This window comes from Microbacterium sp. NPDC007973, assembly GCF_042958465.1.
Taxonomy (GTDB): Bacteria; Actinomycetota; Actinomycetes; order Actinomycetales; family Microbacteriaceae; genus Microbacterium; species Microbacterium galbum.
This window is the reverse complement of record NZ_JBIBJJ010000002.1, coordinates 336,840-394,510: the sequence shown is the minus strand read 5'-3', so window position 1 is coordinate 394,510 and position 57,671 is coordinate 336,840. Positions and strand designations below refer to the sequence as shown.

Below are 57,671 nucleotides of genomic sequence, written 5' to 3'. Positions count from 1 at the left end.
GTGACCTGCTTGAGCGTGCGGGTCTGGGGGTCCATGGTGGTCTCCCAGAGCTCGTGATCGTTCATCTCGCCGAGACCCTTGTAGCGCTGGATGCCGTTGTCCTTCGGGATGCGACGGCCGGAGGCCTGTCCATCGACCAGCATCACGTCGCGCTCGCGGTCGCTGTAGGCGTATTCGTGCGGGTGGTTCGACCACTTCAGGCGGTACAGCGGAGGCTGCGCCAGGTAGACGAACCCGGCCTCGATCAGACCGCGCATGTAGCGGAACAGCAGCGTCAGCAGCAGCGTCGTGATGTGCTGGCCGTCGACGTCGGCATCGGCCATGAGCACGATCTTGTGATAGCGAGCCTTCGCCATGTCGAAGTCCTCGCCGATGCCCGTGCCGAAGGCCTGGATCATCGCCTGGACTTCCTTGTTGCCCAGAGCGCGGTCGAGCCGCGCACGCTCGACGTTCAGGATCTTGCCGCGCAGGGCGAGGATCGCCTGCGTGTGGGGGTCGCGCCCCTGCACGGCCGAGCCGCCGGCTGAGTCACCCTCGACGAGGAAGATCTCGCTGATCGAGGGGTCCTTCGACGTGCAGTCCTTGAGCTTGTCGGGCATCGCGGCCGACTCGAACACGCTCTTGCGGCGAGCGGTCTCGCGCGCTTTGCGTGCGGCCAGACGCGCGGTGGCCGCGTCGATGGCCTTGCGGATGATGTTCTTCGCCTGGCCCGGGTTGCGGTCGAACCAGTCGCCCAGCTTGTCTCCGACCACCTTCTGCACGAACGCGCGCGCCTCGGTGTTGCCCAGCTTCGTCTTGGTCTGACCCTCGAACTGCGGCTCCGACAGCTTGACCGAGATGACGGCGGTCAGGCCTTCGCGGATGTCGTCGCCGGTGAGGTTGTCATCCTTCTCCTTGAGGAGGTTGTTCGCGCGCGCGTACCGATTGACCAGTGTGGTCAGAGCGGCACGGAAGCCCTCTTCGTGAGTGCCGCCCTCGTGCGTGTTGATGGTGTTGGCGTACGTGAAGACGTTCTCGGTGTACGCCGTCGTCCACTGCATCGCCAGTTCGAGGGCGATCTTGCGCTCGGTGTCCTCGGACTCGACCTCGATGATCTCGTCGTTGACCACGTCGGCCTTGCGCACGCGGTTGAGGTGCTCGACGTAGTCGACCAGACCGCGTTCGTAGAGGAACGAGTCGTGACGGGCCTCGGTGATCTCTTCGCCCGGCTCGCCCTCGGTGACGACCGACTGCGGACGCTCGTCGCGCAGGCTGATGCGCAGCCCCTTGTTGAGGAACGCCATCTGCTGGAACCGCGTGCGCAGCGTGTCGTAGTCGAAGTCGATCGTGTCGAAGATCGTGGCATCCGGCCAGAAGGTGATCGAGGTACCGGTCGCCTCGCTCTCCTCCCCCTGCTCGAGGGGGGCGAGCGGCACGCCGCCGTTGCGGAACGACTGACGCCAGACGTGTCCTTGACGCTGCACCTCGACCTCGAGGCGGGTGGACAGAGCGTTCACCACCGATGAGCCCACGCCGTGCAGACCGCCCGAGACGGCGTAGCCGCCACCGCCGAACTTGCCGCCGGCGTGGAGCACGGTGAGCACGACCTCGACGGTCGACTTGCCCTCGGTACGGTGCATGTCGACCGGGATGCCACGGCCGTTGTCGACCACGCGCACGGCGCCGTCGCTCAGGATCGTCACGTCGATGGTGTCGCAGTAGCCGGCGAGGGCTTCGTCGACGGAGTTGTCGACGATCTCCTGAACGAGGTGGTGCAGTCCTCGCTCTCCGGTGGAACCGATGTACATGCCGGGGCGCTTGCGGACGGCCTCGAGACCCTCGAGCACCTGGATGGCGTCTGCCCCGTACTCGTTGGGAACCTTTGCGGCGGTGGTCGCTTCGGGTTCCTCGGAAACGTTGTCGGGGTTCTCGGACGTCATGAGTACGCGCGCTCCAGATCGATTCGTCGGAACCTCCATCTTACCGCGCAGGACTCGTCTAAATGGCGTGTACGCCCCTACGCGGGCAGAAATCGTGTCGAACCGGGACCGACCATGGCCTAACCGTAGGTATCGCGCGGACCGCGGCCTGGAACGGCTCTGGGGCCCCATTTCCAAGAGGGGACGTCGGGGCCGACGAAGCGGATCGCCTCCACCCCCGCCTCGGGGAAGCGTCGGATGATCTCCGAGAGGATGTGCGCGCGCATCAGCTGCAGCTGCTTCGCCCACGCGGTGGAGTCGGCCTGGACCGTCAACGTGCCCGCGTCCAACGCGACCGGACGGGTGTGCGCAGCCGTGTCGGCACCCGCCACTTCGTCCCACGTGCGCACGAGATCCTCGCGCGAGAGCTGCGGCTCCCATCCCGCCGAACGGGTGAGCGACGACAGGACGTCGCCGAGGCCACGGGGATCGCGACCGGGCGCGAACGGGGCGTTCTCCCCGTCATCGGCGCGACGCCGCCGCTTCTTCCGGCGGTAGGGCGACGGCTCGAGCCCGCGCAGGCGCAGATAGGTCGCCATGGTCTCCGGGAGCTCCGGCTCGTCAGCCATCGAGGGACTCCTGAATGCGACCGGCCTCGACCCGCACGACATGGGCGCGCAGCCCCTCGGGCACGTCCTCCTCCACCGCGGAGGTGACGATGACCTGCTCGTACCCGCCCGCCATCTCGGCCAGACGCGTGCGCCGCCCGGAGTCGAGCTCGGCGAACACGTCGTCGAGGATGAGGACCGGGTCGCCGAGGCGGGATTCGGCCCGCAGCAGTTCCGCCGACGCGAGCCGGAGGGCGAGAGCGACCGACCAGGACTCGCCGTGGGACGCGTACCCCTTGACGGGCAGGCCGTTCACCTCGAGGACGAGGTCATCGCGATGAGGTCCGACGAGAGTGAGACCGCGCTCGAGCTCGGCGCTGCGACGCGCGGCGAGCGCCGCGCGGAACTGATCGGCGAGCGGGCCCGACCGACCGGATGCATCCCCGGACTCTCCCTCTTCGGGATCGCCCCCGCCGACGGACAGGGCCCACGACAACCGCGGGTCGTGGTCGGCTCCCGCGATCGCGGCGTACGACCGCGCCATCGGTGCGGAGAGATCGGATGCCAGGGCGAGGCGGGCTTCGATGACCTCGGTGCCCAGCGAGACGAGCTTCTCGTCCCACACGTCGAGGGTGCTGAGGGCGTCGCCCCGCACGCCGCGCGCCCGCGCCGATTTCAGCAGCGCGCTGCGCTGGCGCAGCACCCGGTCGTAGTCCGCCAGGACGGCAGCCATCCGCGGTGTGCGCTGCACGATGAGCTGATCGGCGAATCGACGCCGGGACGAGGGGTCGCCGCGGACGATCTGAAGATCCTCCGGGGCGAACAGTACGACCTGCGCGTAGCGCGGAAGCTCCGACGTGCGGACGTTGACGCCGTTGACGCGCGCCTTGTTGGCTCCCTGCCGGTTGAGCTGCAGCTCGAGGAGGACGCTGCGTTCGCCGTGAGCCAGCCTGGCGCGGACGATCGCGGCATCCGTGCCGTCTCGCACCATCGGCGCGTCGTTCGAGACGCGATGGGAACCGAGCGTGGCGAGGTACGCGACGGCTTCGACGAGATTCGTCTTGCCCTGCCCGTTGCGCCCGACGAACACATTGGCTCCCGCGGAGAGCGAGACGTCGGCGCCCGCGTAATTGCGGAAGTCCTTCAGTCCGAGCTGCTCCACGATCACCGAGTCAGACTACCCGTCGCCTCCGACACGACCACGGCGCCGCAGGCGTGCGGCCGCGGTCAGCGCAGCAGCAGGTTCGGCTGCAGGAGGTACTTGAACGACCCCTCGCCGCCCTTGTCGACCGAGGTCTGGGGGGTGACGAGCACGGGACTGAGCTTGTTCGCGTTGTCGCTCGACGTGAATGTGATGCGAGTGAATTCGCTGCGCACCGCGCCGAGGGACTCGAGCAGGTACTGCGGGTTCAGGCCGAGGGTCACCTCGTCGCCCACCAGCGTGGCGTCGACGGATTCCGTCGCGCGCGCCTGCTCGGTCCCCGACGCGTCCATCGACACGCCCTCGGAACCGAAGGTGAAGCGCAGCGGCGCGGACCGGTCGAGCACGAGCGCGACACGACGGACCGCCTCGGCCAGCTCGGCGGTGTTCACGACGCTGTGGTGCTCGGTCTGCGCCGGGAAGAGCCGGCGCACGGGCGGGAAGTTGCCCTTGATGAGCAACGACGTCACGGTCTTGTTGCCCGACGAGAACGCGATGATCTCGCGGTCTCCCGAGCCCGAGAATGCGATCGAGATGTCGCCGCCGTGCGCGAAGGTCTTGCCGACCTCCTGCAGGGTGCGGGCGGGGACGAGAGCCGACGTCGGCTCGTCGGAGGCCGCAGCCCCGCCATCCCACGGGATCTCGCGGAGGGCGACGCGGTAGCGATCGGTGGCGACCAGACTGAGCTGCGTTCCGGTGACCTCGAGCTGGACGCCGGTGAGGACAGGGGTGACGTCGTCACGGGAGGCGGCGAAGGCGACCTGCGCGATCGCGGTGGCGAACTCGTCTGCGGGCACCAGGCCCGACTCACCCGTCACCTCGGGAATGGCGGGGTATTCCTGCACCGGCATGGAGGCCAAGGTGAACCGGGCCGATCCGCAGGTGAGCAGGATGCCGCCGTCGTCGTCGACGGCGATCTGGATCGGGGCGTTCGGGAGACGGCTGGCGATGTCGCTGAGGAGGCGGCCGTGGACGAGGATCGTGCCCGGCTCGTCGACGGTGGCCTCGATGGTGGTGCGCGCCGAAGCCTCGTAGTCGAAGGCGGCAAGGGTGAGCCCCTGCTCGCCCGCCTCGATCAGCACGCCGGCCAGGATCGGCTGCGGATTGCGCTGAGGCAAGAGCTTGACCACGAACGAGACGGCTTCGCTGAACACATCGCGATTGACGTGGAACTTCACGGGCGCTCCCTTGACGGCGGGTATGGCTTACCCATGCTAGTGCCCTGCTCCGGCTGCGCCCGTTGTGCGCCGCTTGCACGGCAAGGTCATCGAATCTCTCTTAACTCGGATAAAGGATCTTCATCTTGTTAACCGCTGTGGAGACTGTGGATAACTTCCGACACGCGTGTTAACACAAGGGATCGCGCGGTCTGTTAAGTGTGGACGTGTTGCGGAGACCCTGGGCACTTAACAGAGGCCGAGGATGCCGGCATCCCCTCGTCATCCACAGTGTTAACGCGTTCGTGCACATCTCATCCGCAGCAAATCGGAGTTATCCACAGGTTTTCCACACTGTGTAGAACCGGCTGAAAGATATCGGTCGACGGCGTTTCGCGGCTCGCTGACGCCCGAAAACGACCGAGGGGCCCGTCCGAAAACCTCGGACGGGCCCCTCTCGCAAACGGGCGCTCAGCGCATGCGGCCGAGTTGGCTGGTGATCTCGGAGACCTGGTTGAAGATCGAACGGCGTTCCTTCATCAGGTCGCTGATCTTCTTGTAGGCGTACATCACCGTGGTGTGGTCCCGGTTGCCGAAGAGCTGCCCGATCTTCGGCAACGACAGGCTGGTCCGCTCCCGGCAGAGATACATCGCGATCTGTCGCGCGGTCGCGACGGCCTGCGACCTGCTCGAGCCGTAAAGGTCGTCGACCGACAGCTTGAAGTATTGTGCGGTCGCCGTGATGATGTCGGTCGGCGAGATCACGTTGGCGTCGTCCTGGTCGATGATGTCGCGCAGCACCGTCTGCGCCAGCGACATGTCGAGGGTCGATCGGTTCAGACTCGCGAACGCCGAGACGCGGATGAGGGCGCCCTCGAGTTCGCGGATGTTCGACGAGACGACCGTGGCGATGTACTCGAGGACGTCGTCGGGGATCAGCAGTCGTTCGCTCTGGGCCTTCTTACGGAGGATCGCGATGCGCGTCTCGAGGTCGGGTGCCTGGACGTCGGTGATGAGGCCCCACTCGAAGCGGCTTCGCATGCGGTCTTCGAAGCCGGTCAGTTGCTTCGGGGGGAGGTCGCTGGTGATGACGACCTGCTTGTCGTGATCGTGCAGCGTGTTGAACGTGTGGAAGAACGCTTCCTGCGTCTCGGCGCGACCCTGCAGGAACTGGATGTCGTCGATCAGCAGGATGTCGACGTCGCGATATCGCGCCTGGAAGGCCGATCCCCGGTTGTTTGCGATCGAGTTGATGAAGTCGTTCGTGAACTCCTCGCTCGAGACGTAACGCACGCGGATGCCGGCGTACATGCTCGCGGCGTAGTCGCCGATGGCGTGGAGGAGGTGCGTCTTCCCGAGGCCGGAATCTCCATAGATGAAGAGGGGGTTGTAGGCCTTGGCCGGAGCCTCGGCGACCGCGACGGCGGCGGCGTGCGCGAATCGGTTGGACTGACCGATCACGAAGTTGTCGAAGGTGTACTTCGGATTCAGCCGGGTGTCGTTGCGCGAGGCCGGGACGATGGGTTCCGGAGTCTGCTCGACCGACGATGAGTGAGTCGCCGTCGCTGCCGAGGAGCGATCCGACGCGGCGGGCGCCGGCGCGGTGGACGGCCGCGGATTCTCGACGAGATCGGGGTTCACGACCACCCGGAAGGTGCCGACCGCGGGGTCTTCTCCCTGGACCTGCGCGAGGGCCTCCATGATCGGTGCCCGCATGCGCTTGTTGAACTGAGCTGCGGTCAGGTCGTTGGGGACATCGAGGTAGAGCGTCCCGCCCATCACTCCCTGGGGCACGGCGAGGTTGAGGAAGCCGTGGAGCTGCGGTGTCACGCGGTCGTCGGTGAGAAGATGGTCCAGCACGGCCGACCAGACGGGAACATCCGGTACTTCGTGCAGAGACATATCCCCTCCGGGATCTAGACGCGACGGGCGATCGACGTGTCGCGCCGAACCTGTGGATAACTTCCGGGGCCACGCTAGTTCGCGGCTCTCGCGGAGCAAAATCCACTGTAGGACCCGGCCGCGTGTCTTTGCCATGCTTGTGGACAACGCCTGGGGATAATAGGCGGTCGGCCGCCCGGTTTGAGTTAACGGCGCGCGCGACGTAGCCTTAGTCGGTTGACTTATGCCTATACGGCAGTCCCGACCCCGTCCCCGGCAGAAGAGCATCGGGCGACACCACCTCCGGAGTGACCCATGAGCAAGCGCACCTTCCAGCCCAACAACCGCCGCCGCGCCAAGAAGCACGGCTTCCGCGCCCGCATGCGTACGCGTGCCGGCCGCAGCATCCTTTCGGCGCGTCGCGCCAAGGGCCGCACCGAGCTCTCGGCCTGACAGACCCGGTGCTCGCGAAGCCGAACCGACTCACCCGCGGATCGGACTACAAAGCCACAGTCCGACGGGGTTCTCGTTGTGCCGGAGCGCACACGATCACCTACGTCGGCTCGTCGGCCGAGACCGAATCGCCTCGCTTCGGCTTCATCGTGAGCCGACAGGTCGGCTCCGCTGTCACCCGCAACACCATCCGCCGCCGTCTCAAGGCGGTGTGCGCCGAGGCGCTCCCGTCCATCCGCGGGGGCGCCTCGATCGTCATCCGTGCACTTCCCTCCGCCGCCACGATCGACTACGCGACTCTTCGCGCCGACGTGGTGAGGTGCCTCGAACGAAAAGCGTCAGCATGAGCGCTTCGACACTTCCGACGTCCTCTACGGGGTCCGGTCGTTTCCGAGTGGATGCCGTCCTGGCATCCGTTCCGCTCCTTCCGCGTAACGCGGGGCTCGCGCTTCTGCACGCCTATCGCTCGACGATCTCGCACGTCTACGGCGACGTGTGCAAGTACTACCCGTCCTGCTCCGCCTATTCGGTGGGCGCCGTGCAGCAGCACGGACTCGTGAAGGGCATCGCGTTCACCGCGGCCCGTCTCGCACGGTGTCATCCCTGGGCTCAGGGTGGCATCGACGACGTCCGTCCTCACCGGGCCTTCCGCCACGAACTCACTCGGCACGGATTCGTCGTGCCCGCCCGAAAGGACTGATCGTGCAATTCGATCTCATTGGGACCATCCTCTGGCCGCTGAAATGGGCGGTCGAGCTCGTGCTGGTGGGCTGGCACGCGCTGTTCACGGCCCTCGGCATGCCGCCGGCGGCGGGTCTGACATGGGTGCTGTCGATCATCGGCCTGGTGCTGATCGTCCGCGCGGCGCTCATCCCGCTCTTCGTCAAGCAGATCAAGAGCCAGCGCAAGATGATGGAGATCGCCCCCGAGCTCCGCAAGGTGCAGGAGAAGTACCGGGGCAAGCGCGACCAGCTCTCGCGTGAGGCGATGAGCCGCGAGACGATGGCGCTCTACAAGAAGCACGGCACGACCCCCGTGTCCAGCTGCCTGCCGCTGCTGGTGCAGATGCCGATCTTCTTCGCGCTGTTCAGCGTGCTCAACGACGTGTCGAAGCACGCGGCGAGCGGTGTCGGCGGTGTGGGGCTGCTCACCCCCGAACTCACGACCGAGTTCTACGACGCGCGTCTGTTCGATGTGGCATCCATGCACGTGAACCTGGTCACCGCGTGGAGCCAGCCCGATGGACAGGTCACCGTCGCGATCCTTCTGACGCTGGTCGTCCTCATGATCGGCTCGCAGTTCTTCACCCAGCTGCAGATCATCTCGAAGAACCTGTCGCCCGAGGCCAAGACCGGTCAGGCGTACCAGATGCAGAAGATTATGCTCTACATCCTGCCGCTGGCCTTCATCTTCTCGGGTGTCTTCTTCCCGCTCGGCGTCGTCATCTACTGGTTCGTCAGCAACCTGTGGACGATGGTGCAGCAGTTCGTCGTCATCCGCGAGATGCCCACGCCGGGCTCGGACGCGGCCAAGGCCCGCGAAGAGCGCCTGGCCCGCAAGGGCAAGGCGATCGATTCCTCCGGCAAGGTCGTTCCGATCGAGAAGTACGAGGCGGAACAGCAGCGTCTCCTCGAGGAGGCCGAGCGCGCCCGCGCTGCAGCTCCGAAGCGCCAGCAGCCCGTGGGCAAGCAGCGTGCGAAGAAGCAGCAGTCCGCCAAGAACACCGGTGCCGCGGGTGGACCCGCCGGCAGCCCCGGCTCCTCCCCCGCTTCCTGACATCCGGAGATCACGATGACGACGTCCGATCAGATCGCCCCCGACCAGACCGCCGCCACCGAGGAGCAGCTCGAGCAGGAAGGCGACATCGCCGCCGACTACCTCGAGGGTCTTCTCGACATCGCCGACATCGACGGCGATCTGGCCATGGATGTCCGGGCCGGTCGCGCCTACGTCTCCGTTGAGGCGGAGGACACCGCCGCGCTCGCGAGCCTGTCCCACCCCGACACGGTTCAGGCGCTGCAGGAGCTGACCCGACTGGCCGTGCAGAACTCGACGGGTCGCTTCTCGCGGCTCATCCTCGACATCGGGGGATCTCGTGACGCGCGGCAGCGCCAGCTCGAGACCCTGGTGGACCGTGCGATCGCACGGTTGGACGAGGGTGCGTCGCAGGCGTCGCTGCCGGCGATGTCGAGCTATGAGCGCAAGCTCGTGCACGACATCGCCGCGGACCGCGGGTATTCGTCGGAGTCGTTCGGCGAGGGAGCCGATCGTCACACCGTGCTGCGCCGCGGCTGAGGCCGGACATGCCGGATCAGCTCGAGAACGAGCCGGCCGTCGCCGCGTCGATCTTCGGCGAGAACATCGAGCGTGCTCGGCGGTTCACGCAGAACCTCGCGCGGCACGGCGAAGAGCGCGGGTTGATCGGTCCACTCGAGGTCCCTCGCCTCTGGACTCGTCACATCCTGAACAGCGCGATCGCGGCGCCCTACTTCCACGGTCGGGCCGTCGACGTGGGTTCGGGGGCGGGTCTTCCTGGGCTTGTGTTGGCGATCGCCCGACCGGACGTCGCGTGGACGCTGATCGAGCCCATGGAACGCCGTACGGCATGGCTGTCCGAGCAGGTCGTCGACCTGTCCCTCTCGAACGTGACCGTGGAACGGATGCGCGGCGAGGAGTGGACCGGCGGTCGTGTCTTCGATGTCGCCACCGCTCGCGCCGTGAGCGCTCTTCGTACCCTGCTCCCTTTCACCGCGCCGCTCGTTCGACCCCAGGGACGTCTGGTCTTCCTCAAGGGCGCCAACGTCGGCGCGGAGCTGGAAGCGGCGACGAAGCAGGTGCGGAAGTTCGGGCTGGAGGACGTGTCGATCGAGGTGGTCGGGGAGGACGTGCTCGACGAGCCGACGCGGGTGTTCGTGGCGACGGTGTCGCGCTGAGAATCTCATATCTCGAAAAGCACGCCTGATCAGGAATTTAGATGGACAGTTCAACTGCCTCGAGTTTGACGTAGGGTTTGTTGCTCCCTCTTGATGGGGCCTGAGTGGCGTCATGCGTCATACGGACTCGGACTCGGTGAACATGCATCTGCCCGCGTTCTGTTGCTCGTCACGATGATCCAGACGCCGCCCGTGAGCGGCGCAGTCGGGATACGGGTTCTGTGACTGTCCCGGCTCGTCTGTTGTGGGCGGTTGCGCTGATACCCGCTCGTGTCCGTCCGTGAATCGGTGGCATTTGTCGAGGATCGCGCGCGGACACGCTGTTCGGGCGTCAGGTCGCTGACCGCGTGATCCCACTGCGAGCGGGTTGTTCGATCGTCTGCGTCGAGCGAGGAAGGTCTGACCGCTCGGGCGTTCGCTCGTCGGGGCCGCGGCCTACTGCAGGTGCTTCGCCCTAGGCGGCCGAGAGGGATCTTGATCAAGTGTGGGGACATGGCCACTCCCCCGCCGCGGATTGTCCGGCTTCGCCTGCGTAGCCGGAACGAGGACCTCGGTGGCTATCGGTCGAGGCACTGCGCCGGGCGCCATCGAGGAGTGAACAAGAGGGGGCCAGCTTCAAGCTCTTGTTCACTGCCCTGAAGTCTTTGCTTCCGTCATGACAGCGGACTGTGCTCGGCGCGCGGTGAGAAGAGAAGTGCTGGCATTCACAATCAGGGTGCCTTGATTCGAGGTCAGCTCGGCACCAGAGAACTCAACGTTGGGCCAGCGGCGCGCAGGAACCTGGCCTGGGCGTGACTCCCGATCTCCCCCGGTGCGGCGCGTCAATCAATTTCTGCCCGTCCTCGAGAGACGGGTCGTTTCACGTGGAACAAAAGCTTTGGTGGGCCGGAGCGTGGGGCCGATGTCGACCGTGCGTTGAGTCGTGCCGGTTCTCGCGCTTTCACTCTCCTCGTGAGGTCGGATGTCACGCGGCGACGGGTTTGGTTCGGCAGCCGCCCGAGGTCGCGAGGATCTCCATCGAACGGTCTGCAACCGGGGAGTGTCCCCTGCACATCGCCGGTGATGAAGCGTGATGACGGAGCGACGGGGCGCTTTGTGCTTTGCGGTCCGCGGCGTGCGGGGCGGGTTCCGGTGGGCTTTCGCCCGCCTTACGCCACGCTTTCCCCGGATGCCCACGAGCTGCGTGGCACGTGGCACCCCTGAATGAGGCGAGCCAGTCCCTGCTTTGCTGGGGGCGTTTCCGCTCACATCCATGCGGCGCAGTGCTTCGTGCCGGGACGACAAAGGAGCTTCGGCATCGGCCTGCGGTGTGTGGTGGCGAGTTCCGACGTGGAGCTCCCACGCGACGTACGGGCGAGAACGAACGCGCCGCCGCACGTCCGCCAGATCGTCGCCTCGCCGGTCCGCCGGCAGCAGAGCGCGGGAGCGGTCGCCGAGACGCCGTGCCGAGACTCGGTGCCGAGACCCGTTCCCGAGACGTCGGCGGGGATCGTGGCTCGCTCCGTCGATTGGCCGTTAGATCGTGCTGGCGGCCGACCGCTCCTCCCCCGCGTGTGTTGGTTCCCCAACGGCCCGTGGGTGGCCTCTCAGGATGATTGCGGGTGGTGATTTCCGGGCTTTCCAGCGGCGTTGGATGTCGTGGCTTGTCGGTGGGATTCCGTTGGGGTCTCGTGACGCGATCATGAGCGAAGCGCCCGTGCGGTTGATTCGTGCAACCGCGGATAGGCGCGACTGTTCAGAGGTGAGGCGCGACGTACGAGGTTGACGAGTCGCTAGCCATGTCCGGGGCTGTGTGCTCACCCGCTGTGCCGCTTCAAGGCTAGGGCGGGCGATCGGGCCGCCCGCTGGACACCTCGACGACAAAGTCGCTGCGCCCAGCGCTGCGGTCAAATCGGTCGGGCTGGGCTTGAGGTCGATGGGAGTTCGCGGACGGGGTGCGTCCGTTCTGCCTGGAAAATTGTGTCTTCCCTCCGCCCCACGCCTGACGTTGGCGGAAGACGCAGGAGGGAGATCTGAGGCACTGCTGCGTCGAAGGCGCCGGAGCTTCGGTGGTCGCAGATGTGATGCGGTGGTGGTCCGAGACGTTCGACCTCCGAAGTTCTTGATCTACTCCGTCCCCGCAGCTCGACTATGGGAATCATCTGATCGGCTCACGGTAGTCACGTGGAGGCCGATGGCGTGGCGATTCGGATTGCTTGAGCCGTCACCTAGAGAACGTTTCACGTGAAACAGCGTCCGTTGCCCCACCCGAGGGGACCATACGACTCGTGCCACTCGACTGGGTATTTGAGGTCGGGCGACGCCGCCCGACAACCCCGCTATTTGGGGTGAGAGGGAACGCGTCTGTCGCGTGAAGGCTCGCCGCCAGCGAGCGCACGGGATCCCTTCGGTGCTGATCCTGAGTTGTTACGAGGTGGAGCGCCAGAGATCGATCCTGCGCTCATGCTCGTTGAACCGACCCCTCCGCGACTCCCCCCGGATCCGCTTCGAACGTTCATGCGCCGCCGGGTCGACCACGAGCATGCGACCAGGGCGGGGCGAGTGCTGGCTGCCGGTCGTCGCCACGAGGGCCCATGGAGAGTCATATCGCGCGGACCGACCCTCGGATCGGGCCGAAGTCCCGCCGGATGACGTGACAGTGCGCCGTGGCTGTCGCGCGGTGTTTCACGTGAAACATGGTCACTCTCGCCGGTCTTGTCGCTCGTTACTCAGCGAGTATCGGTGGAAGGGCTGTCCGGCTGGAGACCGCACGCGGACGTGGATGCGCCAGTGTGCGGGGTGGGTGCCGGCGAGGGTAGGCCGCTGATTCTGTGCTGCCGGAGGGTCGGCCGATTCCGTGGGTGCGAAGTGCGCGGCGGGCGCGCCGACCTGGGGACATGGAGACAGCGAGCTGGTCCTGTGGGTACACGATGGCGCCCGCGGTAAGGCGGCGCTCAGACTGCGGCAGCATCGACGAGATGGGACGAGCGTGAGGGCCGCCCTCACGGCATCGTCGAAATTCTCGGAGGGGTGAGACCCGCATCGTGCACAGACCAGATTGAGTCGTAGTGTCGCGGCCCCGCCAGGCCCCACCCGGGCGAACTCCCGTCTTGCCCCCTTCGTCGAGGTGAGACGTGCGGCAGTGGCGCGCGTGGGACGACGGGACCCGCACGCGGGCGGCTGCAGAGGTGCGTCGGCGATCTGCCGCGTGGTCTCGCACAGGCCGGCGCTTCGGGTGACGATGCGGAGGTCGCGACCGAGCGTTGGCCGCGAAGGCGGCCGGTGCGGCATTCCTGTCGCGGTGCGAGGAGGAGTAGTCAGGATGACGGATGAATGGCAGGCCACGGGCACAGAGGTCCCCGTTCGCGTAGGTGTCTCACGTTCATGTCTGTGTCGACGCGCGAGCGTGACTGGCGGGATTCTCGGACCCGTGTAGCCCACGCGCCTCAACGTTGAGCCTCTGTGACGGTGCTGAGGCCATGTCCGGCAGCTCCTGGAGTGCAGCCGTCGACCCGGGTGAGAGACTCGCTGCGCCCCCCTTGAGTGATGAATGAATCGTGCAGACCCGGACCCGGAGAGGGATGACGCGGGCTGCGCCGCCAGCTTCACGTGGGTGGGTCACGCGCGCGGGGGTGTCACTCATGCGGCCTCCCGTTCAGGGGCTGCTCGGTCGCCGTCCACCGATGTCACCAACCTTCGGTCACATCGCCTCCACCAGTGTTACGGCTGGGTGGTGTGGGCAATGGCGGCCGACTGCAGAAGTCACACTGCCCTGATGTGGATGGGTGCGAAGAGGTTCCGCCGTGGGCGGCCAACGACCCGGACGGTGTTCATCGGCATACGCCGCCGATGTGCTGCGCTCGGGCACTGCAGTGGTGTGAGAGACGGTTCATCGATCGGCTGCCAGCGCCCACCACCCTGCCTCACGTGCACTGGAAGGCGGGAACACACGACGGCGGCTCTCGTCAACCGAGACCCGCGAGAGCTCCGCCACGTGCGCAGCCATCGACCACTTAGCGGAAGGCGGGTATCCGCGCGGGCGCCGTCTACCCTTGCGACGTTTCACGTGAAACATCGGACGGGAGCGGACCGCGGGGTGGGGCACAAACCCATCTCGCTGCGCGGCTTACCCGTCGAACCAGAGTGGGAGGGGCCAGGTACGGTATCGACTACACCGCAAAGTTGGTGTGTGCGGCTACTTGCTCGCTCGGGTCAGCGTTTCACGTGAAACATCACTTCGTCAGGCCGGCTCCGATCAAGGGATTAGGCGCCGCACTCTCAACCTCGTCGTCGGCGGTGTAGCGGGGAGCGTCGCATCCCAAACAATGCTCAAACCGATTTTTACGCGTTCGGGCGACGTGACGAACCGTCCGCGATCACACGCATGCCGAATGATCTAGGCGTAGTGATGATGCGTCGGAACGTGTGGAGTCATCACACCCGCACTCCCCTATCGCGCACCGCGGCCCGCTCGGCGAAAGCCGAATCCTTGAGCGATGGCATGCTCACGGCGTGGCTGAGCGCATCGTCATTGATGTGTAACCCTCCGGTGGGTCCGCCCTTCGCCCACCGGGCTTTCTGACCGTGGCGCGGTGAGGCGCGCAGGCTGTGCCAACAATCCGCCGTTCCGAGGGAGAGGTACTCGATCCCACGCTCGCAATAGCGGCACCAGCCAAGTTGATCGTCAACGTGCAGGAGTGGACCTGCCGTGTCGCCGACTGAGGCGAAGCGCCCCGTGAGCGGTCCCTCAAGCGTGTGCCGCGCGAATCTCGTGTACCGCTCACTCCACGCGTTTCAGCGCGGTGGGCAGCATCCCCTCCGGCAGTCGGTGAGGGAGGTGCGGTCAAAGTCGTCCGGCAAGGAACGCGCGTCGGTCTCACGCGAAGCCACCAGACCGTCCGTTTCCGCTGAGCCCGAGGATCCTCCTCGTGCACACCGCGCCGCGGGGCACTCATCGGTAGTCGACTTGATGCTCGTCGACTGACGAGGGGGCCGCGGCGGAGTCACCGCGCCATGCGGTGTCGGTGGACCGTCTATGTGGTCCTCGCCTTGAGCGTGCACGTGGCGTCCTCAGGAGACTGATCAACACCCACGCAGGCACGTCGCGCCCGTCCAACGCGAGGACGGGTAGTCGGCGCTGTTCATTCACCGTGGGGCTGAGTGTGCGTTCTCGCCACCACCTTAACTATCGAACCGCCGAACCTCGCCACGTTCATAAGTCATCGTGGAGCCCATATCGCGCGGGTAGACTGGGCGAGTTCGTGACGGAGAGGTGTGTTTCACGTGAAACAGTCCGATGAGGCGCCCGCGTCGTCCTTCTCACTCGACGACTCCCCCATCGCTCGCGAGATCGCCGATCTGTCTGCTCGTCGTCGCGCGCTAGAGGCTGCGAAGGTGGAGCTCTCGGGCCGCACGCGCGTGTTCACCGTGTCGAATCAGAAGGGCGGCGTCGGTAAGACGACCACCGCCGTCAATGTCGCCGCGGCTTTGGCATCCGTCGGGGCCCGCGTTCTCGTCATCGACCTGGATCCTCAAGGAAATGCGTCGACAGCGCTGGGTGTCGCGCACAACGCCGACACCCCCAGCATCTACGACGTCCTGATCGACGAGTTCCCCCTCGCTGACATCATTCAGACGAGTCCGGAGTCGCCGAACCTGCTCTGTGCTCCGAGCACCATTCATCTTGCCGGGGCGGAGATCGAGCTCGTTTCTCAGGTGGCGCGCGAGCACAGGTTGCGCGGCGCCCTGCGGGACTACTTGGCGATCGAGGACAACCATCTCGATTTCGTCATCATCGACTGCCCGCCCTCTCTCGGCCTGCTGACGATCAACGCCTTCACTGCAGCGGACGAGGTGATGATCCCCATTCAGTGCGAGTACTACGCGCTGGAGGGTCTGAGCCAGCTTCTGGGTAGTGTGCAGATGATTCAGAAACACCTGAATCCGACGCTCCACGTTTCGACGATCCTGTTGACCATGTACGACGGGCGCACTCGCCTGGCCCAGCAGGTGGCCGAGGAAGTCCGCTCGCACTTCACCAGCGAGGTGCTCGACACGGTCATCCCCCGTTCTGTCCGGGTCTCCGAGGCGCCGAGCTTCGGGCAGACGGTCATCGCGTACGATGGCCAGTCAGCGGGCGCTATTGCCTACCGCGAAGCAGCGGTGGAGATCGTCGCACGAGACACCACGAAGAAGGGTTCCTGATGGCGAAGAGGACCGGACTGGGTCGCGGCATCGGCGCCCTCATTCCCACGGCGGAACCCTCGGAGGCGCGCCCTGTAGATGTGTTCTTCCCCGAGGGGAACGCGGCCACGCAGAACGACTCCTCCGCGAACAATGGTGCTGCTGAGGACACCCTCGTCTCCGTCCCCGGCGCGCGGCTCGTGCACATCGATCCGAAGTCGATCGTCCCGAATCCTCGTCAGCCACGAACGCACTTCGATCCCGATGATCTCGCCGAGCTCATCCACTCCGTTCGCGAATTCGGGGTTCTCCAGCCCGTCGTGGTCCGTGACAAGGGTGACGGCACCTACGAACTCATCATGGGCGAGCGACGCACGCGGGCCTCGCGCGAGGCCGGCTTGGAGACGATCCCCGCTGTCGTGCGTGAGACGGACGACGAATACCTGTTGCGCGACGCGCTTCTCGAGAACCTGCACCGTTCGCAGCTCAACCCCCTCGAAGAAGCCTCCGCGTATCAGCAGCTCCTCGAGGACTTCGGGATCACTCAGGAGGAGCTCGCGACGCGTATCGGGCGCTCGCGCCCACAGATCAGCAACACCATCCGACTTCTGAAGCTGCCGGTCCCGGTGCAGCAGCGAGTTGCGGCGGGAGTTCTGAGCGCGGGCCACGCTCGCGCGATCCTCTCCCTCGACGACGCCAAAGAGATGCAGAAGCTCGCCGACAAAATCGTCAACGAGGATCTGTCGGTGCGCGCCGCCGAGGCGGCCGCCAAGATGCCCGGTGTCGCCCCGGTCCGCCAGAAGCCGACCGCCGGATCGCGCCGTTCAGGACTCGACGACGTCGCCGATCGTCTCGGTGACCGACTCGACACGAAGGTGCGTGTCTCGCTGAGTGCCAAAAAAGGCCAGATCAGCATCGACTTCGCGAGCATTCAAGACCTCAACCGAATCCTTGCGGCACTCGGCGAGGAAAGCTACACCGGCTGATCCTCCCCGTGCATCCGCGGGGAGCGAACGGCCTCGGGCCCTCATGTCGGCGGTGCAACGTACGCTGGAACGGTGACCGCGAACGATGAGAACCTGCGCCGTCGCGCCAGCCTCGAGCTTCTGCGCGCCGAGGCCTCCGATGAACTGGCGGTGCTGATTCATGAGCGCCTGCGCGGTGGCGAAGACCCGTGGGACTTCATGGAAGACCTGCCCAGCGTCGACGAACTCGTCGTCTTGACTCTGCGCGCCGAGAACATCGCCGAGAACGGGGGTGTCCGCCCGAACAAGGCGCGCAACTACCGTGTGCTGCGCCAGATCGCTCTCGATTACCCCGCCCTCACGCGCGCTGTGTGGCGCATTCTGGGCGACGAAGAGCCCCACCGACGCTGGGACGCGTCGGTGCGTCTCGACGCGTCCTGAACGCCGCATACGCCGTTGCGAACGGCGACGGACGGAACGCCCTCGCGCACGTCCGTCGTCTGATGGGTGAGGCCGAGGCCGCGGAGACGACGCCGAGCTCGAGACGCCTCTGATGACTTCGACGAGCCCCCCGGATCTTTGAGTTTCGTGGTGGGGCGCATCGCATGCCGACCGCGCCGAGGGAGCTACGGTGCCGACGCCGACAACGTCCTCCGCGCACGCCCTGATTCCGCCGGCCGCACTCCCGCCGGTCCCGTCGCGATCAAGAGGACGTGCGGAGCACGGCGTCCGACTCCCCCTGATCGATCATGCCGCCGGAGCATTCTCGAGCGCCTCGGTCGCCGGCGGCGCCTCGCCGGTCATCGTGCGGTCCATATGCCCGCACACGCCGACAGGCGGCATCCGGTCCTGAGGAAAAGCACCACAGGGGTGCAGAGATGACGAGAGCCCCGACACCGAAGTGCCGGGGCTCCGTCGTGCGAAGAGGGACTCAGCCGATGAACGGGGCCAGGTCCTGCTCGAGCGCGTACTTCGGCTTCGCGCCGATGATGGTCGTCTTGACCTCACCGCCGTGGAAGACCTTCATCGCGGGGATCGAGGTGATCTGGTACTTCATCGCGAGGTCGGGGTTCTCGTCGACGTTGAGCTTGAGGACGGTGATCTTGTCAGCGTTCTCGCTCTGGATTTCGTCGAGCACGGGCGCGACCATGCGACACGGTCCGCACCACTCAGCCCAGAAGTCCACGAGAACGGGTCCGTCGGCCTGCAGGACGTCCTGCTCGAAGGTCGCGGAGGTCGTCGCCTTGGCGGTCATGTGATTTCTCCTTAGATGAGATCGTCAGTGTGTGAAAACGCAGGTGAGTGCGTTTTTGTTCCTCAGACCACGGCGGCGTCGGGGAGGCCCTCGATCGGGCTCTCGGCGACGGCGGGCTCGCCGGCCTCGCCGCGAGCGGCGAGGAAGTGCTCCACGTCGAGAGCAGCCACTGTGCCGCTTCCGGCAGCCGTGATGGCCTGGCGGTACGTCGGGTCGATGACGTCACCGGCGGCGAAAACGCCCTCGACCGACGTGCGCGACGAGCGACCGTCGACCCAGATGGTGCCCTGGTCGGTGAGCTGCAGCTTGTCGTGCACGAGGTGCGTACGCGGGTCGTTGCCGATCGCGACGAACAGTCCGTCGAGGGGCAACTCGCGCGTGGTGTCGTCGATGGTGGAGCGCAGGCGAACGCCGTTCACAGCTTCGTCGCCGAGGATCTCGTCGACCGCGCTGTTCCAGATGAACTCGATCTTGGGGTTCGCGAAGGCGCGCTCCTGCATGATCTTCGACGCCCGCAGCGAGTCCTTGCGGTGGATGACGTAGACCTTCGACGCGAACTTCGTGAGGAAGTTCGCCTCTTCCATCGCGGAGTCGCCACCGCCGACCACGGCGATCGTGCGGTCGCGGAAGAAGAACCCGTCGCAGGTGGCGCACCAGGACACGCCACGGCCGGACAGGCGGTCTTCGCCCTCGAGGCCGAGCTTGCGATAGGCCGACCCCGTGGCGTAGATGACCGAGACGGCCTCTTCGACCTTCCCGCTGCCGAGCGTGACCTTTTTGACCGGTCCGTCGAGCTCGAGCGAGACGACGTCGTCGTAGAGCACCTGCGCACCGAAACGCTCTGCCTGCGCCTGCATCTTGGCCATGAGGTCGGGACCCTGGATGCCGTCGGGGAAGCCGGGGAAGTTCTCGACCTCGGTGGTGTTCATGAGGTCGCCGCCGGCTTCGACCGAGCTCGCGACGACGAGGGGCTCGAGGTTGGCGCGGGCCGCGTAGATCGCAGCTGTGTAGCCGGCCGGGCCGGATCCGATGATGATGACGTGACGCACGGTAGCGCGTTCCCTTCGTTGATTCCGCCGGATGAAACCCATGCTAGCCCTGGGGTATTCCGGGGGCGGGGGGCTAGCGCTTGGGGAGGAACCGCCGGCCGAGCGCAAGCGCCGGGGCGAGTTCGGGAGTGCGGAAGAGTGCCAGGATGCCGAGGTACACGACGAGGACGACTCCCCCGACGAGCGCCGAGCCGAGGGCGCCCGTCAGGCGATCCGCGGAGAGCCAGCCCTCGGGACCACCGCAGAGCAGGACGACTCCCCACCCCGCCGCGCCGGCCGGGATGCCGACCAGGATGAAGCGGAAGAGGGGCAGAAGCCATTCACGGATGCCGATGCCCCCGAGCCGACGGTTGAGGATCGCGGTCGCGATGTTCACCTGGACGAGGCTCGAAAGCGACTGGCCGAGAGCGACCGCGGCCGCGAGTTCGGTGACCGGGAGGAGGCCGGCATCCAGAGCCCAGCCCGCGCCGAGGGCGGTCACCGCGACCAGGACGCCCTGCACGAGCGTGAAGAAGAACGGCGTCCGCGTGTCGTTGTGGGCGTAGAAGGTGCGCTGGATCACGAACAGCACGGCGAGGGGCAGAAGACACACCAGGAAGCACAGGAGGACCGGAGCCGCGGCGACGGCCTCGCGGGAGTCGTTGGTGAAGATGCGCGAGGCGGGAACGGATGCCGCGACCAGCGCCGCCGTGGCGGCGACGATGAAGAGCCCGAGCACCCGGATGCTGCGGACGATGTCGTCGCGCACGCGGTCGTCACGACCGGCCGCGGCGTGCTCGCTCAGCTGCGTGAAGTAGGGGGTACCGATCGACAGCACGATGAGCGAGTACGGGAGCATGAACACCAGCCACGCGTTCTGCGAGGCGAGGACGGCGGGACCGTTCCCGGATGCCTCGAAGAGAACGCGGCTCTGCACGATCCCCGCGAGCTGGCCGATGATGACCATGAGGAACGTCCACCCGGCCAGTCGGCCGATGTGTCGCAGGCCCACCCCGCGCCACTGGAAGTCGGGCCGCAACCGCAGTCCCGCGCGCCTCCAGAAGATGAGCAGAACGATGGTCTGCAGCACGATACCGCCGGTCGCGACCCCGCCGAGGAGCGCGATCATGGCGGGTGTCCACTGATCGACGGCGGTGTTCGGTCCCCCGAAGATCAGCAGGAATACCCCGAAACCGACGAGCGAGACGACGTTGTTGACGATGGGCGCCCACGTGTACGGCCCGAAGACCTTGCGGGCGTTGAGAACCTCGCCGAGCAGCGAATACAGACCGTAGAAGAAGATCTGCGGAAGGCACCAGTACGCGAAGGCCGTGGCGAGGGCGATCTGATCGGGGGCCGCGGTCGCGGGCGTGTACAGCGCGACGATCCACGGAGCGGCGATCATCGCCAGGGCCGTGGCGATCAAGAGGATGACGGTGCCGAGGGTGAACAGCTTCGAGATGAACGCGCGTCCGCCGTCGTAGTGGGACGCGGCTTTGACGATCTGCGGCACGATGACCGCGGTCAAGACGCCCGTCGAGATGATCGCGTAGATCGCGTTCGGCAGGGAGTTGGCCAGGCCGAACGCGTCGCCGGCGTAGCTCTGGACCGAACCGACGATCGCGACGAGCACGACCTGGCGCAACAGACCACTCAGCCGGGACACGATGGTGCCCGCCCCGATGAGCACGCTCGCCCGTCCGATACTGCTCACGGGCGTGTCTCCTGCTCGATGTCGGTGTTGTCGGTGTCCGCGGCGGGGGCGTCCGGGTCGGCGCCCTCGGGGTCGCCGTCGTGGGGGTCGATGTCGGAGGGATCCGCGTCGTCGGGATCGGCGTCGCCGCGCCCGTCGGCATCCGGATCCTTGTTCCCCACCCCGTCGACGGCGTCGTGGTCTTCTTCGGGCGGCGCCGCTGCGGCGCGACGACGGCGCGCGACGGTGCGGACCACGCCGAGACTCAGGAACGCCACCACCAGCACGATGATGGCGATGAGGCCGATGCTCTCCCACTCGGCGCGCACCTCGACGTCGACGGCCTGGGGCTGCCCGATCGGCTCGCCGGTGGGGCTGAACAGCTGCAGGTCGACGCCGACCTCGCCGTTGGCGATGCGGGCCTCGACCGGTACCTCGACACGGGTGTTCGCCGAGGCCTGTGCGTCGACGGTGGTGTGGTCCTGTACGCGCAGGCGCGCGTCGTCAGGGCGTACCGACAGGACCACCGTGACCGGCCAGGGGAGGTCGTTGCGCACCCAGGGGCGCAGCGGCGCACTCGAGCTGACGAGGCGGAAGTCGGAGGACAGGATGCCGACCGAGTCGAGCGTCGTGGAGGTCGCGGCGCGATGGTCGGAGACGGCCTTGCGGGCGGCATCCCCCGTCCAGGAGATGTTCGTGACCTGCAGGACCTCGGCGCGCTCGCGGCCGGTGAGCAGTTCGGGCTGATCGAGGATCGTGGCGAAGCGGTCGACGACCTGTTCGTCGTCGAGCAGGGCGCTCACCTCGCTCACCCGCGCGTCATCGACGGTGGGCTCGGTGAGGGCGATCTCGGATGCGGGCAGCTCCGCGAGGGTCGCGAGGCGCGAGCCGGCGAACCCCGGCGCGGTGGCGATGAGCCCGAGGGTGGCGCGCAGACTCACGCGCGAGCGATCCGTCCCGCGGTCCAGGACGGCGAGGACGGGCTGTTCTCCGGTCGCGGCGCGGGCCATGGCCAGGTATCCCTGGGCGGCTGCGAGCGAGGAGCCGCGGAGCGTGGCGTCATTCTGTCCCGCGGCGTCGGCGAGGGCGCGCGACACCTCGGCGTCGTACACGGGCGTCGATACTCCCCCGACGGCTGCGGCGGCCTGACGCGCGCCTCCGGCCACGCTCGTCGACGGCACGAGCACGTGAGCGGGGTGGTCGGCGGTGCCGAGGGCGCCGAGCGTCGCGACGGTGTCCGAGCCGGCGGAACCGGTGGACGGCCAGTACACGTTCACCGTCGCGGTGCCGATGTCGAGCAGTGTCGCGGTCGAGGGGTACGTCGGCTGCCCCGGCGTCGACGCCGGTGAGGGGTCGGGGGTGGACACGGCCGAGACGGCCGGGGCCGGCTGGGTGAAGTCGGCGGCGGCCATGTACGTCTGCAGCGACGTCGGACTGAGCGGAGCGGACAGGCCGGCGCGCAGCTGCGCGGCGACGTCGGAGTCGCCGAACTGCAGGGCGAAGCGGTCGTTCGGCAGGCTGAGCAGCCGCTGCAGCCAGGCCACCGCGGTGGGTGGGGCGGACGAGCCCAGCACGCGGATCGCGGCCGGGATCGCGGGGTCGATCGCCAGGGTCGCCCCCGTGCCGTCGACCGCGTCGAGCTGCGCCGAGAGTGCGCCGTCGACGGCGGTGAGCTCGGCGAGCTCATTCGCCGTCAGCAGGCCCCGGGTGAGGGGGGCGGCGGTGATGGGGACGACGAGGGCGATGGGCGTCTGGGCGCCGGTGTCGGCGGGGACGACGATCACGGTCGCGGCCGAGAGGCCGACGCTCGCGGCGGTCACCTGCACGGGGTAGACGCCCGCGGCACGACCCGCCAGAGCCGCGTCGGTCGCCGCCACTGAGAGGGTGGTGGTGCTCTGCGCGCCGGCGGGAGCGGCATCCACCGATCCGGTCGCGACCTGCTGGACGGTCACTCCGGTCGCATCGCCGCTGAGCCAGCGCTCCAGGGCCGCGTCGTCGGCGAGCGGGTCGCGACCGATCCCCAGGGCGACAGGCGTGGAGACGGCGCTCGAGGGACCCGCGGTGAGGGTCGTGACGACCGACAGAGCGTCGCCGGATCGGAGGATGCCGTTCGCGGCGGGCGCTGCCGACAGGGTCGCCGGGGTGGCCGATGCGGAGGGGGACGGGGTGGCGTCGGCGACGGCGGTCGAGGCCGGGAGCGCGACGCCCAGAACCACGGCGAACGCCGCGAGGGTCGCCAGCAGCCGGCGCGTGCGAGGGCGCCGTGGCACGGGTGAGCCCGAAGGCGGGGAAGTCACGGTCATACGAGCGTCGGTGCAGGAGGGGGCCTCCTACCGCGTCGAGTCTAGGACGCGTCCCTTCACGCCCGCCGATAGCCTCGCGCAGACGGTTGAATGGACCGGTGCTCCCTGAACCCGATCCCCAGCTCTGCGACGCGCTCGCCTCCGACCTTCGCGCGGCGGGTTACTCCAGCGCCGCCCTGCGGGAAGCATGGGGCGAGCAGGCGGACGACGCCGTGGCCCGGGGGCTGCGCGGGCCGGCGGAGCACGCACTCGGCGCTCGCGACGACGCTCTCGCAGTTCTGGGGCGCCTGTGGGGTCTGGGTCTCGCGGTTCCGCGGAGGGAGGCCGCCGCGGCACTGCCCGCGCTCGGCGTCGAAGGAGCCGAGGCGTTGGGCCTGCTGACCCTGACCGGCGATGAGGCGCGACCCGCGGTGCTCGTGCGACCGCAGGCTTTCGCCGACGACGCGGGCGAGGTGGAGTGGTGGATCGCGAGCGATCTCGACGAGGCGGCCCTCGGCGGTCCCCTTCCGGAGGACCACGTGCTGGGGGTCGGCGGGGCGTCGCAGACCCTCGCCCGGCTGCAGATCACGCGCCGCGGCGGCACCGCGCTCGATCTGGGCACGGGCTGCGGCATCCAGGCCCTGCGTCTGCGGCGGCTGGTGGACCGCGTCGTCGCGACCGACATCTCCGTGCGCGCGCTGCGATTCACCCGGCTGAACGCCCTGCTGAACGGCGTGGACGGCATCGAGACGCGGCTCGGCTCGCTCTTCGAGCCGGTGGCTGACGAAACGTTCGACCGGGTGGCATCCAATCCGCCTTTCGTCATCACCCCGCGCGTCGAGGGGGTTCCCGCGTACGAGTACCGCGACGGAGGCATGGAGGGCGACGCTCTCGTGGCCACCGTGGTCCGCGAGGTCGGGGCGCATCTGTCGCCGGGCGGTGTGGCGCAGTCGCTCGGCAACTGGGAGTACCACGAGGGCGAGTCGGGGCTCGACCGCGTGCGCGGATGGGTCGGCGACGGGCTCGACGCCTGGGTGATCGAGCGCGAAGTGCTGGATCCGCTGGCCTATGCGGAGCTGTGGGTTCGCGACGGGGGGACCGTGCCCGGAACCGCCGCCTACGCCCGCCTCATCGAGGCCTGGCTCGACGACTTCGCGCGACGTGGAGTGACCGGGGTCGGGTTCGGGTACGTGCTGGTGCGCCGGCCGCTCGCCGGCGGCCCGACGCTCGCGCGCTACGAACGCGTGGCGGGCGGCGGCGAGGCGGGATTCGGACCGCATCTCGCGGACTGCCTCGCCGCGCACGATCGTGCCGCGCTGCTCGACGACGACGACCTCGCCGACAGCCTGCTGCGCGTCGCGCCCGACGTCACCGAGGCCCGCCACCATCGGCCCGGTGAGGGCGATCCCTCGGTCATCGAGCTGCGGCAGGGCGGCGGCTTCGCTCGGACGATCGAGGTCGATCCGGCTCTGGCCGCCCTCGTCGGCGCGTGCGACGGCGACCTGCCCGTGGGGACCCTCGTCGATGCGATCGCTCAGCTGATGGAGGTGGACGCCGCGCACCTGCGCGCGGATCTCCTCCCCCGCGTGCGCGAGCTGCTGGTGACCGGCTTCCTGTCGTTCGAGGACTGATCCGCGACGGTTCTCCGAGCGCCGTCCCCGCCGCGGGCGCACGGATGCCGTCCTCCACAGCCCGCTGAGAGCCGTCGGCGCCCCGGTTAGGCTCGGAGGCATGCTGAACATGGCCGAGGGTCTCGCGCGCCTCGAGGAGCTCGCCGCGCATCCCGTCGTCTCCGCGGTCGCCGACGCCTTCGCCGGCGCGGGCCGTGACCTGGCGATCGTGGGCGGCCCGGTCCGCGACGCCCTCCTGGGGCGCCTCACCCATGACTTCGACTTCACGACCGACGCTCGCCCCGACGAGATCCTCGCGCTGATCAAGCCCATCTCGTCGGTGCAGTGGGACGTCGGTCGTGCCTTCGGAACGATCGGCGCACGCGTCAGGGGCGAGCAGGTCGAGATCACGACGTTCCGCGCCGACAGCTACGACGGCGTCACCCGCAAGCCCACGGTGGAGTTCGGCGACACCCTCGAGGCCGACCTCAGCCGCCGCGACTTCACGGTCAACGCCATGGCGCTGCGCGTACCCGCCCGCACCCTCGTCGACCCGACGGGCGGGGTCGAAGACCTGCTCGCCGGCCGCCTCCGCACGCCGATCGATCCGGCCGTGAGCTTCGGCGACGACCCGCTGCGCATGCTGCGCGCGGCCCGCTTCTCGTCGCAGCTCGACTTCGCGGTCGATCCCGCGACGCTCGACGCCGTCCATGAGCTGCGCGCGTCTCTGTCGATCGTCAGCCCGGAACGGGTGCAGGCCGAGCTCGTGCGGCTGCTGCAGACCGACGATCCCGTGCGGGGGATCCGCGTGCTCGTCGAGACCGGGCTCATCGAGGAGTTCCTGCCCGAGGTCCCGGCCCTCCGCCTCGAGGTCGACGAGCACCACCACCACAAAGACGTCTACGAGCACTCCCTCACGGTGCTGCGGCAGGCCATCGCGCTCGAGAAGAAGCGTCACCCGGATGCCGCTCCCGACGTGCCGCTGCGCCTGGCGGCCCTGCTGCACGACATCGGCAAGCCCGCCACCCGGCGTCTCGAGGCCGGAGGCGGCGTCACTTTCCACCACCACGACATCAAGGGTGCGCGCATGGCCCGCAAACGCCTCCAGGCGCTGCGGTTCGACGCCGCGACCACCACGGTCGTCTCGCGCCTGGTCGAGCTGCACCTGCGGTTCTTCGGCTACGCCGAGGGCGCGTGGACGGATGCCGCGGTCCGGCGGTACGTGCGCGATGCCGGCGACGAGCTGGAACGCCTGCACATCCTCACGCGGGCCGACGTGACCACGCGCAACAAGCGCAAGGCCCAGCGCCTGGCATCCGCGTACGACGACATCGAGGCTCGCATCGCCGCGCTGCGCGAGCAGGAGCAGATCGACGCGATCCGCCCCGAGCTCGACGGCAATCAGATCCAGCAGATCCTCGGGCTCGCGCCCGGTCGCGAGGTGGGTGAGGCGTATCGCTTCCTGCTCGACCTGCGTCTCGACGAGGGAGTGCTCGGCGAGGACGAGGCCGAGAAGCGCCTGCGGGAGTGGTGGGCGGCGCGGGGCTGAGGTCGCGCTGACGAGGGGTGCGTGGCGGCTCGGGTCGCTCCTGCGGCCGGCCGCTCGGTCGCGGGGCGCGAGACGGCGTTCGGCTGACAAGTCGGTGGCATCCTGCAAACGAGATGTCAGCGAGATGCAGTCTCGCGGCGGCGCTGCCCACCCGGACAGCGATCGGGGCGTGATTCTTGCGCCCCCACGCGCCGAATCACGCCCCGAACGTGGGTGGTCAGTCCTGCTCCTCGCGGGACTGCTCCAGAGCGGCGGTCACCAGGTGGGTGAGCTCGATGCTCACGATGCGCGGCTGGTCGCTCACGGTGTCACCGCCCCGTCAATCGCCGTCGGCGTAGGCGACGGGCTGGGGGCCACAGCGGCATCCGTCGAGGGAGCCGGTGTCGGTGCGATGTTGGCGGGGAGGGGCTGCACTCGGAGGAAGGGGAAGACCGTCGGCCTCGCGTTCGCGGCATCCGCGAGGCTGTCCCAGGTGGAGACCCCGGCGGGGATCTCCCGTAGCGGGTAGACATTCCACGCGTCGCTTCCGCCGGGGATGACGTAGGGAACGGGGACCGGCCCCCCGCCCCCGTAGAAATAGGAGTCGACGGGCGCTCCGTCGACGTCTCGCCCCACCGTCCTGAGGGCATTGCCGTCCTGGTCGAACAACTGCACGGTGGGGATCGGGTTGCCGTCGGCATCGAAGGCGTAGATGTTGCGCACGCGCTGGCCATCGATCGAGAGGCCGGGCGGAAGGTACGACGCGTAATTCGGGGCGGAGTCGGTCGTGATCTGTGAAACGGCGGAGGAGTACAACCCGATGAGCATCGGCAGCGCGAGGATCGCGCCGATGGACGCGACAGTGCGGAGCGCGCGCACGCCGCGCCACGGCAACCATCGCCCCCGTCCCCACTGCACACTCAGGAGAAGAAGGCCGAGCAGTATCGCCCAGGCACCGAGATTGCCGTTGAGGACGAAGACCGCCCCGAGCAACCCGTTGTACGTGCGCGAGGGGACGAACGTGAGGAGCAGGACATAGGCCGCGAAGTACCACGTGATCCCGCGCAGCAGCCACCACACGGGTCGGAGGGACGAGAGGAAGTCGAACACCCACGCTCCCGAAGGGCTGCGGCGAACGGAGGCGCCGGTCTCGACCCACCCGTCGTGCACCATCTGCACGATCGATGTCCGTCGCCCTCGCGAGACGGCGCTGCGCTCGGGCAGTCCCGCCGCCGCGCGCAGCTCTTCGGCGTAGGTCGTGGCATCCGGGAGGGTGAAGTCGTCGCCGGCCTCAGCGGCCTGGTCGGACAGATCGGCCTCGAGACCGTCGAGTAGGTCGTCGACGTCGTCGGCGGGCAGGTCGTCGAGGTGTGCGCGCACCGCGGCGGCGAAGGCGCGGATGTCGTCGCGGACGGGCCTGGTGATCATCGTGCGTCTCCGATCGTGCGCAGCTTCTTCGGGCGGGCGGTGTCGTCGAGGAGGGTCGTCATGGCGGACGAGAACTGCGACCAGCTCGCGCGCTGGGCGTCGAGCAGCTCCCGACCCTGTGGATTGATTGCGTAGTACTTGCGGTGCGGTCCCCCATCGCTCGGCACCACGTAGCTCGACAGTGCGCCCGCGGAGTACAGCCGCCGCAGCGTGCCGTACACCGAGGCGTCGCCGACCTCGCCGAGACCTGCCTCGCGCAGGCGCCGCACGATGTCGTACCCGTACCCGTCGTCGTGCTGCACGACCGCGAGCACGGCGGCGTCCAACACCCCCTTCAACAGCTGCGTCGTATCCACGCGGCCCCCCTTCGCTTCTCTGCCACGGACAGTACCACGCAGTGCACAGTAGTGCGTAGTGTGAAGGTTGCCGGTCTCGACCATCGCGTGGAACGCAGAGGGGCGGCATCCGTCGGTCGGATGCCACCCCCTCGACGTTTCTGTCAGGGAACCACGACCGCCCGGCCGCGCACCCGTCCCTTGTGCAGCTTCGCGTACGCCTCGACGGCGCCGTCGAAGCCGTAGCGCTCTACGTGCACACCCACCGCGCCGCTGCGCGCGAGATCGAGCACCTCGATGAGCTCGCTGCGGGTGCCCCAGTACGGCGCGCGCACGGCCGCGCCCATCGGCGTGGAGAAGAAGCCGGCGGGCAGGATGCCGCCTCCGATGCCGACGATGTGGATGAAGCTGTCGAGACCGGCGACGGCACGGGCGAGATCGATGGTCGGCTGCACGCCTACGAAGTCGAAGACCGCGGTGGCGCCGAGGCCGTTCGTCAGCTCGCGGATGCGGTCGGCGGCGTGCTCGTCGGAGGTGACCGCGTGGTGCGCGCCCACCTCGCGGGCGAGGGCGAGCTTGTCGTCGCCGAGGTCGACCGCGATCACCGTCGCCTGCGTGATGGCGCGGAGGATCTGCACCCCCACGTGACCGAGGCCGCCGACGCCGATCACGACGGCGGTCGCCCCGGGATACAGCTTCTCCTTGGCCGCGACGATCGCGTGATACGGCGTCAGCCCCGCGTCGGTCAGTGAGACGGTCTCGACGGGGTCGAGGTCGCCGAGCGGCGCGAGGTGTCGCGGGTCATCGACGATGACGTATTCGGCCATGGCACCCGGGCTGCCGAGTCCCGGAGGGGTGATCCCCATCTCGGCCGCGTAGGGGCAGTAGTTCTCGGCGCCCTGGGCGCACGCGTGACAGCGACCGCACCCCCACGGCCCGTAGATGGCGTAGGCCTCGCCGATGTTCACGCCGTCGACGCCCTCGCCGAGCTCGTCGACGATGCCGGCCCCCTCGTGGCCGAGCGTGAGCGGCAGGCCGTAGGTGTACTGGTCCTCCGGGAGGTCCATCACGAACCAGTCCGAGTGGCACAGCCCCGCGGCCGTGACCTTCAGTCGCACCTGGCCCGGACCCGCGTGGGGCTCCTCGATGTCGACCACCTCGGGGCCCTTGCCGATCTCGCGATACTGCACTGCCTTCATGGCATCCCTTTCTCTCGGTCCTTTCACGCTGCCTCGACCCTCCCGCGTCGAGGACGGGGGTTGACGGCGTTTTCCGCTGATCGGGAACCGTTCTCACCGGCAGAGTGGGGAGACCTCGGCGAACCCTCCCTAACGGGCTGCCGCCCGACCTACACTTGTCGCACCTGCCGTCACCGTCGATGGGAGTTCCGTGCCTTCACCGTGGTCGCGTCCCGCGATCTCCCCCGAGACCTCGGGGCTGCTGATCGCGCGCGCCCACGACGAACTCCTCGCCGGCAATGAGGACCGTCGGCTCGCCGACGTGCGTCCGCTCGTGCAGGAATCGTGGCGGCGGTCGCTGGCATCCCTCGTCGGTCCGGAGGGACTCCCCTCGCTCGACCTCGCCAGCGAAGAACTCGACACCTACCGACGGGCCCACCCTCTCGCCGGGGTCATGGACATGGTCCGCGCCCTGCTCCTGCCCGGAACGGCTGAGGAGTCCGGAGTCGTCGTGGCCGTCGGCGATGCGGCGGGTCGCCTGCTGTGGGTGGAGGGCGACCGTCACATCCGATCGCTCACGGGTGACATGGGCTTCGTCGCGGGAGCGAACTGGGCGGAGGATGCCGTGGGCACCTCGGCCCCGGGAACCGCGCTGACCCTCGACAGGTCGGTGCAGATCCGCGGAGCCGAGCACTTCAACCGTCTCGTCCAGCCGTGGTCGTGCACCGCGGCGCCCGTCCACGATCCGGAGACGCGGCGGCTCCTCGGCGTCATCGACGTCACGGGAGGACCCGAGGCCGTCACCCCGCAGGCGCAGTTGCTCGTGGATGCCACGGCCCGGGCCATCGAGAGCGAACTGCTCGTCACCCGATTGCGCGCGCAGCAGGCTCCTCCCCCCAAGCGCTCGACGCCGTCGCGGGCGCTGCTGCGCATCCTCGGCCGCGACCGTGCGCTGCTCGAGGCCGGCGGGTCGACGCTGGAGCTCAGCGCGCGCCACGCCGAGATCCTTCTGCTGCTCGCGGTGCACCGGGAGGGACTGTCGGCTGAGGCGCTGAGTGAGGCCGTCTACGGCCACGCGGCCGTCGAGACGCTCCGCCCCGAGATGGTGCGCCTGCGCCGCGCGCTGGTCCCGGTCGCGCCGCGTCTGGTGCCGGCATCCCGGCCCTACCGCCTCCCCGATGGTCTCGAGACGGACGCGCAGCACATGCTGTCGCTGCTCGACCGGGGGGCGCATCGCGTCGCGCTCGCCGCTTATGCCGGTCCGGTGCTGCCGGACTCGGAGGCGCCGGGAGTCGTCGAGGTGCGCGAGTCGGTGCGGTCGGCTCTGCGCGAAGCGCTGATGGCCGAGGCGGGCGTCGACGTGCTGCTGGCCTATGCCGAGACCCTGGAGGGCCGCGACGACGACGGGGTGCTCCGGTTGTGCCTGTCGATGCTGCCACCGCGGTCGCCGAAGCGAGCCGGTCTGGTCGCGCGGATCGAGCGGCTCGAACGCGCCTGAGGCGGGGCGCCGGCTTTCCACAGGCGACGCGCCGTGCGCGGGTCCGATGTCGGACCCCGTGGTTACAGTGAACATATGGACGAAAAAGCGCTCGACATCTTCTCGGCAGCCCGCGCCCGTCGCGACGTGGCGCGCATCCGCGAGGCGCTCGCCGAGGTCAAGGCCGGCGATGTCGCCCGGGTCATCGTCCGTTCGCCGCGGTACGGGCTCTACGCCCTCGAGGGCACGGTGCGCATCGGGGTCGGAGGTCAGCCGCTCGTGGGCGACGTGATCCTCGCGACGAGCTCCGAGATCCAGCGCATCGACCTGGGCATCGAGGCGCCGCAGCCGGCCCTCGACGCCGACGTCGTCGACCCGTCCACGCTCCCCCACGGCACACCCGTGCGTGTCACCTTCCTTACGCCCACCCACCAGACGTTCGCCCTCACCGGGCCGATCACCGCGGGCAACGACCGCTTCCTGCTCGTCGGCAGCTGGATCGTCGCCGACGACCGCACGATCGCTCCGCGCGTGCAGAGCATCGAGCGCCTCGACGACGTCGACCTGCACGAGGTCAACGTGCCGCCGCTGCGTTCGGTGCTGGCCGACGCCGACGCGTAAACCGTGCTCGCGCGAACGGATGCCGTCGCCCGAGGGTCGCGGCATCGTCGTTCTCGGGTGCGAGGTGAGGCTGGTCGCGTCCGGCGGCCTGTGCGGCGTCTCGGGTAGGCCCCGCTCCTCGACGGGCGGGTGCGGCGCGCGCCTGCGCCGGTCTCGGTGCGCCGTCAGCTGAGGCACCGCCACGCCGGTGCCGTGCCCGGTCGCCCGGCCCTGCCGTGTCGCCGCAACGCCGGAGCGGCGAGATCACACGTTCTCTCCGAGATCACACGCCGTTCGCGCGAATAGCTCGTGATCTCGCGCGGATCATGTGATCTCGGCGCGCCCCGCCCGCGCCCCGCGACCGGTGCAACCCGATGCAACCTCCCCGGGCGTACCGTCGGCGCATCGCCGCCCGAAGCCGTTGCGGCGACTCATGACCGTCGAAGGAGACACGCATGACCATCGTCGAAGAAGGCGTCTCGAGCGTCTACGCCGCACCCGGAACCCGCGGGGCCGTCGCCGAGTACCGCTCGCGGTACGGGCACTACATCGGCGGCGAATGGGTCGAACCGCACAGCGGCGAGTACTTCGAGAACATCACCCCCGTCACCGGCAAGCCGTTCTGCGAGGTCGGCCGCGGCGACGCGCACGACATCGACAGAGCAGTGGATGCCGCGTGGAAGGCGTTCGCGTCGTGGAAGAAGACCACGCCGGCCGAGCGCAGCGTCATCCTGAACAAGATCGCCGACCGGATCGAGGAGAACCTCGAGAAGATCGCCGTCGCTGAGACGTGGGAGAACGGCAAGCCGGTGCGCGAGACCCTCGCCGCCGACATCCCGTTGACCGTCGATCACTTCCGCTATTTCGCCGGCGTGCTGCGGGCGCAGGAGGGCTCGCTGAGCCAGCTCGACGAGAACACCGTGGCGTATCACTTCAACGAGCCGCTCGGCGTGGTCGGGCAGATCATCCCGTGGAACTTCCCCATTCTCATGGCGGCGTGGAAGCTCGCTCCGGCCCTCGCCGCGGGCAACTGCGTCGTGATCAAGCCCGCGGAGCAGACCCCGGCATCCCTCCTGTTCCTGTTCGACATCATCGGCGACCTGCTCCCGGCGGGCGTGGTCAACATCGTCAATGGGTTCGGCATCGAGGCGGGGGCACCGCTCGCGCAGCACAAGCGGATCCGAAAGATCGCGTTCACGGGTGAGACCACGACCGGGCGTCTGATCATGCAGTACGCGTCGCAGAACCTCATTCCGGTGACGCTCGAGCTCGGCGGCAAGAGCCCGAACGTCTTCTTCGAAGACGTCGCTCTGCGCAGCGACGACGTCTATTACGACAAGGCTCTCGAGGGCTTCACGATGTTCGCGCTCAACCAGGGCGAGGTCTGCACGTGCCCGTCGCGGTCGCTCATCCAGCGGTCGATCTACGACCAGTTCCTCGGCGACGGCCTCGAGCGCGTGAAGAAGGTCCGTCAGGGCAACCCGCTCGACCCCGAGACGATGATCGGCGCGCAGGCCTCGAACGACCAGCTCGAGAAGATCCTGTCGTACATCGACATCGGCAAGGCCGGCGGCGCGAAGCTGCTCACCGGCGGGGAGCGCGTCGACCTCGGTGACGACCTGTCGGGCGGCTACTACGTCGCGCCGACGGTGTTCGAGGGCACGAACGACATGCGCATCTTCCAGGAGGAGATCTTCGGTCCCGTGCTGTCGGTGACGTCGTTCGACGACTTCGACGACGCCATCTCGATCGCGAACGACACTCTCTACGGCCTCGGCGCCGGCGTGTGGAGCCGCAGCGGCGACACCGCGTACCGGGCGGGCCGCGCGATCGAGGCCGGACGCGTCTGGACGAACACCTACCACCAGTACCCCGCGCACGCCGCGTTCGGTGGGTACAAGCAGTCGGGCATCGGCCGCGAGAACCACCTCAAGATGCTCGATCACTACCAGCAGACGAAGAACCTGCTCGTGTCGTACGCCGAAGGCGCGATGGGCTTCTTCTGATCGGCCGAGTCGGGGTCGTGGCGGCGATCCCGACCCGTGTGACCCCCGGGTTCGCCCCGGGGGTCACACCCCTTTCCGGATTCGAAGGAGAAGAACGGATGCCAGACCTGTCCCGCGTGGACGTGACGGATGCCGCAGCCACGCTGCTGCGCGATCTGACGGCGAAGCACGGCCCGCTGATGTTCCATCAGTCCGGGGGCTGCTGCGACGGCAGCTCGCCGATGTGCTACCCGGTCGGCATGTTCCTCACCGGGCCCAGCGACGTGCTGCTGGGCACGGTCGACGTCGGCCTGGACGATCCGATCGAGGTCTACATGTCGGAGTCGCAGTTCGAGTACTGGAAGTTCACGCACCTGACCATCGACGTCGTGCCGGGCCGTGGCGCGGGGTTCTCGGTCGAGGGGCCGACGGGGATGCGATTCCTCATCCGATCGCGGATGCTGACGGAGGAGGAGGCGGTGGCGTTCGGGGTTCGTGCTGCTGCCGAATGATGACGCAGCGGCCAGATGAGCGGCTGCGGGCGCCGACCGAGCGCGGGACGGGGCACCCGGGTGTTTTCCCGGGTGCCCCGTCTCAGCCCTCTGTGCCACCGGGCGTTTTGCGCTCTCGTCGGTTGCGGTCTCTCAGCATGGCGGTCACGGCGTAGCCCAGACAGATGCCTGACGGTGCGAGGACGGCTTCGGGTGCGAGGGCCGCGGTGCTGAGACCCGCGAGGCACACGGCACTCGCGCTGCCCCACAGCGCGCGGGCACTTCTCAGCTCGAGCGCCGCACCCGAACCCACACCGACGAGGACCGAAAGCACGGTCACGACCGCGGGGACTCGGAGGAACTCAAGGATTTCGTGCACGGCTCAGCAGGACGTCTCTCGTTCGGGGGTCACCGACGTGACCTCGCCGCTCATGGAAGGTCGCAGACAGGATCACGTGAAGATTCGCATGTGCGCATAGTGATCGGCAACGAACTTCATCACCGGGACGCGTTGTCGCCCACATGGCCGACGATACAAGTTGGCCCGGAGGGTGACTTCGCTATGCGCTATGCCCTGCTGCCGACACATCTGATCGCGCGTCGTTCTCGCGATTCGGCCCGCCAGTCTCGTCGATCGTGCCGGGGAGGTGCACCGCCCGGGCGATGTCGCCGACAGGGCCGATATCGCCGCGTCGTGGGCGGACGGGAGTAGGCGAACGTCACCGGCAGCCGGGTGAAGACTGATCGTTGACGCATCCTCGTTCGTGCGGCTCTCAGTAGCCTGTGGTGCCTCCGGGCCCGTCGCCCGGCCCGCTTTCGAGTTCTCCGTGCGAGAGGTGGCAGATGAGGTTCAGCGCCGGACGTCTCATTCTCGTCGTGCTCTCCCCCGTCATCGCGGCCGGTTTCGTCGCGATCCTGCTGATGCTGCTGGCGGTTGTGGCCACCGAGATGGCGACCACCATCGACATCCCCTATCTCGTCACGTACACGGGGACGAAGGACCCGACCGGGGGCGGGCGGATTCTTGTCATCGATGGATCGTGGGCGGCCGCGACCGCGTTGACCGGCATCCTCACGTTCCCGCTCATCGCGCTGGCGTTGTTCTTGCCCGACTGAACGTCGTTCGGCTCGCGTCGCGCGCCGCGTGAGGGCTCCAGGCGACAGACTGGGCGGGTGCCCGCCGCGATCGACTACTCCCCGCTGACGCACCCCGTGCCCGCTCCGACGCGGACGAATGCCACCGCCCACGCGGTCAGTCGTCTCGCCGAGGTGAACGGGTGGGAGTACTGCACCCACGCCGTCGCGCAGCCCCTCCCGGGCGTCGTCTTCCGCGAACCGGACGGGCGGCCCCGCTCCTCGCAACGCTCCGTCAACATCGTGCGCATTCCCGGAAGCCCATCCATCGAGATCGGCGACAGCTTCTACGCCGAGATCGCCCAGGGGAATCAGTACACCCAGACGTGGGGGTATGCCGCCGTCGACCTGGGCGTCGACGCGCCGTCGCTCACCGTCGAGGCGCGGAGTAACCGTCGGCTCTCGCCCCTCCCCGCGACTCCCGCCGGCGCCGTGCCGGACGAGCGTCATCCCGGGGTGCTCGTCGAGGCCGCCCCGGGGTCGGAACAGGATGCCGACTCCCTCCTGACCACCGAGATCGTCGCCGCTCTCGGTGATGAGACCTACCCTCTGAATCTCGAGCTCGCGGGCCGCTGGCTGTTCCTGTACGCGCCGCGGTCGCTCTCCACCGACGATGCCGAGTCGTGGAGACACGTCCTCCATACGGTCGATCTCGTCGTGCGCCGGATGCGTGAGTGGCACCCGGCAGGTGCGCACTCGCCATCCGGCACCTCGAACAGGACGCACGCCCGGGAGGCACGCGACGCGAGGGTGAACGGGCGCCGCGTCGCCTGGCAGCTCAGCCTGCTGGCGGTCGCCATGGTGGGCGGAGCCGTCGCCGCGTTGGTCATCGGCGGACGCTGACGGCTCGCTACAGCCAGCCCCGCTCCACCGCCACCCGCACCGCGTCCGCCCGATTCCGCCCACCGGTCTTGCCGATCGCGCTCGAGAGGTGGTTCTTCACCGTCCCTTCCGACAGGTGCACCGTCCGCGCGATGTCGGCGATCGAGCCGCCGTCGCGTGCCGCGGCGAGCACGTCGGTCTCTCGCTCGGTGAGCGGGGAGTCCCCCTGCGCCAGCGAGTCGGCCGCCAGAGCCGGGTCGACCACGCGCAGGCCGAGAGAGACGCGTCGTACCGCATCCGCCAGCTCCGCCGCGGGGGTGTCCTTGACCACGAATCCGGACGCCCCCGCCTGCATGGCACGCGCCAGGTAGCCGGGGCGACCGAAGGTCGTGACGATGAGGGCGCGGCATCCGGGGACCTCCGAACGCAGGAGGGATGCGGCGGCGATGCCGTCGATGCCGGGCATCTCGATGTCGAGCAGGGCCACGTCGGCCTGGGAGGCGCGGGCGGCCTCGACCACGTCGTCGCCGCGGCCGACCTGGGCCACGACCTCGATGTCGTGCTCGAGCCCGAGCAGGGCGGCCAAGGCGCCGCGGACCAGAGCTTGGTCGTCGGCGATGAGGAGTCGGATCACCACGCCACCTTCAGTGTGAATCCGCCGAGGTCGCCGCGACCGACGGTCAGACGGGCGCCGGAGGTCTCCACGCGCTCGCGGAGGCCCGTCAACCCCGAGCCCGTGGATGCCGCGGGCGAGGGGCCGCAGCCGTCATCGGCGACCTCGATCGACCGGCCGTCGAGCCGCACGCGGCAGGCGGTGGCTCCGGAATGGCGGATGACGTTGGTCACGGCTTCCCGCACGACCCAACCGGCGAGTTCACGGCGGTCGGCGGGCACCTGCTCCGTCGTCCCGGGGAGGTCGGCGGAGACGCCGGCGCTCTCCAGAGCGGCACGGGCGGCCGCGAGCTCTCCGCTGATGCTCACACCGCGATACCCGTGGACCGTCGTGCGGACGTCGGAGAGCGCACCGCGCGCCAGTTGCTCGATCTGGGCGACCTCGTCGCGGGCGGCCGGGGAGCCGGCATCCAGCAGTCTTCCGGCCAGCTCCGCCTTCACCGTGATCACGGTGAGCGAGTGGCCGAGGATGTCGTGCACGTCGCGCGCGACGCGGCCGCGCTCGCGCTCGGCGGCGAGTTCGGCGATCTGCGCCTGGGCGGTGCGCAGCTTCTCGAGCGTGACGATGTTCTCGACGAACGAGAACATCATGAACGACACCGAGACGATCACGGCTGCATTGAGCCCGCTGAGGAAGGTGCCGTCGCCGGCGCCGAAGAAGAACGCGCCCGCGGCCAGCGCTGCGACGACGGGGAAGACGATCGACCGGCCCGCCCGCGAGACGGCGACGGCGACGCCGACGAACGTCCACATCCAGCGGATGTCGCCTCCGAGCCAGGGAAGGAGCGACAGGCTCAGCGCGAACAGGACCGCGGCGGGCGCCAGTCGGGCCAGGCGTCGCGGGGTGCGCCGGATCACCGGCACCGACACCAGGAAGACGCCGGCGAAGATCGCGATGATCACCGTACCGACGACATGCGCGAGCGTATCGGGCAGCTCCCACAGCGAGAGCAGGGTCGGGAACGTCCAGATCAGCGAGAGTCCTGCGCCGATGAACCATCCGCGATCGCTCGGACCGAAGCCCGGAGCGCGCAGGCGCCCCGGGCCGGTCGTCGAGCTCATGTCGTTCACGATAGAGCGACTCACGACCGCCGCGTGTCGCGGCGGAAGAAGTACACCGTGCCCGCGACGAACACCGCGAGCCACACGACCGCGTTGATGAGGGCACCCAGGTCGAAGGCGTCGCCCGTCAGTGGTGCGCGAGCCAGCACGCCGATGCCGTACACCGGCGTGAGTTTGCCGATGGTCTGCAGGAAGTCGGGCATCGTCGACAGCGGATAGAACAACCCGCCGAGGAACGACAGCAGCACCACCGCCAGGCTGGTGATCTGCGCCACGTTCTCGCCCGGCACCATGTACCCCACCATGAGTCCGAGCGTGGTGAACACCGCGCCGGCCAGAAGCCACCCCGCCACGCCCGTGACGACCCACTGCACCGCCGACAGTTCCACCCCGGCGAAGAATGCCACCACGTACGTCGCGACGACGGCGAGGAGTCCGAACACCATGCCCGCCAGCAGTTTCACGATCACGTTGATCAGGGGGTTCAAGGGCGTGAGGCGCAACTGCCGCGTCCACCCCTGAGCGCGCTCCACAGCGACCGCGGCGCCCGTCTGGGTCGCCGACATCATCGCTCCATACATGGCCATCGACACCATGATGTAGGCGGCCACCGACACTCCTCCGTCTGCGACCGGCGTCCCCCGCAGGGGCTCGTCGAGCATCTGGTAGCCGATGATGTAGAACATCAGCACGGGGAATGCGACGGTGAAGAACAGTGCACGCGGGTTGCGGAGCTTGCGCACGAGTTCGATGCGCAGGTAGGTGAGCGTGAAGCCGCCCAGGACGGGCGCGGAGCGGTCGAGGCTGATCGCGGTGGTCATTTGAGTGCTCCGTTCGCGGGGGCATCGACGGATGCCGGTGAGTCGATGGTCAGAGCGACGAAGACGCTCTCGAGGTTCTGGGCGCTGATCTCCAGATCGCGCGCGGCGGTGGCGGTGAGCAGGTGGCGCGCGACCACGTCGGAGTCGCGCGTGCGGATCGTCAGGCGCTCGCCCGACGTCTCGACGGAATCGACGCCGGGCAATGCCGACAGCGCCGCGAGGTCGGCATCCGGAAGTGACACCTGTACGACACGTCCCGACACGAGGTTCTTGATCTCCGCGGTCGTCCCGTCCGCGACGATCCGGCCGCGGCTCATCAGCACGATCCGGTCGGCGTACTCGTCGGCCTCTTCGAGGTAGTGCGTCGCGAACATCACGGTGCGGCCGCGGGCGGCATCCGCGCGGATCGCGCTCCAGAACGAGCGGCGCGCTTCGACGTCCATGCCGGTGGTCGGCTCATCGAGGATCAGCAGCGCGGGGTCGCTCACGAGCGCCATCGCGAAGCGCAGTCGCTGCTGCTCACCGCCCGAGCAGAGTCCGACGCGTCGGTTCGCCAGATTCCGGATGCCGGCCCGCTCGAGCGCTTCGTCGACCGGACGCTTCTCGGCGAACAGGCTCGCCGTGAGCTCGACCGTCTCGCGGACGGTGAGGTCTTTCAGAAGCCCGCCGGTCTGCAGCACGGCGGAGACGAGGCCCCGCGCGACAGCGCCGCGCGGGTTGTGGCCGAACACCTCGATCGAGCCCGAGTCGGGGCTCGTGAGGCCGAGGATCATGTCGATCGTGGTGGTCTTGCCGGCGCCGTTCGGGCCGAGGAATGCCACGATCTCGCCGGGCTGGACGCGCAGATCCACGCCGCGCACGGCGTGGACGGAGCCGAAGCTCTTGACGACGCCCCGCGCGTCGATCGCGGCGGGGCCGGTGGTTGAGGAGGTCATGTGTTCATGCTGTCGCCGACCCGGTCCGCGCACCCGGGGCGCCGGTCACGTCTCAGGGGTGACGTTCGTCATGGGTGGGGGTCGGCCGCGGATCGCGCATCGTCGTCGTCTCGGGCGAAGGTGGGCCACGGTCCGGGTGAGGCTGTGGACAACCGCCGCGCTCGTCGCGGCGTTCTGAGTACCTTGCGGGGGTGCGGAGCTTCACGGTCACCCCCGACAACCTCCGTCGCGCGGCTGGAAGCGTCGACGCGACGGTCCACCGCGCCGAGGGCGAGACGGTCATCGCCGATGCGCCTGACCTCGGTCATGGCGAACTGGGCACCGCGGTGGCCGACCTCATGCAGGCGATGACGGGCGGGTGGACGGAGGCGGTCGCGCAGGCCGACGACGTCGCATCCGGGCTGCGCGAATCCGCCGGTTTCTACGAGCGGTCGGATGAGAGCGCACAGGCGACCATCACAGCGCTGGCACGGCCGTCGTGAGCGGGCTGGGTTCGGCGTCCTTCCCCGAACAGCTCGTCCCGGGGTCCGTGGAGGCCGCCTATGAGGTCTCCCACGTCGCCCACCGATGTGAGAAGGTCGCCGATGAGGCGGGAACCGACCTCCGTCGGCACATCTCGATCGACGGCTGGACGGGCGAAGGAGCCGACTCCTACGCGGCGCGCATGAGCGCCGTCGCGCAGCGGTGGGTCGAGATCGGTCAGGGTGTGGCGACGATCGTCGAACCGATGCGGACGTACGCTCTCGCGCTGCGACGGGCGCAGGGGCTGGCCGCAGCCGCGATCGAAGCGTGGAGCTTCGCATCGACCTTGCCGGAGAATGCCGCCTCGGCGGCGCAGGCGTTCACCTCACTCGCACGCGGGTGGCCGGTGCTGATCACCGACCCGCGGCATCAGGGTCCGGCACCGGTGACGCGGACGGAGGGGCGTCGGCGAGCCGAGGCGATGCTCGCCGACGCACGCGCCGACGTGGCGGCAGCCGGCGAAGTCGCCGCTCAGGCTGTTCGCGCGGCGATCGAGAGGGTGCGGGCACGAGGTGATGTCTGGGCCTCCGTGGGGGTCGGTCTGGGGGTCGCGACCGTCACGACGGAACGCGTTCTCGACGTGCTCCAGTCCCTCGATGCGCGGGCGTTGACGGCATTGCTGCGAGTGCGCCCCGACCTCATCACCCGCTTGGAGCAGACGCCGCCGGAAGAGGTCGCGCCATGGTGGCGGCGGTTGACCGCCGAGCAACAGAACGTGCTGATCGCCGAGGCGTCCGGCGTCATCGGAAACCTCGGAGGTGTGGCGTACGCCGCGCGTGACCGCGCGAACCGCATCGTGCTCGCGCAAGCTCTGGAGGTGGCGCGGCACATCGCGCCGGATGGGTCGGATCAGGTGCGCGCGTTGGAGGCGCTGGAGAGAGCGTCGAGCGGCAACACGCTCGTTTCGCTGGTGCTGGATCAGCCGCCGTTGGCGCAGGTCGCGGTGGGGGATCTGGATACGGCGGGGTTCCTAAGCTTCGTCGTTCCCGGCATGAACACGACCGTCGAAAAGGACGTTGAGAGCTACGTGTACACCGCGGGCCAGCTGCGTATGGAGCAGGCGCAGGTTTCTGCGCAATCCATCGATCGGATCGCAGTGATCGCCTGGCTTGGCTACCACCCGCCCCTCAGTGACCCCCCTTTGCAGGCAGGCGAGGTGCTTTCGGACGAGCGCGCACATACCGGGGCTGCGTCACTCGCCGCTGACATTGTGTCGCTTCGCGCTAGTCGCGACTACGGGGGTGGCTTGCAAGCTGTCTCCGTCATCGGACATTCCTACGGGACTGATGTCAGCACCTTGGCTCTCCAGCAAGCCCGGGCAGATCATTTAGTTCTACTGGGCTCCGCAGGCGTCAGCGATCAGGTCCGCTCGGCTGCCGACCTCAATGTGCCCCCGGGACAAGTCTTCGCGTCGCAAGGCATGAAGGACGAATGGGCGCCAGTTGGGCAAGGATTGTCCTTCAGGTCGGACCCGACCAACGCCACCTTCGGTGCGCATACCTTCGGGTCGGAGCGGGCCACCATAGATGGGGTCCGACTCGATGGCATCACCAACCACGGCCCGACGGGCGGCGGGGCATCTGGACTCAGTTATCTCGACCCCGGCACCTCGTCGTTCCGCTGCACCGCGATGGCTTCGATGGGTCGTGGCAACGATATCGCCGCGGAGGGCGACGCCCTCCAGCGTCAGATTGCATCCGGCGGGGTCTTCAGCCGTTATCGCATCGATGTCCGTCCGCTACAGGAGAAGAATGATTAAGCAGGTCGCCGCTCTCTCCGCCCTCATGGCCGCGGGCGTGTTAGCCGCGTGCGCCCCCGTCCCCGAGGCATCGCGGGCCACGGAACAGTCGGTTGACGCTGTCTCTGATCGGGCCGAGAGTATTCTCGCGATCACCCAGCGGGTGATCGGAGACGACGACTGGACGGTTGAAACTGCGTGGTCTCCCTGCGCAGAAGATGGTGGACGGTTTGTGCGTCACACTCTTTGGGCGGAGAGCGCCGCCGTCATCGACGGTGACAGGATGGATCTGGCGCAAGAGGTCGCGGAAAGCTGGAAACCACTCGGTCTTGCCGCGCGAGCCGAGAATGCTCCAGATACACCCGACAACGTCGTGGTTTCGGACCCTCCGTTCCTTTACGGAACCGATGAGAACGGCGAATTGACGCGTCTGCAGATTGGCCCGACTTTCACTTCACTGCAAGTTTCGAGTGCGTGCGTGCCCGGCAACGTTCTTGAGTTGAACTCCCGAACCTCTAGTCCGTGACGCGGGATCGAAGCCCTACGCCCAGTCCACTGCTCAGCTGCTCGCAGCATCTCAGCCTCGGTTAGCCCACCTTCGTCGCCCTGATCGTGTAGCTCAGCGGCATCACGGAAGGCTGTTCCGACAACGCGTATTCGCCGTCGGCGCGCAGGGTCATCCGACCGGGCAGCGCTTCCCAGGGCACACTGTCGTGCTCAATCAGGGCGTCGATGCGCAGGCCGTGCGAGAGCAGGGCGGTGACTATCTCACCGAGCCCGCGATTCCACTCGTACGTGCGCGTCGACGTGAGCGGCGCCGAGACCTCGACGTAGGTGCTGTCGTCGTCCCACTCGAGCGGAACGGGTTGCTCGAAGTACGGGAACGCCAGGGTCAGGCCCGGCAGGGTCTCGTTCATCGACCACAGCACGGGGTGCCCCTCGCGGATGTGCAGGGTTCCGCCCGGCGTCAGAAGATCCGCCACGACGCCCGCCCACTCATCGATGGACGGTAGCCAGCACAGTGCTCCGATCCCGGTGTAGACGAGATCGAACGCGCCGCGCGGGAGCACCTCGGACGCCTTCCGCACATCCGACTGGACGAACTCGACGTCGGCGCCGGCTTCATCGGCCAGCCTGCGGGCCTCGGTCACCGCGTTCTCGGAGAAATCGAGACCGGTCACCCGGGCGCCCAGCCTGGCGAGGGACAGGGTGTCGGTGCCGATGTGGCACTGCAGGTGCACCGTGCGCTTGCCGGCGATGTCTCCCAGCAGGGGTGCGTCGAAGCGGACGACGTCGGACAGGGCCTCGGCATCGTCCACGTATCGCTGGACGCCGTAGCCCGAACCGTCTCGGGCGGCATGCAGGGTGGCGCGCTCATCCCAGTTGGCGCGGTTGGCGTCGATGAAGTCAGAAGTCATGGCATCCCTTCGGCGGACTTCGAGCCTAGGGACAAGCGTCGACGGTGTCGCCTCGTGACGGCGGGAGAGCGCGATGTCGGAGCCTCGCGTTAGCCTGGCCGCATGTCGGGCAAGGTCTATGTCATCCACGAGAATCCTCAGTGGATCCCGCCGTTCGCTGCGGCGTTCGAAGCCGAGGGCGTGCCGTTCGAGGAGTGGATGCTCACCGACGGGTCGATCGACCTGGCCGTCGAGCCGCCAGAGGGCATCTTCTGGTCGCGCCTGAGCGCCTCCGCGCACACGCGCGACCACGCCCACAGCAAGGAGTTCGGGCGCGCCGTCCTGCGGTGGCTCTCGTCGTGGGGACGAACAGTCATAAACGGCGCAGATGTGCTCGAACTGGAGGTCAGCAAGGTCGCGCAGCACGCGGCGCTGAGGCACGCGGGTATCGACGTCCCGCGCACGGTCGCGGTCTTCGGCATCGACGACCTCGTCAGCCAGGCCGAGCAGTTCGGCGCCCCGTTCATCAGCAAGCACAACCAAGGCGGCAAGGGTCTCGGCGTGCGGCGGTGGGAGACGGTCGACGAGTTCGCGGAGTGGGTCGGCAGCCCCGACTTCGAGCCCTCCCCCGACGGGATCACGCTCCTGCAGGAGCTCCTGGTCGCCGCGTCGCCATTCATCACCCGGGCGGAGTTCGTGGCGGGTGAGTTCGTCTACGCCGTTCGCGTCGACACCAGCACCGGCAGCTTCGAGTTGTGCCCCGCCGAGGCGTGCGCCGTCCCCGGCGCAGACGGAGTGGAGCCGGAACCCCTTTTCCGCCGTCGCGACGATGTCGACCCTGTGCTCATCGACCGCTACCTCGCCTTCCTCGCAGCAGAGGGAGTGGGCATCGCCGGCATCGAGTTCATCGAGACCCGCGATGGTCGCACCGTGACCTACGACGTCAACACCAACACGAACTACAACCCTGACGTCGAGGCCACCGCTCCCCGCTCGGGCCCTCGCGAGATCGCCCGTTGGCTCGGCTCTCTGCTCCCGAAGGAAGCGGTCGGTCTGCGTGGCTGAACCGGCTGCTCCTCACACCGACTGGACGGGATTCGGGTTCGCGACCCGCCAAGTCCACGCCGGCGAAGAAGAAGACCTGACGCACGGATCGCGGATCACCCCCGTGCACCTGTCGGCGGCATACCGGTTCCGGTCGTTCCAGGAGGCCACCGACCGGTTCGGAGCGGTCGACCTCGGCCACCTGTACTCCCGCAACGCCAACCCCACCAATCAGGTGGCCGAACGGCGTCTCGCCTCGCTCGAGGGCGGGTCCGGGGCGCTCGTCGTGGGATCCGGACAGGCGGCCATCTCGATGGCGCTCCTCGGTCTCGCGGGCAGCGGCGAGCACATCGTGTCCACGGCGAGCATCTACAGCGGCACGCGCGTGCTCTTCGACCGCACGTTCGCGCGTCTCGGCGTCACTGTCGAGTACGTCTGGAACCCCGGTGACGACGCGGAGTGGGACGCCCTCATCCGACCCGAGACGAAGGCGATCTTCACCGAGACCCTCCCGAACCCGAAGAACGACGTGGTCGACATCGACGCCGTCGCGCGGGTGGCGCGCCGCCACGGCATCCCCCTCGTGGTCGACAACACCATCGCGACGCCGTTCCTCATCCGGCCGATCGAGCACGGCGCCCACGTCGTCGTGCACTCCGCGACGAAGTTCCTCTCGGGGCACGGTGCCAATCTCGCCGGCGCTGTCGTCGATGGGGGAACGTTCGACTGGGCGGCATCCGATCGCTCCTACCCGGCGCTCACCGAGACGCCCGTGGCCACGCATCCGTCGTTCGTCGAGGCCTTCGGTGCGCGCGCCTTCGAACTGTCGCTGCGATTCGGAATCGCCAACGACACCGGACCGGCGCTGTCGCCGCTGAACGGCTTCCTCCTGCAACAGGGCATGGAGACCCTGTCGATTCGCATGCGTCAGCACCTCGCGAGCGCCCGCACCATCGCCGAATGGCTCGATCAGCACGAAGCGGTGGAGAGCGTTGACTACGCCGGTCTCCCCTCGCATCCACAGCACGCGCTCGCACAGCGGGACTACGACGGCCTGTCGGGCTCGGTCTTCTCCTTCACCGTGGCAGGCGGCCGCGCCGCCGCGGAGCGCTTCTTCGACGCTCTCCGCCTGTTCAGCCGCATGACGAACATCGGCGACACGCGTTCCATGGCGCTGCATCCCGCGACCACCACGCACCTCGGCTTCACGCAGGAGACGCGCGACCGCCTCGGCATCGGTGACGGCCTCATCCGCCTGTCGATCGGCCTCGAGGATGCCGACGATCTCATCGCCGATCTCGAGCACGCGCTGCGCGCAGCGCACTGAGCGCAGCGCACTGAGCGCAGCGCACTGAGGTCACGCGTCGCGCTGCGCCTCCAAGCGCCGCACGCGCGGGATGACCTCTTCCGCGAAGCGCTGCAACTCGGGCAGGTGCGGCGAGAACTGCAGCAGCAGCGTCGAGACACCCACGTTCGCGAACTGCACGATGCGCTCGGCGACCTGGTCGGGCGTTCCGACGAGGTTGGGGCGGAGGCCGCGGTTCGACACCGAGTACTCCTTGAGGTCGACCTGGGTGTCGAGCTTCGACTTGCTCACGAAGTCCTGGTAAGACCCGTATGCCGCTCCCCCGCGCACGTCGGTGATGCGGTCGATCTCGGCCTGCGCCTCGTCCTCCGTAGCGCGCACGACCGCATAGGCGGCCATCCCGAACGCCTCGAATGGCGTGGCCCCCGCCTCCGCGCGGCGGCGGCGCATGTCGGCGACCTTGACCTCGAGCTCGTCGAGCGTGCCGCCGTGCGTCAGATACGCGTCGGCGAAGCGCGTGATCGCCGTACGGCCCGCCTCGCTCTCGCCGCCGGCGTACAACCGCGGCACGACCCGCGGCTTCGGCTCGGTGTACGTGCCCTCGGTGCGGTAGTACTCGCCCTCGTACGCGAACGGCGTCTGCGACCACAGGCCGCGCAGCACTTCGACCCATTCGATGGTCCGCGCGTACCGATCGTCGTGCGCGCTGAAGAGACCGTCGTACTGCTTGGCCTCCTCGGCCCACCACGCCGAGACGACGTTCAACGTGAATCGGCCGCCGCTGATCTCGTCGATCGTGGCAGCCTGCTTCGCGGTGTGAAACGGGTTGTGAAAACCGGGGCGCACGGCGGTCATGAGCTCGAGGGTCGACGTCACCGCGGCGAGTCCCGCCGTCACCGCCCACGCATCGAGCGACGGCGCCTCGACGCCCTTGATGTCGTTCAGGTTGAGCTCGGGGATGAGGGTCAGATCGAAACCGCCCTCCTCGGCGGCGCGGGCGATCTCGGCGATGTGAGCGAAGGAGACGGGCGTCTGCTCGTCGTCGACGTTGCGCAACCACCCGCCGAAGATCGGGGTCCAGTAGCCGAAATGCACGCGCTGGGGGGAGGTCATGGCATCCATCCTGACCCGGTCGACGTCGTGTGTCGTCACGCGAGGAAACGGTCCGTCACACACCGTTGCCGGATGTCGACGGCGGTGCGACGGTAGCCGGGTTCTGATCCGCGAGGAGGACCCCGTGACCGATCCCACTCCCACCCACGAGCCGCTGAAGTTCGCCTACTGGGTGCCCAACGTCAGCGGCGGGCTGGTCATCAGCTCGGTCGAGCAGCGCACCGACTGGGGCTACGACTACAACGTCGAACTGGCGCGCACGGCGGAGCGCGTCGGCTTCGAGTACGCGCTGAGCCAGGTGCGCTACGCCTCGAGCTACGGGGCGGCACAGCAGCACGAGTCCACCTCGATCAGCCTCGCCCTGCTGCTGGCCACCGAGAAGCTGAAGGTGATCTCGGCGATACACCCCGGGATCTGGCATCCGGCGGTGTTGGCGAAGTTCATCAACACGGCCGATCAGTTCTCGCACGGACGCGCGGCGGTCAACGTCGTCAGCGGCTGGTTCAAGGACGAATACACCGATCTGGGGCTCGAGTGGCTCGAGCACGACGAGCGGTACGAGCGCGCGGCCGAGTTCATCCAGGTGCTGCGGGGGCTGTGGACGCAGGAGACCTTCTCGTTCCACGGGAAGTACTACGACATCACCGACTTCACGCTGCGTCCGTTCCCGTACGAGGTGCCGGGGCGTCCGCATCCCGAGATCTTCCAGGGCGGCAACTCGACAGCTGCCCGCTTCAACGGCGGGGCGTTCTCGGACTGGTACTTCTCGAACGGCAAGGACTTCGACGGCTTCACCGAGCAGTACGACGACGTCACCCGTGTCGCCGCGGAGCACGGTCGTCGCACGCGGTTCGGGCTGAACGGCTTCGTCATCCAGCGCGACAGCCGGTCCGAGGCCGAGGCGCAGCTGCGCGAAATCATCGCGCACGCCGATGAAGGGGCCGTCAAGGGCTTCCGCCGCAGCGTCCAGGAGGCGGGGAACGCGACGACGGACAAGAAGGGCATGTGGGCGGACTCGTCGTTCGAAGATCTGGTGCAGTACAACGACGGCTTCCGTACGCAGCTCTTCGGCGACGCCGAACAGATCGCGGAGCGCATCATCGCCTACAAGAAGCGCGGAGTCGACCTGTTCCTCCTCGGCTTCTTGCACTTCCAGGAAGAGCTCGAGCGCTTCGGTGAGACGGTCATCCCGATCGTGCGGGAGCTCGAGGCGGATCTCGCCCGCACCGGCGACCCGATCGAGGTCGCCGCGCGCTGAGAAGGGCGTGGGAGTCGTCGCCCACCCGCCTGCTCCCCCGGCACTCGTCCTAGCCTGGACGTCGACGACATTCCGCGCCGGGAATGAGTGGGAGAGGATGACGGGATGACGGGTGCACGGCTCGGTTTCTTCACCCGGCTGCTGGATGCCGGTACCGACGGGGAGCGATATCGCACCGGGCTCGCGCAGGTGCGCGCCGCCGAAGAGCACGGGTTCGCCTCCGCGTGGGTTGCGCAGCACCACTTCGACCGGGATGAGGGCGGGCTGCCGTCCCCGTTCCCCTTCCTCGCGGCGGCTGCGGTGCAAACCGAGCGCATCGCCCTCGGCACCGGGATCGTCACCCTGCCCCTCGACGATCCGGTGCGGGTGGCGGAGGACGCCGCCGTCGTCGATGCCTTGAGCGGGGGTCGCGTCCAGCTCGGCATCGGTACGGGCGGAACCCCGTCATCGTTCGCCGCGTTCGAGCGTTCCTCCGACGACCGACGCGAGATCCAGGCCGCTCACCTGGCGGTGCTGCGGGATGCGTTCGCCGGGCGCGGCATCCGCGGGACGGAGCTGCTCCTGAACCCCGCCGCACCGCATCTCGGCGGGCGGCTCTGGCAGGCGACGTTCTCCGTCGAGGGAGGCCGCCGTGCGGGACTTGCGGGCGACGGTCTGCTGCTGTCCCGCACGCAACCGCGTGACGACCGGCAGACGCTCCACGAGGTGCAGGTCCCGATCGTCGAGGCGTATCTCGCCGCTCTGCCCGACGGTGTGCCGCCGCGCATCCTCGCCTCGCGAACAGCGGTGGTGGTGGCTGCCGACCACCTCGACGAGGCGTGGAGCGCGGCCGAGCACGGTGTTCGGCGCTTGACGCGTACATTCCTCAAGAGGAATGCGGACGGAGACCTCCGTGACCTCGCACGCCTGACCGACACGCACCTGGGGACGGTCGATCAGGTTGTGGCGTCTCTCTCCGCGGACCGGACCCTCGCGTTCGCGACCGATGTGGCGTTCCAAGTGCACTCCGTCGACCCGACGCCCGCGATCACCCTCCGCTCGATCGAGTTGCTCGCGACGGAGGTCGCGCCGCGGCTGGGACTGCGGACGGGAGCGGAGGCCGCTGCGGAGCTCCGCGAGGTGGGAACGCCGTCCATCTCGTCCTGACCCGGGCGTCACCCTCGGCCCGCGAGCATCGCCGCCGCCCGCGCCGTCTGCTCGCGCAGCGCGTCGGCCAGGGCCACGACGGCGGGGATCCGCAGGGAGTCGGCGCGCACGATCATCCAGTACGGCAGGCTCTCGCTCACCTCCTCGGGGAGCAACCGCTCGAGATCGTCGTGCCGGTCGGCCGTGAAGCACGGCAGCAGCCCGATCCCGGCACCCGCGCGCGTCGCCTCGACCTGCACGAGCACGTTGGTCGAGCTCAGGCCGTCGCGCATGTGCGGCACGACGCGCCGCGGCAGATCGAGGGCTTCGACCTGCAGCATTGCGTCGACGAAGTACACGAGCCGATGCTGCTCGAGATCTTCCATGCGCGCGGGTCGACCGGCCCGGGCGAGGTAAGCAGAGGACGCGTACAGACCGAGCGTGTAGCGCCCGAGCTCGACGGCGTGCCCCCGCGACGACTGCGGCTCCCCCACCACCACTTCGACGTCGAGCCCGGGGTGCAGGGCTGCCCGTCGCTGCGCCGTGACGATCTCGACCGAGAGCTCGGGATGCCGTTCTCTCAGAGCCGCGACCGCGGGAGCCGCGATGTAGGCGCTGAAGCCGTCGGTGGCCGACATCCGTACGACGCCGGACACGGGGTCGGGTTCGACTCCCCCGCCGGCGAGGTGCGACATCGCCGCCTCGATGCGACCCGCCGTCTCGACCGCGTGATGTCCGAGGGGCGTCAGCGCCCACCCGCGGCCGGATGCCGACACGACCCGGCCGCCGAGGGCGTCTTCGAGCGCCGAGATCCGTCGCGCGACGGTCGTGTGGTCGACGCCGCGAAGCTGTGCCGCGGCCGTGTAGCGCCCGGTACGCGCGACCGCGAGGAGCGTCAGGAGGTCGTCGGCGCGGACGGTCGTGGCATCCATGTGTGCAATTGTGCACACACCGTCCGCAGGACTGGGCATTGCCGCAACGCACGGGTCGCCGCAGACTCGACGGCGGATGTCACCGTCGACACCGAAGGAGCCCGCATGGAACCCCCCCAGTCCGTGGCGCAGCGCAGCGCCTCCCCCGGAACCTCCACCGGAAAGATCAAGAGGGTCGTCGCCGCGTCGATGGCCGGCACGGTCGTCGAGTGGTACGAGTTCTTCCTCTACGCCACGGCTGCGAGCCTGGTGTTCGGCACGTTCTTCTTCCCGTCGTCGGGCTCCCCGCTCGACGGGATCATCGCCGCCTTCGTCACCTACGCCGTCGGGTTCGTCGCTCGCCCCTTGGGGGGTATCGTCTTCGGACAGATCGGTGACCGCTTCGGACGCAAGCCCACCCTCCAGGCGACGATCATCATCGTCGGCGCGGCGACCTTCCTGATGGGCTGCCTGCCCGGCTTCGCCTCGGTGGGCTACTGGGCGCCCGCCATGCTCGTGGCCCTGCGGTTCATCCAGGGCTTCGCGGTCGGCGGCGAGTGGGGCGGTGCCGTCCTGCTGGTCGCGGAGCAGAGCCCGAACCGCTCCCGTGCGTTCTGGGCGAGCTGGCCGCAGGCGGCCGTCCCGGTCGGAAACCTCCTCGCGACCACCGTGCTGCTGGTGATGTCGTTCATCCTCTCCCCCGCCGCGTTCCTCGACTGGGGCTGGCGCGTCGCGTTCTGGCTGTCGGCGGTGATCGTGCTGGTCGGCTTCTACATCCGCACCCACGTCGAGGAGGCCCCGATCTTCCTCGAGGCCAAGAAGCAGGTGCAGCAGGAGAAGGCCACCTCGTTCGGCGTCGTGGAGGTGCTGAGCCGCTACCCGAAGGGCGTCATCCAGGCCATGGGCGTGCGCTTCGCGGAGAACATCGTCTACTACATCGTCGTCAGCTTCTCGATCGTGTATCTGAAGGTCGTGCACTCCTACGACACGAGCCAGCTGTTGCTCGCGCTCCTGATCGCGCACGTCATCCATTTCGCCGTCATCCCCCCGATCGGGCGTCTCGCCGACCGCATCGGGCGCAAGCCCGTGTACCTCACCGGCGCGATCCTCAGCGCGACCTGGGCGTTCTTCGCCTTCCCGATGTTCGACACGCTGAACCCCGTCGTCATCGTCGCCGCGGTGGCCCTGGGCCTGGTCTTCCACGCCGGAATGTATGCGCCGCAGCCGGCGGTCATGGCCGAGCTGTTCCCGACGCGCATGCGCTACTCGGGTGTTTCGCTCGGGGCTCAGGTGACGGCCATCCTGGCCGGTTCGCTCGCACCGATCCTCGCGACGCAGTGGCTGCGCGACTTCGGTTCGTGGCTGCCCATCGCGCTGTACATCGTCGCGGCCTGCGTGCTGACCTCGATCGCCGTACTGTCGCTGAAGGAGACGCGCGGCATCTCGCTGCGCGACATCGACGCCGCCGACGCCGCGCGGGGGAAGTGAGCACCATGACCATCGACCTCAGCGGACGTCGCGCCCTCGTCACCGGTGGTGCCGGCGGCATCGGGGCGGCGATCGCGCGGGCGTTCGCCGAGGCCGGCGCCGAGGTGACGGTCGCCGATCTCCACGTCGAAGGGGCCCAAGCCCTCGCCGACGAGATCGGCGGCCGCGCCTGGGGGGTCGACCTGTCGGACACGGCGGCGTTGGCCGATCTGAAGCTCGACGTCGACATCCTCGTGAACAATGCCGGCATCCAGCACGTGAGTCCCATCGAGGACTTCGCGCCGGAGAAGTTCTCCTTCATGCTGCGTCTCATGCTGGAGGCGCCGTTCCTGCTCATTCGCGCGGCGCTCCCCGCCATGTACGAACGCGGATACGGACGAGTGCTCAACGTGTCGAGCGTCCACGGTATACGCGCTTCGGCATATAAGTCGGCGTACGTCGCCGCCAAGCACGGCCTCGAGGGGCTTTCCAAGACGACCGCACTGGAGGGCGGTGCCCACGGCGTGACGAGCGTGTGCCTCGACCCCGGATACGTGCGTTCGCCGCTCGTGGAGAAGCAGTTGGCAGACCAGGCGCGGTCGCACGGCATCCCGGAGTCCGAGGTGCTCGAGACGGTCCTGCTGAAGGATGCCGCGGTCAAACGGCTCGTCGAGCCGGCCGAGGTCGCCTCCCTCGCCCTCTGGCTCGCGGGACCGGATGCCGCGATGGTCACCGGGACGAGCTACGTGATGGACGGGGGCTGGTCGGCGCACTGACGGCGATGACGCTGCGTCGGGAGCGCTCCCTCTCGAAGATCTTCGGGGCTGTGCGAGAGCGCGCCGGAAGAAATCCGACTTCTGTCGCGAGTTTCGGTAACGTTAAAAAACCTCGGAGTAGTTGGTGACAGGCCCGCCGAGGACAAAGATGTCCGAAGGATGGCGGCATTTGTCGCGATCGACACTTCACAGCAGAGGTAACGCAATGACACTGCACACCAGTGGTCGAGGCCGTCTCGGTCTCGCCCTCGGCGCTCTCGGCGCCTCGGCAATCGTCCTGGCCGGCTGCTCCGCCGGCGGGGGAGACAACGGCTCCGACAGCGGCTCGGGCGACCCGCTCGTGGTCGGCACGACCGACAAGATCAGCTCGATCGACCCGGCCGGCTCGTACGACAACGGCTCGTTCGCCGTGATGAACCAGGTCTACCCCTTCCTGCTCAACAGCCAGTACGGCACCTCGGACGTCACGCCCGACATCGCCGAGTCGGCGGAGTTCACCTCGCCGACCGAGTACACCGTGAAGCTGAAGTCGGGCCTGAAGTTCGCGAACGGCCACGACCTCACCTCGTCGGACGTGAAGTTCTCGTTCGACCGTCAGGTGACGATCGCCGACCCCAACGGCCCGTCCTCGTTGCTCGGCAACCTCGACAGCGTCGAGACGCCCGACGACACCACCGTCGTCTTCACCCTGAAGAACGGCAACGACCAGATCTGGCCGCAGATCCTGTCGAGCCCGGCAGCGCCCATCGTCGACGAAGAGGTCTTCTCGGCCGATGCGGTCACCCCCGACGACACCATCGTCGAGGCCAAGCCCTTCGCCGGTCAGTACACGATCGACTCGTACAAGCAGAACGAGCTCATCTCGTACGCGCCGTACGCCGACTACCAGGGCTCGCTGCCGAAGCCCGAGAACGGCGGCATCTCGGCGAAGTACTACGCCGACGCCTCCAACCTCAAGCTCGACGTGCAGTCCGGAGCGATCGACGTCGCGTTCCGCAGCCTGAGCGCGACCGACATCGCCGACCTGTCGTCGAACGACGCGGTCAAGATCGTCGACGGCCCCGGTGGAGAGATCCGCTACATCGTCTTCAACTTCGACACGATGCCCTTCGGTGCCACCACCCCCGAGGCCGATGCGGCCAAGTCCCTCGCCGTGCGTCAGGCGGCGGCCGACCTCATCGACCGTCAGGCCATCGCGACCGACGTCTACAAAGACACCTACTCGCCGCTGTACTCGTACGTGCCGCAGGGTGTCGCGGGAGCCAACGAGGCCCTGAAGGGTCTGTACGGCGACGGCAGCGGCATGCCCGACGCGGCGAAGGCGAAGGCGACGCTCGAGACCGCCGGTGTCTCGACGCCCGTCACGCTGAACCTGCAGTACAACGGCGATCACTACGGCCCCTCGTCGGGCGACGAGTACGCCGCGGTGAAGGCGCAGCTCGAGGAGGACGGTCTGTTCACCGTCAACCTCGCGCAGACCGAGTGGGTGCAGTACTCCAAGGACCGTACGGCCGACGTGTACCCCGCGTACCAGCTCGGCTGGTTCCCGGACTACTCGGATGCCGACAACTACCTGACCCCGTTCTTCTCGGCGGACAACTTCCTCGGCAACCACTACGACAACGCCGAGGTCCAGAAGCTGCTCGTCGAGGAGGCGACGCAGACCGACAAGGCCACGCGCGAGCAGCAGCTCGGCGAGATCCAGGACAAGGTGGCCGCCGACCTCTCGACGCTGCCGCTGCTCCAGGGCAAGCAGGTCGCGGTCGTGGGCTCCAGCGTGGAGGGCGCCGTCCTCGACGGATCCTTCAAGTTCCGCTACGCCCCGCTGCACAAGTAATCGATCGGCGGGTGCCCGGTCCCTCGGCGGACCGGGTGCCCGCCGCTTTCCGTCCCCCAGTTAGGTCCTCATGGCCACCGCCGTCGACGCCCCCGTCATCGCCGCGCCCGCCGCCCCCAAGGGCGGCGGACTCTGGCGCTACATCCTCGTCCGACTCGTCCTGATCATCCCCACCGTCTTCATCCTTGTGACCGTCGTCTTCCTGCTCATGCGGGTCACCGGCGACCCGATCACGGCCGCTCTCGGCGGGCGCCTCCCTCCCGAGCAGCTCGCGGAACGCATCGCCGCCGCCGGCTACGACCGCCCCCTCTACCAGCAGTACTTCGAGTACATCTGGGGCGTGCTGCGGGGCGATTTCGGCACCACGATCACCGACAACCGTCCGGTCATCGGCATCCTGCTGCAGTACGGCTCAGCCACCCTCGAGCTGGCCATCTACGCGCTCGTCGTGGCGCTGCTCATCGGTATCCCCTTCGGGCTCATCGCCGCGTACCGCCGCGACCGCTGGCAGGATGCCACGCTGCGCATCGGCGCGATCCTCGGCTACGCGACCCCCATCTTCTTCGTCGGTCTGCTCCTCAAGCTCGTCTTCGCGGTGTGGCTGAGCGTGCTGCCGGTCGCCGGCCGCGCCAACACTCGCACCGAGTTGAAGCTGTCCACTCTGGATGCCCCGAGCGGCATCTATCTGCTGGACGCGATCCGTCTCGGCGACGGTGCGGCGGTGGGCGACGTCCTGACCCACGCGATCCTTCCCGGTGTGGCCCTCGGCATCCTGACCGCGGGCATCTTCCTGCGGCTGGTGCGCACCAACGTCATCGGCACGTTGGGATCGCAGTACGTCACGTCGGCGCGTTCCCGCGGCGTGGGGGAGTACCGCCTCGTCACCAAGCACGCGTACCGTCCGGCCCTTATCCCCATCATCACGGTCATCGGCCTGCAGATCGCCCTGCTGCTCTCGGGTGCCGTGCTGACCGAGACGACCTTCGAGTGGAAGGGCCTGGGCTTCATGCTGAGCGAGTACCTGAAGGCCCGCGACTTCGTGGCCGTGCAGGGCATCGTCGTCATGATCGCCGTGCTGGTCGCTTTCACGAACTTCCTCGTCGACGTCATCGCGGCGATCATCGACCCGCGAGTGAGGTACTGACATGACGGATGCCACGACCTCCACGGCCCTGTCGGAGCGGAAGGTTCCGCTGCGCGACCGCCTGCCCGTCATCTCGCACCTGCGCCGCAGCGTCGGGCTCCAGCGCACGATGCTCGTGCTGGGCCTGGTCATCACGACGGTGTTCGTGATCATCGCGGTCTTCGCCCCCCTCCTCGCCCCCTACGGCTTCGCGCAGCAGGAGGCGGACGGGGTGAAGTTCGGCACGCAGCAGGCGCCGGATGCCATGAACCTCCTCGGCACGACCGTCGGCGGCTACGACGTGCTCTCGCGCGTGATCTGGGGCGCGCAGACGGCGCTGCTGGTGATCGTGTGCGCGATCGCGTTCTCGATCTTCCTCGGCATCTTCCTCGGCCTGGTCGGCGGCTACTTCGGTGGCTGGCTCGACCGCATCCTCGTGGTGCTGTGCGACGCGATCTACGCCTTCCCGTCGCTGCTGCTCGCGATCGTGATGTCGATCGCGATCACGAAGGGCCAGTCGACGCTGTGGGGTGGCATCCTGGCCACCGCCATCTCGATCACCGTGGTGTTCGTGCCGCAGTACTTCCGCGTCATCCGTGCCGAGGTGGTGCGGGTCAAGGCGGAGCCGTTCGTCGAGTCGGCCCGCGTCATCGGGGTGCCGACCGCGCGCATCCTGCTGCGCCACGTGCTCCGCAACGCGACGCGCTCGCTGCCGGTCGTCGTCACACTCAACGCCTCGGAGGCCCTGCTGACGCTCGCGGGACTGGGCTTCCTCGGCTTCGGCATCGAGGCCACCGCCGCCGCCGAGTGGGGCTACGACCTCAACCGCTCGGTCAGCGACGTCACCAGCGGCATCTGGTGGACGGCCATCCCGCCGGGCATCGCGATCGTGCTCGCCGTGCTCGGCATCACCCTCGTCGGCGAGAGCCTGAACGACCTCAGCGACCCGCGCCTGCGCACGCGTCGCCGCGCCGGGCGGGCACCCGCACCGGTCACGGCCGTCGACCCGTCCGCGGCTCCGGCCGACGCATCGACCACCGCCCCCGCCGGGACCCCGGCCCCGACCACCGACGGGAGCCCCTCATGACCGGCACCGCGGCATCCATCGCCCGCATCGACGACCTGCGCGTCACCTTCGCCACCGACGGCGCCCCCGTCGCCGCCATCAATGGCATCTCGCTCGAGGCGCGCGCCGGCGAGGTGCTCGCGATCGTCGGCGAATCGGGCTCGGGCAAGACCGTGACCGCGAACACGCTGCTCGGTCTGCTTCCCGAGACCGCGACGCTGTCGGGCGCCGTGATCGTGCGCGGGCGCGACGGCGGAGAGACCGACATCGTCCACGCCACCGGGGCGCAACTGCGCGAGATGCGCGGGCGCGACGCGGCGATGGTGTTCCAGGAGCCCTCCACCGCGTTGAACCCGGTGTACACCGTCGGATGGCAGATCGCCGAGGGACTGCGGGCGCACGAAAAGCTCTCGAACGCCGAGGCGAAGGCCAAGGCGGTCGACATCCTGCGCCGTGTCGGCATCCCCGACCCCGAGAAGCGCGTCGACGACTATCCGCACCAGTTCTCGGGCGGCCAGAAGCAGCGCGTCGTGATCGCGATGGCCCTGGTCCTGGATGCCGGGCTGATCATCGCCGACGAGCCCACCACCGCACTCGACGTCACCGTTCAGGCCGAGATCCTCGACCTGCTGCGCACGTGCCGCGACGAGTTCGGGGCGACGATCGTGCTCATCACGCACAACATGGGCGTGGTCGCCGACCTCGCGGACCGCGTGATCGTGATGTACCGCGGCGACATCGTCGAGCAGGCTCCGGTCCGTGAGCTGTTCGCCGCCCCGCAGCAGGAATACACCCGCGACCTGCTCGCCGCGGTGCCGCACGTGGGCCGGGGGAAAAGCTCCCGGCAGTCGCTGGAGACGCCCGCCCCCACCGCGCCGCCGGAGGGCAGCCTCGTCGTGGCCGAGAAGGTCGAGATCGGTTACCCCGGACGCTTCGGTTCCGCCGGCGTGGTCGCCGTGAAGGGCGTGGACTTCTGGATCGGCCCCGGCGAAGTGCTGGGCCTCGTGGGCGAGTCCGGTTCGGGCAAGACCACGATCGGTCGCGCGATGGTGGGGCTGACGTCAGTGGTCGGCGGGTCGCTCAAGGTGCTCGGCACCGAGATGCGAGGGGCCAAGCCCCGGCACCTGGCCAAGACGCGCCCCGACATCGGATTCGTCTTCCAGGACCCGGCGACGAGCTTCAACCCGCTGCTCACCATCGCGGAGTGCATCGCCGAACCGCTCGTCGTGCACAAGCGCGCCGGCGGCGCCCGGGCCGCGCGACAGCGCGTGGACGAGTTGCTCGACGCGGTGCAGCTGCCACGGGCGTTCGGCGACCGCTACCCGCACGAGCTGTCGGGCGGTCAGCGTCAGCGCGCGTCGCTGGCTCGCGCCCTCGCGCTGGATCCGAAGCTG

Annotated in this window: 49 protein-coding genes (2 of these 49 cut by a window edge); 30 read left to right on the top strand and 19 right to left on the bottom strand. The window is 68.4% G+C overall.

Annotated features, from left to right (window positions below; translation table 11 throughout):
* The 5 genes from gyrB to dnaA all read right to left on the bottom strand — a co-directional run.
* Nucleotides 1-1,919, bottom strand: the 5' portion of a protein-coding gene (gene gyrB, locus ACFZA2_RS06940; RefSeq protein ID WP_391402447.1) for a DNA topoisomerase (ATP-hydrolyzing) subunit B. It extends 118 nt beyond the left edge of the window; only the first 1,919 of its 2,037 coding nucleotides appear in the window; it begins with the start codon at nt 1,917-1,919; the stop codon falls past the left edge of the window.
* Between the two features lie 119 nt (nt 1,920-2,038).
* Nucleotides 2,039-2,527: a DUF721 domain-containing protein gene (locus ACFZA2_RS06935; RefSeq protein ID WP_391402444.1), complete on the bottom strand. Its 489-nt coding sequence runs from the start codon at nt 2,525-2,527 to the stop codon at nt 2,039-2,041.
* On the bottom strand, nt 2,520-3,674 hold the full coding sequence (gene recF, locus ACFZA2_RS06930; RefSeq protein WP_391402441.1) for a DNA replication/repair protein RecF: 1,155 nt from the start codon (nt 3,672-3,674) through the stop codon (nt 2,520-2,522). Before recF ends, ACFZA2_RS06935 begins: the two co-directional genes overlap by 8 nt.
* 59 nt (nt 3,675-3,733) lie before the next feature.
* A complete protein-coding gene (gene dnaN / locus ACFZA2_RS06925) occupies nt 3,734-4,885 on the bottom strand; it encodes a DNA polymerase III subunit beta (protein WP_391402438.1) in 1,152 nt (383 codons plus the stop codon).
* A 450-nt stretch (nt 4,886-5,335) separates the two neighbouring features.
* Nucleotides 5,336-6,643: a chromosomal replication initiator protein DnaA gene (dnaA, locus tag ACFZA2_RS06920; RefSeq protein ID WP_391403406.1), complete on the bottom strand. Its 1,308-nt coding sequence runs from the start codon at nt 6,641-6,643 to the stop codon at nt 5,336-5,338.
* A 417-nt stretch (nt 6,644-7,060) separates the two neighbouring features.
* Here dnaA and rpmH point away from each other — a divergent pair, with 417 nt between their 5' ends.
* The 9 genes from rpmH (at nt 7,061) to ACFZA2_RS06875 (ending at nt 17,699) form a co-directional block, all read left to right on the top strand.
* A complete protein-coding gene (gene rpmH / locus ACFZA2_RS06915) occupies nt 7,061-7,198 on the top strand; it encodes a 50S ribosomal protein L34 (RefSeq protein WP_005054680.1) in 138 nt (45 codons plus the stop codon).
* A gap of 8 nt (nt 7,199-7,206) precedes the next feature.
* Nucleotides 7,207-7,545: a ribonuclease P protein component gene (gene rnpA, locus ACFZA2_RS06910; RefSeq protein WP_315994124.1), complete on the top strand. Its 339-nt coding sequence runs from the start codon at nt 7,207-7,209 to the stop codon at nt 7,543-7,545.
* Complete coding sequence (yidD, locus tag ACFZA2_RS06905) at nt 7,542-7,898, top strand: membrane protein insertion efficiency factor YidD (RefSeq protein WP_315994125.1); 357 nt, start codon at nt 7,542-7,544, stop codon at nt 7,896-7,898. Before rnpA ends, yidD begins: the two co-directional genes overlap by 4 nt.
* Before the next feature lie 2 nt (nt 7,899-7,900).
* A complete protein-coding gene (gene yidC, locus ACFZA2_RS06900) occupies nt 7,901-8,974 on the top strand; it encodes a membrane protein insertase YidC (protein ID WP_315994126.1) in 1,074 nt (357 codons plus the stop codon).
* Nucleotides 8,975-8,989: 15 nt separating this feature from the next.
* Nucleotides 8,990-9,493, top strand: a complete 504-nt coding sequence (locus tag ACFZA2_RS06895) for a R3H domain-containing nucleic acid-binding protein (RefSeq protein ID WP_315994127.1) — start codon at nt 8,990-8,992, stop codon at nt 9,491-9,493.
* Between the two features lie 8 nt (nt 9,494-9,501).
* Nucleotides 9,502-10,131 (top strand): 16S rRNA (guanine(527)-N(7))-methyltransferase RsmG, encoded by a 630-nt coding sequence (gene rsmG / locus ACFZA2_RS06890; protein WP_391402430.1) that lies wholly within the window; start codon nt 9,502-9,504, stop codon nt 10,129-10,131.
* 5,253 nt (nt 10,132-15,384) lie between these two features.
* Nucleotides 15,385-16,314 (top strand): ParA family protein, encoded by a 930-nt coding sequence (locus ACFZA2_RS06885; RefSeq protein ID WP_391402427.1) that lies wholly within the window; start codon nt 15,385-15,387, stop codon nt 16,312-16,314.
* Entirely contained in the window at nt 16,314-17,279 is a 966-nt protein-coding gene (locus ACFZA2_RS06880; RefSeq protein WP_391402424.1) for a ParB/RepB/Spo0J family partition protein, read from the top strand. Before ACFZA2_RS06885 ends, ACFZA2_RS06880 begins: the two co-directional genes overlap by 1 nt.
* A 72-nt stretch (nt 17,280-17,351) precedes the next feature.
* The gene (locus ACFZA2_RS06875; RefSeq protein ID WP_391402421.1) at nt 17,352-17,699 is read left to right on the top strand and encodes a tryptophan synthase subunit alpha; all 348 of its coding nucleotides are present in this window, start codon (nt 17,352-17,354) and stop codon (nt 17,697-17,699) included.
* Between the two features lie 490 nt (nt 17,700-18,189).
* On the opposite strand, the gene trxA is transcribed toward ACFZA2_RS06875, so the two are convergent.
* From trxA to ACFZA2_RS06855, 4 genes are all read right to left on the bottom strand, one after another.
* On the bottom strand, nt 18,190-18,513 hold the full coding sequence (gene trxA / locus ACFZA2_RS06870) for a thioredoxin (protein ID WP_315994132.1): 324 nt from the start codon (nt 18,511-18,513) through the stop codon (nt 18,190-18,192).
* Nucleotides 18,514-18,575: 62 nt separating this feature from the next.
* The gene (trxB, locus tag ACFZA2_RS06865) at nt 18,576-19,562 is read right to left on the bottom strand and encodes a thioredoxin-disulfide reductase (RefSeq protein ID WP_363388344.1); all 987 of its coding nucleotides are present in this window, start codon (nt 19,560-19,562) and stop codon (nt 18,576-18,578) included.
* A 73-nt stretch (nt 19,563-19,635) separates the two neighbouring features.
* Entirely contained in the window at nt 19,636-21,255 is a 1,620-nt protein-coding gene (gene murJ, locus ACFZA2_RS06860; RefSeq protein ID WP_391402415.1) for a murein biosynthesis integral membrane protein MurJ, read from the bottom strand.
* A complete protein-coding gene (locus tag ACFZA2_RS06855; RefSeq protein ID WP_391402412.1) occupies nt 21,252-23,504 on the bottom strand; it encodes a DUF6049 family protein in 2,253 nt (750 codons plus the stop codon). The genes murJ and ACFZA2_RS06855 overlap by 4 nt, the downstream gene beginning before the upstream one ends.
* A 131-nt stretch (nt 23,505-23,635) precedes the next feature.
* Here ACFZA2_RS06855 and ACFZA2_RS06850 point away from each other — a divergent pair, with 131 nt between their 5' ends.
* Nucleotides 23,636-25,147, top strand: a complete 1,512-nt coding sequence (locus ACFZA2_RS06850; RefSeq protein WP_391402409.1) for a methyltransferase — start codon at nt 23,636-23,638, stop codon at nt 25,145-25,147.
* Between the two features lie 100 nt (nt 25,148-25,247).
* Nucleotides 25,248-26,675, top strand: a complete 1,428-nt coding sequence (locus tag ACFZA2_RS06845) for a CCA tRNA nucleotidyltransferase (protein ID WP_391402406.1) — start codon at nt 25,248-25,250, stop codon at nt 26,673-26,675.
* 300 nt (nt 26,676-26,975) lie between these two features.
* Here the strand turns inward: ACFZA2_RS06845 and ACFZA2_RS06840 are convergent, their stop codons facing one another.
* The 3 genes from ACFZA2_RS06840 to ACFZA2_RS06830 form a co-directional block, all read right to left on the bottom strand.
* A complete protein-coding gene (locus tag ACFZA2_RS06840; protein ID WP_391402403.1) occupies nt 26,976-28,082 on the bottom strand; it encodes a hypothetical protein in 1,107 nt (368 codons plus the stop codon).
* Entirely contained in the window at nt 28,079-28,438 is a 360-nt protein-coding gene (locus ACFZA2_RS06835; protein WP_391402400.1) for a PadR family transcriptional regulator, read from the bottom strand. The genes ACFZA2_RS06840 and ACFZA2_RS06835 overlap by 4 nt, the downstream gene beginning before the upstream one ends.
* Before the next feature lie 143 nt (nt 28,439-28,581).
* Nucleotides 28,582-29,616 (bottom strand): NAD(P)-dependent alcohol dehydrogenase, encoded by a 1,035-nt coding sequence (locus ACFZA2_RS06830; RefSeq protein ID WP_391402397.1) that lies wholly within the window; start codon nt 29,614-29,616, stop codon nt 28,582-28,584.
* A 190-nt stretch (nt 29,617-29,806) separates the two neighbouring features.
* Between ACFZA2_RS06830 and ACFZA2_RS06825 the strand changes: the two genes are divergently transcribed.
* The 6 genes from ACFZA2_RS06825 (at nt 29,807) to ACFZA2_RS06800 (ending at nt 36,125) form a co-directional block, all read left to right on the top strand.
* The gene (locus ACFZA2_RS06825; RefSeq protein ID WP_391402394.1) at nt 29,807-31,093 is read left to right on the top strand and encodes a GAF domain-containing protein; all 1,287 of its coding nucleotides are present in this window, start codon (nt 29,807-29,809) and stop codon (nt 31,091-31,093) included.
* Nucleotides 31,094-31,168: 75 nt separating this feature from the next.
* Nucleotides 31,169-31,693, top strand: coding sequence for a hypothetical protein (locus ACFZA2_RS06820; RefSeq protein WP_391402391.1), 525 nt, complete (start codon nt 31,169-31,171; stop codon nt 31,691-31,693).
* 434 nt (nt 31,694-32,127) lie between these two features.
* Nucleotides 32,128-33,678, top strand: coding sequence for an aldehyde dehydrogenase family protein (locus ACFZA2_RS06815; RefSeq protein WP_391402389.1), 1,551 nt, complete (start codon nt 32,128-32,130; stop codon nt 33,676-33,678).
* A gap of 98 nt (nt 33,679-33,776) precedes the next feature.
* On the top strand, nt 33,777-34,169 hold the full coding sequence (locus tag ACFZA2_RS06810) for a DUF779 domain-containing protein (RefSeq protein WP_391402387.1): 393 nt from the start codon (nt 33,777-33,779) through the stop codon (nt 34,167-34,169).
* An 822-nt stretch (nt 34,170-34,991) separates the two neighbouring features.
* Complete coding sequence (locus ACFZA2_RS06805) at nt 34,992-35,264, top strand: hypothetical protein (protein WP_391402385.1); 273 nt, start codon at nt 34,992-34,994, stop codon at nt 35,262-35,264.
* Nucleotides 35,265-35,321: 57 nt separating this feature from the next.
* Complete coding sequence (locus ACFZA2_RS06800; RefSeq protein ID WP_391402382.1) at nt 35,322-36,125, top strand: hypothetical protein; 804 nt, start codon at nt 35,322-35,324, stop codon at nt 36,123-36,125.
* A 7-nt stretch (nt 36,126-36,132) separates the two neighbouring features.
* On the opposite strand, the gene ACFZA2_RS06795 is transcribed toward ACFZA2_RS06800, so the two are convergent.
* The 4 genes from ACFZA2_RS06795 to ACFZA2_RS06780 are packed head-to-tail and all read right to left on the bottom strand — an operon-like array spanning nt 36,133 to nt 39,594.
* The gene (locus ACFZA2_RS06795) at nt 36,133-36,738 is read right to left on the bottom strand and encodes a response regulator (RefSeq protein ID WP_391402379.1); all 606 of its coding nucleotides are present in this window, start codon (nt 36,736-36,738) and stop codon (nt 36,133-36,135) included.
* Nucleotides 36,735-37,838, bottom strand: coding sequence for a sensor histidine kinase (locus tag ACFZA2_RS06790; RefSeq protein WP_391402375.1), 1,104 nt, complete (start codon nt 37,836-37,838; stop codon nt 36,735-36,737). The genes ACFZA2_RS06795 and ACFZA2_RS06790 overlap by 4 nt, the downstream gene beginning before the upstream one ends.
* A 20-nt stretch (nt 37,839-37,858) precedes the next feature.
* On the bottom strand, nt 37,859-38,659 hold the full coding sequence (locus tag ACFZA2_RS06785) for an ABC transporter permease (protein WP_391402372.1): 801 nt from the start codon (nt 38,657-38,659) through the stop codon (nt 37,859-37,861).
* Nucleotides 38,656-39,594, bottom strand: coding sequence for an ABC transporter ATP-binding protein (locus ACFZA2_RS06780; protein WP_391402369.1), 939 nt, complete (start codon nt 39,592-39,594; stop codon nt 38,656-38,658). The genes ACFZA2_RS06785 and ACFZA2_RS06780 overlap by 4 nt, the downstream gene beginning before the upstream one ends.
* 191 nt (nt 39,595-39,785) lie before the next feature.
* On the opposite strand from ACFZA2_RS06780, the gene ACFZA2_RS06775 reads away from it, so the two are divergent.
* From ACFZA2_RS06775 to ACFZA2_RS06765, 3 genes are read left to right on the top strand one after another with little or no spacing between them, the layout of a single operon-like run.
* Nucleotides 39,786-40,076, top strand: a complete 291-nt coding sequence (locus ACFZA2_RS06775) for a type VII secretion target (RefSeq protein ID WP_391402366.1) — start codon at nt 39,786-39,788, stop codon at nt 40,074-40,076.
* Entirely contained in the window at nt 40,073-41,875 is a 1,803-nt protein-coding gene (locus tag ACFZA2_RS06770; protein WP_391402363.1) for an alpha/beta hydrolase, read from the top strand. Before ACFZA2_RS06775 ends, ACFZA2_RS06770 begins: the two co-directional genes overlap by 4 nt.
* Nucleotides 41,868-42,380 (top strand): hypothetical protein, encoded by a 513-nt coding sequence (locus ACFZA2_RS06765; RefSeq protein WP_391402360.1) that lies wholly within the window; start codon nt 41,868-41,870, stop codon nt 42,378-42,380. The genes ACFZA2_RS06770 and ACFZA2_RS06765 overlap by 8 nt, the downstream gene beginning before the upstream one ends.
* A 61-nt stretch (nt 42,381-42,441) precedes the next feature.
* Here the strand turns inward: ACFZA2_RS06765 and ACFZA2_RS06760 are convergent, their stop codons facing one another.
* Nucleotides 42,442-43,272, bottom strand: coding sequence for a class I SAM-dependent methyltransferase (locus ACFZA2_RS06760; protein ID WP_391402357.1), 831 nt, complete (start codon nt 43,270-43,272; stop codon nt 42,442-42,444).
* A gap of 102 nt (nt 43,273-43,374) precedes the next feature.
* On the opposite strand from ACFZA2_RS06760, the gene ACFZA2_RS06755 reads away from it, so the two are divergent.
* Together ACFZA2_RS06755 and ACFZA2_RS06750 are read left to right on the top strand one after the other, a co-directional pair.
* Complete coding sequence (locus ACFZA2_RS06755; protein ID WP_391402354.1) at nt 43,375-44,316, top strand: RimK family alpha-L-glutamate ligase; 942 nt, start codon at nt 43,375-43,377, stop codon at nt 44,314-44,316.
* On the top strand, nt 44,309-45,622 hold the full coding sequence (locus ACFZA2_RS06750) for an O-acetylhomoserine aminocarboxypropyltransferase/cysteine synthase family protein (protein ID WP_391402351.1): 1,314 nt from the start codon (nt 44,309-44,311) through the stop codon (nt 45,620-45,622). The genes ACFZA2_RS06755 and ACFZA2_RS06750 overlap by 8 nt, the downstream gene beginning before the upstream one ends.
* A 30-nt stretch (nt 45,623-45,652) precedes the next feature.
* Here the strand turns inward: ACFZA2_RS06750 and ACFZA2_RS06745 are convergent, their stop codons facing one another.
* Complete coding sequence (locus ACFZA2_RS06745) at nt 45,653-46,714, bottom strand: LLM class flavin-dependent oxidoreductase (protein ID WP_391402348.1); 1,062 nt, start codon at nt 46,712-46,714, stop codon at nt 45,653-45,655.
* Between the two features lie 124 nt (nt 46,715-46,838).
* On the opposite strand from ACFZA2_RS06745, the gene sfnG reads away from it, so the two are divergent.
* Together sfnG and ACFZA2_RS06735 are read left to right on the top strand one after the other, a co-directional pair.
* The gene (gene sfnG, locus ACFZA2_RS06740; protein WP_391402345.1) at nt 46,839-47,972 is read left to right on the top strand and encodes a dimethylsulfone monooxygenase SfnG; all 1,134 of its coding nucleotides are present in this window, start codon (nt 46,839-46,841) and stop codon (nt 47,970-47,972) included.
* 105 nt (nt 47,973-48,077) lie between these two features.
* Entirely contained in the window at nt 48,078-49,118 is a 1,041-nt protein-coding gene (locus tag ACFZA2_RS06735) for a putative FMN-dependent luciferase-like monooxygenase (protein ID WP_391402342.1), read from the top strand.
* A gap of 8 nt (nt 49,119-49,126) precedes the next feature.
* Here the strand turns inward: ACFZA2_RS06735 and ACFZA2_RS06730 are convergent, their stop codons facing one another.
* Complete coding sequence (locus ACFZA2_RS06730; RefSeq protein WP_363577320.1) at nt 49,127-50,029, bottom strand: LysR family transcriptional regulator; 903 nt, start codon at nt 50,027-50,029, stop codon at nt 49,127-49,129.
* Between the two features lie 105 nt (nt 50,030-50,134).
* Between ACFZA2_RS06730 and ACFZA2_RS06725 the strand changes: the two genes are divergently transcribed.
* The 6 genes from ACFZA2_RS06725 to ACFZA2_RS06700 form a co-directional block, all read left to right on the top strand.
* Nucleotides 50,135-51,496, top strand: coding sequence for an MFS transporter (locus tag ACFZA2_RS06725; RefSeq protein ID WP_391402338.1), 1,362 nt, complete (start codon nt 50,135-50,137; stop codon nt 51,494-51,496).
* A gap of 5 nt (nt 51,497-51,501) precedes the next feature.
* A complete protein-coding gene (locus ACFZA2_RS06720) occupies nt 51,502-52,251 on the top strand; it encodes a 3-hydroxybutyrate dehydrogenase (protein ID WP_391402335.1) in 750 nt (249 codons plus the stop codon).
* A 205-nt stretch (nt 52,252-52,456) separates the two neighbouring features.
* Nucleotides 52,457-54,088 (top strand): ABC transporter substrate-binding protein, encoded by a 1,632-nt coding sequence (locus ACFZA2_RS06715; RefSeq protein ID WP_391402332.1) that lies wholly within the window; start codon nt 52,457-52,459, stop codon nt 54,086-54,088.
* Nucleotides 54,089-54,158: 70 nt separating this feature from the next.
* Nucleotides 54,159-55,232: an ABC transporter permease gene (locus tag ACFZA2_RS06710; RefSeq protein WP_391402329.1), complete on the top strand. Its 1,074-nt coding sequence runs from the start codon at nt 54,159-54,161 to the stop codon at nt 55,230-55,232.
* Between the two features lies 1 nt (nt 55,233).
* Nucleotides 55,234-56,298 carry an ABC transporter permease gene (locus ACFZA2_RS06705; protein WP_391402326.1) on the top strand — a complete coding sequence of 355 codons (1,065 nt, stop codon included), beginning with the start codon at nt 55,234-55,236 and terminating at the stop codon, nt 56,296-56,298.
* On the top strand, nt 56,295-57,671 hold the 5' portion of the coding sequence (locus tag ACFZA2_RS06700) for a dipeptide ABC transporter ATP-binding protein (protein WP_391402323.1). It continues 315 nt past the right edge of the window; only the first 1,377 of its 1,692 coding nucleotides appear in the window; the start codon lies at nt 56,295-56,297; its stop codon lies off the right edge, out of view. The genes ACFZA2_RS06705 and ACFZA2_RS06700 overlap by 4 nt, the downstream gene beginning before the upstream one ends.

What these genes read in the sequence shown, in the direction of transcription:
- ACFZA2_RS06935 (WP_391402444.1), bottom strand. Translation starts at nt 2,527, where the DNA reads ATGGCTGACGAGCCGGAGCTCCCGGAGACCATGGCGACCTATCTGCGC.
- dnaA (WP_391403406.1), bottom strand. Translation starts at nt 6,643, where the DNA reads ATGGGCGGGACGCTCTACCTCGATGTCCCCAACGACCTGACCGCAGCT.
- rpmH (WP_005054680.1), top strand. Translation starts at nt 7,061, where the DNA reads ATGAGCAAGCGCACCTTCCAGCCCAACAACCGCCGCCGCGCCAAGAAG.
- yidD (WP_315994125.1), top strand. Translation starts at nt 7,542, where the DNA reads ATGAGCGCTTCGACACTTCCGACGTCCTCTACGGGGTCCGGTCGTTTC.
- ACFZA2_RS06895 (WP_315994127.1), top strand. Translation starts at nt 8,990, where the DNA reads ATGACGACGTCCGATCAGATCGCCCCCGACCAGACCGCCGCCACCGAG.
- rsmG (WP_391402430.1), top strand. Translation starts at nt 9,502, where the DNA reads ATGCCGGATCAGCTCGAGAACGAGCCGGCCGTCGCCGCGTCGATCTTC.
- ACFZA2_RS06880 (WP_391402424.1), top strand. Translation starts at nt 16,314, where the DNA reads ATGGCGAAGAGGACCGGACTGGGTCGCGGCATCGGCGCCCTCATTCCC.
- trxA (WP_315994132.1), bottom strand. Translation starts at nt 18,513, where the DNA reads ATGACCGCCAAGGCGACGACCTCCGCGACCTTCGAGCAGGACGTCCTG.
- ACFZA2_RS06845 (WP_391402406.1), top strand. Translation starts at nt 25,248, where the DNA reads ATGCTGAACATGGCCGAGGGTCTCGCGCGCCTCGAGGAGCTCGCCGCG.
- ACFZA2_RS06840 (WP_391402403.1), bottom strand. Translation starts at nt 28,082, where the DNA reads ATGATCACCAGGCCCGTCCGCGACGACATCCGCGCCTTCGCCGCCGCG.
- ACFZA2_RS06830 (WP_391402397.1), bottom strand. Translation starts at nt 29,616, where the DNA reads ATGAAGGCAGTGCAGTATCGCGAGATCGGCAAGGGCCCCGAGGTGGTC.
- ACFZA2_RS06820 (WP_391402391.1), top strand. Translation starts at nt 31,169, where the DNA reads ATGGACGAAAAAGCGCTCGACATCTTCTCGGCAGCCCGCGCCCGTCGC.
- ACFZA2_RS06815 (WP_391402389.1), top strand. Translation starts at nt 32,128, where the DNA reads ATGACCATCGTCGAAGAAGGCGTCTCGAGCGTCTACGCCGCACCCGGA.
- ACFZA2_RS06810 (WP_391402387.1), top strand. Translation starts at nt 33,777, where the DNA reads ATGCCAGACCTGTCCCGCGTGGACGTGACGGATGCCGCAGCCACGCTG.
- ACFZA2_RS06805 (WP_391402385.1), top strand. Translation starts at nt 34,992, where the DNA reads ATGAGGTTCAGCGCCGGACGTCTCATTCTCGTCGTGCTCTCCCCCGTC.
- ACFZA2_RS06790 (WP_391402375.1), bottom strand. Translation starts at nt 37,838, where the DNA reads ATGAGCTCGACGACCGGCCCGGGGCGCCTGCGCGCTCCGGGCTTCGGT.
- ACFZA2_RS06785 (WP_391402372.1), bottom strand. Translation starts at nt 38,659, where the DNA reads ATGACCACCGCGATCAGCCTCGACCGCTCCGCGCCCGTCCTGGGCGGC.
- ACFZA2_RS06780 (WP_391402369.1), bottom strand. Translation starts at nt 39,594, where the DNA reads ATGACCTCCTCAACCACCGGCCCCGCCGCGATCGACGCGCGGGGCGTC.
- ACFZA2_RS06765 (WP_391402360.1), top strand. Translation starts at nt 41,868, where the DNA reads ATGATTAAGCAGGTCGCCGCTCTCTCCGCCCTCATGGCCGCGGGCGTG.
- ACFZA2_RS06760 (WP_391402357.1), bottom strand. Translation starts at nt 43,272, where the DNA reads ATGACTTCTGACTTCATCGACGCCAACCGCGCCAACTGGGATGAGCGC.
- ACFZA2_RS06755 (WP_391402354.1), top strand. Translation starts at nt 43,375, where the DNA reads ATGTCGGGCAAGGTCTATGTCATCCACGAGAATCCTCAGTGGATCCCG.
- ACFZA2_RS06745 (WP_391402348.1), bottom strand. Translation starts at nt 46,714, where the DNA reads ATGACCTCCCCCCAGCGCGTGCATTTCGGCTACTGGACCCCGATCTTC.
- ACFZA2_RS06735 (WP_391402342.1), top strand. Translation starts at nt 48,078, where the DNA reads ATGACGGGTGCACGGCTCGGTTTCTTCACCCGGCTGCTGGATGCCGGT.
- ACFZA2_RS06730 (WP_363577320.1), bottom strand. Translation starts at nt 50,029, where the DNA reads ATGGATGCCACGACCGTCCGCGCCGACGACCTCCTGACGCTCCTCGCG.
- ACFZA2_RS06725 (WP_391402338.1), top strand. Translation starts at nt 50,135, where the DNA reads ATGGAACCCCCCCAGTCCGTGGCGCAGCGCAGCGCCTCCCCCGGAACC.
- ACFZA2_RS06720 (WP_391402335.1), top strand. Translation starts at nt 51,502, where the DNA reads ATGACCATCGACCTCAGCGGACGTCGCGCCCTCGTCACCGGTGGTGCC.
- ACFZA2_RS06715 (WP_391402332.1), top strand. Translation starts at nt 52,457, where the DNA reads ATGACACTGCACACCAGTGGTCGAGGCCGTCTCGGTCTCGCCCTCGGC.
- ACFZA2_RS06710 (WP_391402329.1), top strand. Translation starts at nt 54,159, where the DNA reads ATGGCCACCGCCGTCGACGCCCCCGTCATCGCCGCGCCCGCCGCCCCC.
- ACFZA2_RS06705 (WP_391402326.1), top strand. Translation starts at nt 55,234, where the DNA reads ATGACGGATGCCACGACCTCCACGGCCCTGTCGGAGCGGAAGGTTCCG.